Source organism: Kitasatospora sp. NPDC023385 (assembly GCF_055664045.1).
This window is the reverse complement of record NZ_JBVOOL010000012.1, coordinates 1-56,875: the sequence shown is the minus strand read 5'-3', so window position 1 is coordinate 56,875 and position 56,875 is coordinate 1. Positions and strand designations below refer to the sequence as shown.

47 protein-coding genes and 4 pseudogenes are annotated in these 56,875 nt (G+C 71.8%); 34 read left to right on the top strand and 17 right to left on the bottom strand.

Going from position 1 to position 56,875, the window contains the following annotated elements; genetic code table 11:
• The first annotated feature begins 299 nt into the window (after nt 1-299).
• The 5 genes from ctaE (at nt 300) to AC0B61_RS19915 (ending at nt 5,109) form a co-directional block, all read left to right on the top strand.
• Nucleotides 300-920, top strand: a complete 621-nt coding sequence (ctaE, locus tag AC0B61_RS19935; RefSeq protein ID WP_196949465.1) for an aa3-type cytochrome oxidase subunit III — start codon at nt 300-302, stop codon at nt 918-920.
• Between the two features lie 187 nt (nt 921-1,107).
• Entirely contained in the window at nt 1,108-1,917 is an 810-nt protein-coding gene (qcrC, locus tag AC0B61_RS19930; RefSeq protein WP_471742021.1) for a cytochrome bc1 complex diheme cytochrome c subunit, read from the top strand.
• Nucleotides 1,918-1,925: 8 nt separating this feature from the next.
• On the top strand, nt 1,926-2,978 hold the full coding sequence (gene qcrA, locus AC0B61_RS19925) for a cytochrome bc1 complex Rieske iron-sulfur subunit (RefSeq protein WP_471742020.1): 1,053 nt from the start codon (nt 1,926-1,928) through the stop codon (nt 2,976-2,978).
• A complete protein-coding gene (qcrB, locus tag AC0B61_RS19920) occupies nt 2,975-4,633 on the top strand; it encodes a cytochrome bc1 complex cytochrome b subunit (protein WP_471742019.1) in 1,659 nt (552 codons plus the stop codon). The genes qcrA and qcrB overlap by 4 nt, the downstream gene beginning before the upstream one ends.
• A 104-nt stretch (nt 4,634-4,737) precedes the next feature.
• A complete protein-coding gene (locus AC0B61_RS19915) occupies nt 4,738-5,109 on the top strand; it encodes a GntR family transcriptional regulator (protein ID WP_471742018.1) in 372 nt (123 codons plus the stop codon).
• 51 nt (nt 5,110-5,160) lie between these two features.
• Here the strand turns inward: AC0B61_RS19915 and AC0B61_RS19910 are convergent, their stop codons facing one another.
• The 4 genes from AC0B61_RS19910 to ctaC form a co-directional block, all read right to left on the bottom strand.
• The gene (locus AC0B61_RS19910; protein WP_471742017.1) at nt 5,161-6,417 is read right to left on the bottom strand and encodes a L,D-transpeptidase; all 1,257 of its coding nucleotides are present in this window, start codon (nt 6,415-6,417) and stop codon (nt 5,161-5,163) included.
• A 170-nt stretch (nt 6,418-6,587) separates the two neighbouring features.
• The gene (locus AC0B61_RS19905) at nt 6,588-7,004 is read right to left on the bottom strand and encodes a cytochrome c oxidase subunit 4 (protein ID WP_471742016.1); all 417 of its coding nucleotides are present in this window, start codon (nt 7,002-7,004) and stop codon (nt 6,588-6,590) included.
• Entirely contained in the window at nt 7,004-8,779 is a 1,776-nt protein-coding gene (ctaD, locus tag AC0B61_RS19900; RefSeq protein WP_471742015.1) for an aa3-type cytochrome oxidase subunit I, read from the bottom strand. The genes AC0B61_RS19905 and ctaD overlap by 1 nt, the downstream gene beginning before the upstream one ends.
• Nucleotides 8,776-9,630 carry an aa3-type cytochrome oxidase subunit II gene (gene ctaC / locus AC0B61_RS19895; protein WP_471742014.1) on the bottom strand — a complete coding sequence of 285 codons (855 nt, stop codon included), beginning with the start codon at nt 9,628-9,630 and terminating at the stop codon, nt 8,776-8,778. Before ctaC ends, ctaD begins: the two co-directional genes overlap by 4 nt.
• Nucleotides 9,631-9,999: 369 nt before the next feature.
• On the opposite strand from ctaC, the gene AC0B61_RS19890 reads away from it, so the two are divergent.
• Entirely contained in the window at nt 10,000-11,397 is a 1,398-nt protein-coding gene (locus AC0B61_RS19890) for an aminotransferase class V-fold PLP-dependent enzyme (RefSeq protein WP_471742013.1), read from the top strand.
• Here AC0B61_RS19890 and AC0B61_RS19885 read toward each other — a convergent pair.
• A complete protein-coding gene (locus tag AC0B61_RS19885) occupies nt 11,390-12,367 on the bottom strand; it encodes a carbohydrate kinase family protein (RefSeq protein ID WP_471742012.1) in 978 nt (325 codons plus the stop codon). The genes AC0B61_RS19890 and AC0B61_RS19885 overlap by 8 nt on opposite strands.
• 279 nt (nt 12,368-12,646) lie before the next feature.
• On the opposite strand from AC0B61_RS19885, the gene AC0B61_RS19880 reads away from it, so the two are divergent.
• Nucleotides 12,647-12,853, top strand: coding sequence for a hypothetical protein (locus tag AC0B61_RS19880; protein ID WP_471742011.1), 207 nt, complete (start codon nt 12,647-12,649; stop codon nt 12,851-12,853).
• Between the two features lie 103 nt (nt 12,854-12,956).
• A complete protein-coding gene (locus tag AC0B61_RS19875; RefSeq protein ID WP_471742010.1) occupies nt 12,957-13,643 on the top strand; it encodes a hypothetical protein in 687 nt (228 codons plus the stop codon).
• Nucleotides 13,644-13,745: 102 nt separating this feature from the next.
• Here AC0B61_RS19875 and AC0B61_RS19870 read toward each other — a convergent pair whose 3' ends face one another.
• On the bottom strand, nt 13,746-14,099 hold the full coding sequence (locus AC0B61_RS19870) for an iron-sulfur cluster assembly accessory protein (RefSeq protein ID WP_375892557.1): 354 nt from the start codon (nt 14,097-14,099) through the stop codon (nt 13,746-13,748).
• A 244-nt stretch (nt 14,100-14,343) separates the two neighbouring features.
• Between AC0B61_RS19870 and AC0B61_RS19865 the strand changes: the two genes are divergently transcribed.
• Nucleotides 14,344-15,204: a GNAT family N-acetyltransferase gene (locus AC0B61_RS19865; RefSeq protein WP_471742009.1), complete on the top strand. Its 861-nt coding sequence runs from the start codon at nt 14,344-14,346 to the stop codon at nt 15,202-15,204.
• Between the two features lie 79 nt (nt 15,205-15,283).
• On the opposite strand, the gene AC0B61_RS19860 is transcribed toward AC0B61_RS19865, so the two are convergent.
• The 3 genes from AC0B61_RS19860 to AC0B61_RS19850 form a co-directional block, all read right to left on the bottom strand.
• Nucleotides 15,284-16,651, bottom strand: a complete 1,368-nt coding sequence (locus AC0B61_RS19860; protein WP_471742008.1) for a pyridoxal phosphate-dependent decarboxylase family protein — start codon at nt 16,649-16,651, stop codon at nt 15,284-15,286.
• Between the two features lie 211 nt (nt 16,652-16,862).
• Complete coding sequence (locus AC0B61_RS19855; RefSeq protein WP_400472216.1) at nt 16,863-17,327, bottom strand: Lrp/AsnC family transcriptional regulator; 465 nt, start codon at nt 17,325-17,327, stop codon at nt 16,863-16,865.
• Nucleotides 17,328-17,465: 138 nt separating this feature from the next.
• Nucleotides 17,466-18,389 (bottom strand): NADP-dependent oxidoreductase, encoded by a 924-nt coding sequence (locus AC0B61_RS19850; RefSeq protein WP_471742007.1) that lies wholly within the window; start codon nt 18,387-18,389, stop codon nt 17,466-17,468.
• Nucleotides 18,390-18,607: 218 nt separating this feature from the next.
• Between AC0B61_RS19850 and nadA the strand changes: the two genes are divergently transcribed.
• Nucleotides 18,608-19,792, top strand: coding sequence for a quinolinate synthase NadA (gene nadA, locus AC0B61_RS19845; RefSeq protein WP_471742006.1), 1,185 nt, complete (start codon nt 18,608-18,610; stop codon nt 19,790-19,792).
• 99 nt (nt 19,793-19,891) lie between these two features.
• Here the strand turns inward: nadA and pspAA are convergent, their stop codons facing one another.
• On the bottom strand, nt 19,892-20,185 hold the full coding sequence (pspAA, locus tag AC0B61_RS19840) for a PspA-associated protein PspAA (protein ID WP_471742005.1): 294 nt from the start codon (nt 20,183-20,185) through the stop codon (nt 19,892-19,894).
• Between the two features lie 37 nt (nt 20,186-20,222).
• On the bottom strand, nt 20,223-21,026 hold the full coding sequence (locus AC0B61_RS19835; protein ID WP_471742004.1) for a PspA/IM30 family protein: 804 nt from the start codon (nt 21,024-21,026) through the stop codon (nt 20,223-20,225).
• Nucleotides 21,027-21,327: 301 nt separating this feature from the next.
• Between AC0B61_RS19835 and AC0B61_RS19830 the strand changes: the two genes are divergently transcribed.
• Both AC0B61_RS19830 and AC0B61_RS19825 read left to right on the top strand, forming a co-directional pair.
• Nucleotides 21,328-21,927: a DUF3043 domain-containing protein gene (locus tag AC0B61_RS19830; RefSeq protein WP_471742003.1), complete on the top strand. Its 600-nt coding sequence runs from the start codon at nt 21,328-21,330 to the stop codon at nt 21,925-21,927.
• Between the two features lie 158 nt (nt 21,928-22,085).
• Complete coding sequence (locus tag AC0B61_RS19825) at nt 22,086-22,826, top strand: methyltransferase domain-containing protein (RefSeq protein ID WP_471742185.1); 741 nt, start codon at nt 22,086-22,088, stop codon at nt 22,824-22,826.
• A 21-nt stretch (nt 22,827-22,847) separates the two neighbouring features.
• Here AC0B61_RS19825 and AC0B61_RS19820 read toward each other — a convergent pair whose 3' ends face one another.
• Nucleotides 22,848-23,048 carry a hypothetical protein gene (locus AC0B61_RS19820; protein ID WP_471742002.1) on the bottom strand — a complete coding sequence of 67 codons (201 nt, stop codon included), beginning with the start codon at nt 23,046-23,048 and terminating at the stop codon, nt 22,848-22,850.
• Nucleotides 23,049-23,154: 106 nt separating this feature from the next.
• Here AC0B61_RS19820 and cobU point away from each other — a divergent pair.
• From cobU to AC0B61_RS19785, 7 genes and pseudogenes are all read left to right on the top strand, one after another.
• Nucleotides 23,155-23,730, top strand: a pseudogene (gene cobU / locus AC0B61_RS19815) (bifunctional adenosylcobinamide kinase/adenosylcobinamide-phosphate guanylyltransferase); the annotation flags it as partial.
• 28 nt (nt 23,731-23,758) lie between these two features.
• Entirely contained in the window at nt 23,759-24,874 is a 1,116-nt protein-coding gene (locus AC0B61_RS19810) for a nicotinate-nucleotide--dimethylbenzimidazole phosphoribosyltransferase (protein ID WP_471742001.1), read from the top strand.
• Between the two features lie 89 nt (nt 24,875-24,963).
• Nucleotides 24,964-25,755 (top strand): adenosylcobinamide-GDP ribazoletransferase, encoded by a 792-nt coding sequence (locus tag AC0B61_RS19805; protein ID WP_471742000.1) that lies wholly within the window; start codon nt 24,964-24,966, stop codon nt 25,753-25,755.
• Between the two features lie 257 nt (nt 25,756-26,012).
• Nucleotides 26,013-27,515, top strand: coding sequence for a leucyl aminopeptidase (locus tag AC0B61_RS19800; protein WP_471741999.1), 1,503 nt, complete (start codon nt 26,013-26,015; stop codon nt 27,513-27,515).
• A gap of 402 nt (nt 27,516-27,917) precedes the next feature.
• Nucleotides 27,918-29,324 carry a dihydrolipoyl dehydrogenase gene (gene lpdA, locus AC0B61_RS19795; RefSeq protein ID WP_471741998.1) on the top strand — a complete coding sequence of 469 codons (1,407 nt, stop codon included), beginning with the start codon at nt 27,918-27,920 and terminating at the stop codon, nt 29,322-29,324.
• An 80-nt stretch (nt 29,325-29,404) separates the two neighbouring features.
• Complete coding sequence (gene sucB / locus AC0B61_RS19790) at nt 29,405-31,153, top strand: 2-oxoglutarate dehydrogenase, E2 component, dihydrolipoamide succinyltransferase (protein ID WP_471741997.1); 1,749 nt, start codon at nt 29,405-29,407, stop codon at nt 31,151-31,153.
• A gap of 127 nt (nt 31,154-31,280) precedes the next feature.
• Entirely contained in the window at nt 31,281-31,796 is a 516-nt protein-coding gene (locus AC0B61_RS19785; protein WP_471741996.1) for a DUF4240 domain-containing protein, read from the top strand.
• Nucleotides 31,797-31,838: 42 nt separating this feature from the next.
• Here the strand turns inward: AC0B61_RS19785 and AC0B61_RS19780 are convergent, their stop codons facing one another.
• Together AC0B61_RS19780 and AC0B61_RS19775 are read right to left on the bottom strand one after the other, a co-directional pair.
• Nucleotides 31,839-32,975 (bottom strand): DUF2510 domain-containing protein, encoded by a 1,137-nt coding sequence (locus AC0B61_RS19780; protein ID WP_471741995.1) that lies wholly within the window; start codon nt 32,973-32,975, stop codon nt 31,839-31,841.
• A 137-nt stretch (nt 32,976-33,112) separates the two neighbouring features.
• A complete protein-coding gene (locus AC0B61_RS19775; protein WP_471741994.1) occupies nt 33,113-33,610 on the bottom strand; it encodes a GNAT family N-acetyltransferase in 498 nt (165 codons plus the stop codon).
• 84 nt (nt 33,611-33,694) lie between these two features.
• Between AC0B61_RS19775 and AC0B61_RS19770 the strand changes: the two genes are divergently transcribed.
• The 3 genes from AC0B61_RS19770 to AC0B61_RS19760 all read left to right on the top strand — a co-directional run bounded on the left by AC0B61_RS19770 (nt 33,695) and on the right by AC0B61_RS19760 (nt 37,775).
• Nucleotides 33,695-34,600 carry a TIGR01777 family oxidoreductase gene (locus tag AC0B61_RS19770; protein WP_471741993.1) on the top strand — a complete coding sequence of 302 codons (906 nt, stop codon included), beginning with the start codon at nt 33,695-33,697 and terminating at the stop codon, nt 34,598-34,600.
• A gap of 402 nt (nt 34,601-35,002) precedes the next feature.
• Nucleotides 35,003-36,334 (top strand): FAD-dependent oxidoreductase, encoded by a 1,332-nt coding sequence (locus AC0B61_RS19765; protein ID WP_471741992.1) that lies wholly within the window; start codon nt 35,003-35,005, stop codon nt 36,332-36,334.
• Nucleotides 36,335-36,530: 196 nt separating this feature from the next.
• A complete protein-coding gene (locus tag AC0B61_RS19760; RefSeq protein ID WP_471741991.1) occupies nt 36,531-37,775 on the top strand; it encodes a cation:proton antiporter in 1,245 nt (414 codons plus the stop codon).
• A 69-nt stretch (nt 37,776-37,844) separates the two neighbouring features.
• Here AC0B61_RS19760 and AC0B61_RS19755 read toward each other — a convergent pair whose 3' ends face one another.
• Complete coding sequence (locus AC0B61_RS19755; protein ID WP_471741990.1) at nt 37,845-39,782, bottom strand: regulator; 1,938 nt, start codon at nt 39,780-39,782, stop codon at nt 37,845-37,847.
• A gap of 309 nt (nt 39,783-40,091) precedes the next feature.
• Between AC0B61_RS19755 and AC0B61_RS19750 the strand changes: the two genes are divergently transcribed.
• The 7 genes from AC0B61_RS19750 to AC0B61_RS19720 all read left to right on the top strand — a co-directional run bounded on the left by AC0B61_RS19750 (nt 40,092) and on the right by AC0B61_RS19720 (nt 47,748).
• Nucleotides 40,092-40,853 (top strand): 3-hydroxybutyrate dehydrogenase, encoded by a 762-nt coding sequence (locus AC0B61_RS19750; RefSeq protein ID WP_471741989.1) that lies wholly within the window; start codon nt 40,092-40,094, stop codon nt 40,851-40,853.
• A gap of 130 nt (nt 40,854-40,983) precedes the next feature.
• Nucleotides 40,984-42,351 (top strand): MFS transporter, encoded by a 1,368-nt coding sequence (locus AC0B61_RS19745; RefSeq protein ID WP_471741988.1) that lies wholly within the window; start codon nt 40,984-40,986, stop codon nt 42,349-42,351.
• A gap of 51 nt (nt 42,352-42,402) precedes the next feature.
• Nucleotides 42,403-44,346 (top strand): helix-turn-helix domain-containing protein, encoded by a 1,944-nt coding sequence (locus AC0B61_RS19740; protein ID WP_471741987.1) that lies wholly within the window; start codon nt 42,403-42,405, stop codon nt 44,344-44,346.
• 95 nt (nt 44,347-44,441) lie between these two features.
• Nucleotides 44,442-45,212 (top strand): lipoyl(octanoyl) transferase LipB, encoded by a 771-nt coding sequence (gene lipB / locus AC0B61_RS19735; protein ID WP_471742184.1) that lies wholly within the window; start codon nt 44,442-44,444, stop codon nt 45,210-45,212.
• A gap of 242 nt (nt 45,213-45,454) precedes the next feature.
• Entirely contained in the window at nt 45,455-46,408 is a 954-nt protein-coding gene (gene lipA / locus AC0B61_RS19730) for a lipoyl synthase (RefSeq protein ID WP_471741986.1), read from the top strand.
• A gap of 359 nt (nt 46,409-46,767) precedes the next feature.
• Nucleotides 46,768-46,953 (top strand): hypothetical protein, encoded by a 186-nt coding sequence (locus tag AC0B61_RS19725; RefSeq protein WP_471741985.1) that lies wholly within the window; start codon nt 46,768-46,770, stop codon nt 46,951-46,953.
• A 96-nt stretch (nt 46,954-47,049) separates the two neighbouring features.
• Nucleotides 47,050-47,748, top strand: coding sequence for a DUF4191 domain-containing protein (locus AC0B61_RS19720; protein WP_471742183.1), 699 nt, complete (start codon nt 47,050-47,052; stop codon nt 47,746-47,748).
• Nucleotides 47,749-47,863: 115 nt separating this feature from the next.
• On the opposite strand, the gene AC0B61_RS19715 is transcribed toward AC0B61_RS19720, so the two are convergent.
• Entirely contained in the window at nt 47,864-48,331 is a 468-nt protein-coding gene (locus AC0B61_RS19715; RefSeq protein WP_471741984.1) for an RDD family protein, read from the bottom strand.
• A gap of 284 nt (nt 48,332-48,615) precedes the next feature.
• On the opposite strand from AC0B61_RS19715, the gene glnA reads away from it, so the two are divergent.
• The 4 genes and pseudogenes from glnA to AC0B61_RS19695 all read left to right on the top strand — a co-directional run bounded on the left by glnA (nt 48,616) and on the right by AC0B61_RS19695 (nt 54,963).
• The gene (gene glnA / locus AC0B61_RS19710; RefSeq protein ID WP_471741983.1) at nt 48,616-50,028 is read left to right on the top strand and encodes a type I glutamate--ammonia ligase; all 1,413 of its coding nucleotides are present in this window, start codon (nt 48,616-48,618) and stop codon (nt 50,026-50,028) included.
• Nucleotides 50,029-50,678: 650 nt separating this feature from the next.
• Nucleotides 50,679-51,677, top strand: coding sequence for a glycoside hydrolase family 11 protein (locus tag AC0B61_RS19705; protein WP_471741982.1), 999 nt, complete (start codon nt 50,679-50,681; stop codon nt 51,675-51,677).
• A gap of 188 nt (nt 51,678-51,865) precedes the next feature.
• A pseudogene (locus AC0B61_RS19700) lies at nt 51,866-53,335 on the top strand (glycoside hydrolase family 10 protein); the annotation flags it as partial.
• Between the two features lie 212 nt (nt 53,336-53,547).
• On the top strand, nt 53,548-54,963 hold the full coding sequence (locus AC0B61_RS19695; RefSeq protein ID WP_471741981.1) for a non-reducing end alpha-L-arabinofuranosidase family hydrolase: 1,416 nt from the start codon (nt 53,548-53,550) through the stop codon (nt 54,961-54,963).
• Nucleotides 54,964-55,223: 260 nt separating this feature from the next.
• Here the strand turns inward: AC0B61_RS19695 and AC0B61_RS19690 are convergent.
• Nucleotides 55,224-56,513: pseudogene (locus AC0B61_RS19690) on the bottom strand (ISL3 family transposase); the annotation flags it as partial.
• On the opposite strand from AC0B61_RS19690, the pseudogene AC0B61_RS19685 reads away from it, so the two are divergent.
• Nucleotides 56,502-56,698: pseudogene (locus tag AC0B61_RS19685) on the top strand (IS110 family transposase); the annotation flags it as partial. The pseudogenes AC0B61_RS19690 and AC0B61_RS19685 overlap by 12 nt on opposite strands.
• Nucleotides 56,699-56,875: the final 177 nt, after the last annotated feature.

The following is a 56,875-nucleotide window of genomic DNA, read 5'->3' as shown; positions in this document are numbered from 1 at the left end:
CCTCAAGCCGCCGCGCCCGGGGCTCGCCCGCCCGGAGGACGGCCCGTCACCCGGACCGGCCCGGTCCACCCGTACGGCCGACCCGGGCGCCCCCTCCTACCGCCCAGGGCTGCTCCGACCGTGCAACGACCCGCCGGGCAACGGGGTCACCGGCCGCTCCGAGGAACCGTCAGAAAAGGGACACGCCGCTGCTCAGCCCCCGTACGGGCGCCCCGCCGCCCCCCAAGCGGGCATACCGCACGCACCGGACACTCCGAGGGACACCCCCCGACGTGAAGACGGAATAAGGGACCGACATAATGTCCGTCGTGGCGACAGCAACAGCAGTAGAAACCGGGCACGCGCACGGATCGGTCAACCGGCCGAACATGGTCAGCGTCGGAACGATCGTCTGGCTCAGTTCCGAGTTGATGTTCTTCGCGGCCCTCTTCGCGATGTACTTCACGCTCCGCTCCGTCAAGGGAGCCGAGTTCTGGACCGAGAAGGCTCACGCCCTCAACGTGCCGTTCTCCTCGGTCAACACCACTGTCCTGGTGCTCTCCTCGCTGACCTGCCAGCTCGGCGTGTTCGCCGCCGAGCGCGGTGACGTGAAGAAGCTCCGCATGTGGTTCATCATCACCTTCATGATGGGCGCGGTCTTCATCGGCGGCCAGGTCTTCGAGTACACCGAGCTGGTCAAGAAGGACGGCCTGTCGCTGTCCTCCGACCCGTACGGCACGGTGTTCTACCTGACCACCGGCTTCCACGGCCTGCACGTGACGGGTGGTCTGATCGCCTTCCTGCTGGTCCTGGGACGGACGTACGCAGCCAAGCGCTTCACGCACGAGCAGGCCACCGCCGCGATCGTCGTGTCGTACTACTGGCACTTCGTCGACGTCGTGTGGATCGGCCTGTTCGCGACCATCTACCTGATCAAGTAACCAGCTGATCAGGTCGCTGGCCACCGGCTGCGGCCCCCGCCCTCACCGGCGACGGGCCGCTTCTGCCGGTGCCGAAGCTCCCACCGACCGACCGCGCGCGCAGCCCTAGACAGGCAGCCTCGTGCCGGCCAGACCGGCCGCCGGGTGCACCCACCAGTCGACCAGATCCTGACACCGGGGTTATTCCGTGAAAAAGCTCTCCGCACGACGGCGCCACCCATTGGCGGCGCTGGTCGTCCTACTTCTCGCCCTGGCGGCAACCGGGGGGCTGTACGCCGCGTTCGCGCCCGCCGGCAAGGCGCAGGCCGACGTCGCCGCGCAGTCGCTCGCGATCGATGAGGGCAAGAAGCTCTTCGCCGTGGGCTGCTCCTCCTGCCACGGCCTGAACGGCCAGGGCGGCAGCGACGGTCCCAGCCTGGTCGGCGTCGGCTCCGCCTCCGTCGACTTCCAGGTCGGCACCGGCCGCATGCCGGCCCAGCAGCCCGGCGCCCAGGTCCCGCGCAAGAAGAACATCTACTCGCAGGCCGAGATCGACCAGCTCGCGGCCTTCGTCGCTTCGCTCGGCCCCGGCCCGGTGACCCCGAAGGAGGAGCAGTACACCTCGACCAACCCGGAGGACATCTCCAAGGGCGGCGAGCTGTTCCGCACCAACTGCGCCCAGTGCCACAACTTCGCCGGCCAGGGTGGTGCCCTGACCAAGGGCAAGTACGCCCCGTCGCTGGAGGGCGTGGACTCCAAGCACATCTACGAGGCCATGCAGACCGGCCCGCAGAACATGCCGTCGTTCCCGGACACCACCATGCCCGAGGACCAGAAGAAGCAGATCGTGGCCTTCGTCCGCCACACCACCTCCGATGAGCCCAACCCCGGTGGTCTCACGCTGGGCAGCCTCGGTCCGGTGACCGAGGGCCTGTTCGGCTGGATCTTCGGCCTCGGCACGCTCATCGCGGTCGCGATCTGGGTCGCCGCCCACACCACCAAGGCCAAGAAGTCATGAGCCACGACATGTCAGAAGAGAAGCTCCCGGAGTCACACGGCTCCGCCGGCGAGGTGGCCCACCACGGCGACCCGTTCGCCGACCCGGGCCTGCCGGCCCACGAGCCCCGTCGCACCGACATCGACGAGCAGGCCGCCAAGCGCGCCGAGCGCCAGGTCTCGCTGATGTTCGTGATCTCGATGGTCGCCACCGTCGGCTTCATCGCCTCGTACGTGGCCATCGACCCGGACAAGATCGTCTTCATCTTCCCGCTGGGTCACGTCAGCGCGCTGAACTTCGCGCTGGGTCTGACCCTGGGCGTCGCGCTGTTCATGATCGGCGCGGGTGCGGTCCACTGGGCCCGCACGCTGATGTCGGACGTCGAGCTGCCGGCCGAGCGCCACCCGATCGAGGCTGACGACGAGGTCCGCGCGGACGTCATCGACCAGTTCAAGACCGGTGCCGCGGAGTCCGGCTTCGGCCGCCGCAAGATGATCCGCAACACCCTCATCGGCTCGATGGCGCTGGTCCCGCTCTCCGGCGTGGTCCTGCTCCGCGACCTCGGCCCGCTCCCGGAGAAGAAGCTCCAGGAGACCGGCTGGAAGGAGGCCTCGCAGGCCAAGCCGCTGCCGCTCATCAACATGAACACCATGCAGCCGATGAAGCCCGAGGACATCGCCATCGGTTCGCTGACCTTCGCCATGCCGGAGGGGCTGTCCACGCACAGCGAGGACTTCCAGCAGCGCATCGCCAAGGACGCCCTGATGCTGGTGCGCATCGCGCCCGACGACATCAAGGACGACAAGTCCAAGGAGCTGGGCTTCGAGGGCATCCTCGCCTACTCGAAGATCTGCACCCACGTCGGCTGCCCGATCAGCCTGTACGAGCAGCAGACCCACCACGCGCTCTGCCCCTGCCACCAGTCGACCTTCGACCTGGCGGACGGCGCGCGCGTCATCTTCGGCCCGGCCGGCCACCCGCTGCCGCAGCTGAAGATCACCACTGACGACAAGGGCAACCTGGTCGCCACCGGCGACTTCGCGAAGCCTGTCGGCCCGAGCTTCTGGGAGCGTGCTCGATGAGTAGCGCGAGCAGCACCACCACCGGTGCCGCCAAGCCGTCCAGCACGCGTGCCAAGCCCGCCAACAAGTGGGAAGCCGCGGCTGACTGGACGGACGGCCGGCTGGGGATCTACTCCCTCGCCAAGGCCAACCTGCGGAAGATCTTCCCGGACCACTGGTCCTTCATGCTGGGCGAGATCTGCCTCTACACGTTCGTCATCATCATCCTGACCGGCGTCTACCTGACGCTGTTCTTCAAGCCGTCGATGGCCGAGGTCGTCTACAACGGCTCGTACGTGCCCCTCAAGGGCATCGGGATGTCGCAGGCCTACGCCTCGACGGTGGACATCAGCTTCGAGGTCCGCGGCGGGCTGCTGATCCGTCAGATCCACCACTGGGCCGCCCTGGTCTTCGTGGCCGCGATGCTCGTGCACATGATGCGCGTGTTCTTCACCGGCGCGTTCCGCAAGCCGCGTGAGATCAACTGGGTCTTCGGCTTCCTGCTGCTGGTCCTGGGCATGTTCGACGGCTTCTTCGGCTACTCGCTGCCGGACGACCTGCTGTCGGGTACCGGTATCCGCTTCATGGAAGGCGCGATCCTCGCCGTCCCGCTGGTGGGCACCTACGTCCAGATGTTCCTGTTCGGGGGCGAGTTCCCCGGCCACGACATCGTGCCGCGGTTCTTCACCATCCACGTGCTGCTGATCCCCGGCATCATGCTCGGCCTGCTGGTCGCGCACCTGATCCTGGTCTTCTACCACAAGCACACCCAGTGGGCGGGCCCGGGCAAGACCGAGAAGAACGTCGTCGGCATGCCGCTGATGCCGGTCTACATGGCCAAGGCCGGTGGCTTCTTCTTCCTGGTGTTCGGTCTGATCGCCGCCATCTCGGCGATCGCCACGATCAACCCGATCTGGGCCTACGGCCCGTACCGCCCGGACCAGGTGTCCACCGACGCCCAGCCCGACTGGTACATGGGCTTCTCCGAGGGTCTGATCCGTGTCATGCCGGGCTGGGAGATCAGCCTGTGGGGCCACACCCTGAACCTGGGTGTCTTCGTCCCGCTGATGATCTTCCCGCTGGTCCTGGTCGCGATCGCGGTCTACCCGTTCATCGAGGGCTGGATCACCGGCGACAAGCGCGAGCACCACATCCTGGACCGCCCGCGCAACGCCCCGGTCCGCACCGCCCTGGGTGCCGCCTGGATCAGCCTGTACCTGGTGCTGCTGGTCGGTGGTGGCAACGACCTGTTCGCCACCCACCTCCACCTGTCGATCAACTCGATCACCTACTTCGTCCGCGTCGGCTTCTTCGCGGTCCCGGTCATCGTCTTCATCATCACCAAGCGCTGGTGCCTCGGCCTCCAGCGCCGTGACAAGGAGAAGGTGCTGCACGGCCGCGAGACGGGCGTCATCAAGCGCCTGCCGCACGGCGAGTTCGTCGAGGTGCACGCCCAGCTGCCGCAGAAGGACCTGTTCAAGCTCACGGCGCACGACCAGAACCAGCCGGTCGAGCTGCCGGCCCAGGCGGACGAGAACGGCGTGGCCCGCAAGGCCGGCGCCGTCACCCGCACCCGGGCCAAGCTGTCCCGCGGCTTCTACGGCGAGGGCAGCCAGATCCCCAAGCCCACCGCCGAGGAGCACCACGAGATCACCAGCGGCCACGGCCACCACTGATCCCGTACGCACCCCCCGCGTCATCCCGAGGGCCGCTGACCAGAGTTCATCTGGTCGGCGGCCCTCGGGCTTTCCGGTACCCGCCCGCGCCACCAGGAGCACCCGTGCAGCTCTCCGTCGACCCCGCCTCCGCCACTCCCCCGTACGAGCAGATCCGCGCCCAGATCGCCGACCGGGCCCGCTCCGGCGAACTGCCGACCGGGCTGCGGCTGCCGACCGTACGGGCCCTCGCCGAGGAGCTCGGGCTGGCGGCCGGGACGGTCGCCCGGGCGTACCGGGAGCTGGAGGCGGACGGCGTGGTGGAGACCCACGGCCGGCGCGGCACCCTGATCGCCGCCGCCGGGGACACCGCGCACCGGCTGGCCGCCGCGGCCGCCACCGAGTACGCCGAGCACGCGAACCGCCTCGGGCTCTCCCACGCCGACGCGCTGGCCGCGGTGGTCACCGCCCTGGGGCTGGCCTACCCCGAGTCCTAGGAGGGGCCGGGGGCCAGGGCTCGGAGGGCTCGGGAGGGCTCGGGAGGGGGCTCAGATCTCCGGACGGATCATCCCCGAGGCCGGAGCCTGGGCGGGCGGTGCGGTGGTGCTGAGGGGCTGTCCGATGGCGCCGTGCTTGACCCAGTCGGTCCAGTCGACGTTCCAGTCCCCGAAGCCGTTGCCGAAGGGCTCCATCTGGGCGCCTCGGCTGTTGACGACCGTCACCAGGTCCCCCACCCGGGTGTTGTCGTAGAACCACTTGGCGTTGTCGGTGCTCATGCCCGTACAGCCGTGGCTGACGTTCTCCACGCCCTGCGAGCCGACCGACCAGGGCGCCGCGTGGACGTACTCGCCGCTCCAGGTCACCCGGGTGGCCCACTTCACGTCGAGGTCGTACGACTCCGTGCTGCCGGCGGCTATGCCGATGGTCTCGCCGTTCATCCGGACGGCCTTCTCCTGGCCGAGCACCACCTTGATGCCGTTGCGGGTGTCGAAGCCGGGCTTGCCGGTGGTGACCGGGATGGTCCGCACGACCTCTCCGTCGCGCTTCAGGGTGAGCTCGTGGGCGGCCGCGTCGACCACCGACTCCACCCGTTCCCCGATCCGCAGCTTCAGCGCGCTGCGGTCGCCCCCGTAGAGGCCGTCCGCGATCCGGCTGCCGGTGCCGTCGAAGGCCAGCGCGACGGTCGTACCGGCCGGCCAGTAGTCCTCCGGGCGGAAGTGCAGGTTCTTGTCGTCCACCCAGTACCAGGCGCCGGTGACGGCGGGCCTGGAGGTGACGGTCAGGTCGCGCTCGACCTCCTGGCGGGCCTGCGGGTCCTTCACGGCCTCGGAGAGCTGCACGGTGAGCGGCTGGCCCACGCCGTAGACGCCGCTGCCGGAGGAGTCCGGGCCGAGCTTGGCGGTGAGCAGCCGCTGGGCGGCGAGCGTGCTGAACTTCGCGGTGGTGTCGCCGCGGCCACCCTTGCCGTCGTCGGCGGAGATGCGCACGGAGTACGCGGTGGCGGCCTTCAGCCGGCCGGTGGTCTGCCAGCTGCGCTGGTCGTCGGCGAGCCGGCCGGCGACCACCCGGCCGTCCGGGCCGACCACGGTGACGTCGGTGAGCCGGCTGCCCGCCACCGCGGTCACCGAGACCGGCTGGGAGGGGTCGACCCGGTCGTCCGCCGAGAGGTGGACCAGCGGGGCCGCGTCGATCCGGTGCGGCCCGGCGGGCTGGTCGTCACCGGACGAGCAGGCGGCCAGCGGGGCCAGTACTGCGAGGGTCAGCGAGATGCCGCCGATAGCTGCGATTCCGCGCCTGTCGGCCATGACCGCCTCCGAGGGTTCGCACGATTGATCAGATCGTAGGAACGCCTGCTGGCGGAGCGACATCCGAGGGACCATCCGTTCGGCCGGCTGAGTGAAGCCGCCCCCCGGAGACGCACCAGGGCCGGTCCTCCCGTGCGGGAGGACCGGCCCTGGTGTCGGAGTGCGGAACCCTACTGGTTCTGGTTCTCGCCCCGGTAGAACTCGAAGACCCATCCGAAGATGCCGATCAGGATGATCGGGGCGGCCCAGAACATCAGCCACCAGCCGAAGATCACGCCCAGGAAGGCGAGCGCGCCACCGAGCGCCAGCGAGAGCGGCTGCCAGCTGTGCGGGGCGAAGAAGCCCAGCTCACCGGCGTCGTCCGCGACCTCGGCCTCGGGGTTGTCACCCGCGCCGCTGTCCACCCGGCGGGCGGTGAAGGCGAGGTAGTACCCGATGAAGGCGCAGAGCGCGAAGGCCAGGAACAGCGCGGTGGTACCGGCCGCCTCCAGACCCGGGCCCGAGTGGTTGGTCCACAGGCCGTAGGTGATGGCCATGGCCAGCACGAAGACCGACAGACCGAGGAAGATCTTCCCCTGTTCCTTCATCAGGCGTCACCCTCCTGCTTGCCCTTGCCCAGCTTCGGGGCGTCGTACTTCGCCGGGGTCACACCGGCGAGGTGCTTGGCCGGCTCACCGTGGTTCTCCAGGTAGTCCAGCGCGGCGATCTCCGGGTGGTGCAGGTCGAAGGCCGGGGATTCGGAGCGGATCCGGGGCAGGGTGAGGAAGTTGTGCCGCGGCGGCGGGCAGGAGGTCGCCCACTCCAGGGAGCGGCCGAAGCCCCACGGGTCGTCCACGGCGACCTTCTCGCCGTACTTGGCGGTCTTCCAGACGTTGTAGAGGAACGGCAGGATCGACAGGCCGAGCACGAAGGAGCCGATGGTCGAGACGGTGTTCAGGGTGGTGAACCCGTCCGAGGCCAGGTAGTCGGCGTAGCGGCGGGGCATGCCCTCCGCGCCGAGCCAGTGCTGCACCAGGAAGGTGGTGTGGAAGCCGAAGAACAGCGTCCAGAAGGTGATCTTGCCGAGGCGCTCGTCCAGCATCTTGCCGGTCATCTTCGGCCACCAGAAGTGGAAGCCGGCGAACATCGCGAACACGACGGTGCCGAAGACCACGTAGTGGAAGTGGGCGACGACGAAGTACGAGTCCGAGACGTGGAAGTCGATCGGCGGGGAGGCCAGCAGGACACCCGTCAGACCGCCGAAGAGGAACGTGACCAGGAAGCCGACCGTCCAGAGCATCGGGGTCTCGAAGCTCAGCGAGCCCTTCCACATGGTGCCGACCCAGTTGAAGAACTTCACACCGGTCGGGACCGCGATCAGGAAGGTCATGAAGGAGAAGAACGGCAGCAGTACCTGTCCGGTGACGTACATGTGGTGCGCCCACACCGTCACGGACAGGCCGGCGATCGCGATGGTGGCCGCGATCAGGCCGGAGTAGCCGAACATCGGCTTGCGGCTGAAGACCGGGATGATCTCGGACACGATGCCGAAGAACGGCAGCGCGATGATGTACACCTCGGGGTGGCCGAAGAACCAGAACAGGTGCTGCCACAGCATCGCCCCGCCGTTGGCGGGGTCGAAGACGTGGGCGCCGAACTTGCGGTCGGCCTCCAGGGCGAACAGCGCGGCGGCCAGGACCGGGAAGGCCAGCAGGACCAGCACCGAGGTCAGCAGGACGTTCCAGACGAAGATCGACATCCGGAACATCGTCATGCCCGGGGCGCGCATGCAGATGATCGTGGTGATGAAGTTGACCGCACCGAGGATCGTGCCGAAGCCGGAGAAGGCCAGACCCATGATCCACATGTCGCCGCCGACGCCGGGCGAGTGCACCGCGTCGGACAGCGGGGAGTAGGCGAACCAGCCGAAGTTGGCGGCGCCGTTCGGGGTCAGGAAGCCGGACACCGCGATGGTCGAACCGAAGAGGTACAGCCAGTACGCGAACATGTTCAGACGCGGGAACGCCACATCCGGGGCGCCGATCTGCAGCGGCATGATCCAGTTTGCGAAGCCCGCGAACAGCGGCGTCGCGAACATCAGCAGCATGATCGTGCCGTGCATCGTGAACGCCTGGTTGAACTGCTCGTTCGACAGGATCTGAGTCCCGGGACGAGCCAGCTCGGCACGCATGACCAGGGCGAGGATGCCACCGATCAGGAAGAAGGCGAACGACGTGCCCAGGTACAGGGTGCCGATCGTCTTGTGGTCAGTGGTGGTGAGCCACTTGATGATGGTCGAACCCGGCTTCCGGGTCCGCTGCGCCCCGACCGTGACGGCACCGGCGCCCCCGCCGGCCGCGGCGGGCTCGTTGAGGATGGTCACTTCTCTTCACTTCCCATGCCGATGAGGCCGGAGGGCACCGAGCCGTTCTGGCCCTTGCCGCGAAGGTCGGCCAGGTGCTTGTCGTACTCGGCGCGGTCGACGACCTTGACGTTGAACAGCATGCGCGAGTGGTCGACGCCGCAGAGCTCGGCACACTTGCCCATGTACTCGCCCTTGACGGTCGGAGTGACCTCGAACTTGTTCACCACGCCCGGCACGACGTCCATCTTCATCATGAAGTTGACGGGCCAGAAGTCGTGGATGACGTCACGCGAGGTGAGACGGAACTGCACCGTCTCGTTGACCGGCAGCCAGAGCGTCGGGACATCCTTGGGCGTACCGACCTCGTACGCGGCGTCCTTGTTGGCCGGGTCGGGAGTCTCGGTGTTCTCGTAGTTGAACGCCCAGCTCCACTGGAAGCCGACCACGTTGACGTAGTGCTGCGGCTTCTCGGAGACGTGCGTCAGCTTGTTCTCGTCGCGGGCGACGAAGTAGAAGAGCACCGAGACGATGATGATGGGGACCGCGGTGTAGAGCGCCTCGATGGGCACGTTGTACCGGGTCTGCGGAGGGATCTCCACGCCGGTGCGCTTGCGCCGGTGGAAGATCACGCTCCAGATGATCAGACCCCACATCAGTACGCCGACCACCAGCGCCGCGATCCAGGACCCCTGCCACATCTGGAGGACCATCGGCCCTTCCTTGGTGACGGGGCTCGGGAGGCCAAGCCTGGGGAGGTCGTTGGCCGAGCAGCCGGTGGCGGTCGCGATGACGAGGCCCAGTGCCAGCGCCTGAGGCAGCTTCCGCCGCATCGTGCGCCGCGGCGAGCGGTCGGAGCCGTTGGGACTCACGTAGCGCCTTCCCGAAGTCTCGCCCGCCTTCGCGTCGCCCCGGGGAGGAGTGTGAGCCTCCCCGGCGACCCGACCACGGGCACGGTTTGAATGCTTATGCGGGCCAAACCCTACTCCAGCCTTATGCGCTCCTGACGGGCAGCCCCCGGTAACGCGCCGCCCGCTAGCCCGATCAGGCCCGGCAGTGGCTGCGTCGCAGGTCATCGTAGGCATTCGAGGTCCGTACGCCCGATCGGGGGATGACCTCGGAGCCTGCCCGTGACGACCCGTCGGACGTGGACGAAGCGGACATTCGGGGTGATCGACTGACGGTGGGTGAGCCGCGCCGCCGCACCTGGACGAGCCCCCGGTGTGCCGTTAAATGTGACCGTGTACTTCGACGCGGCCTCGACGGCCCCTCTGCACCCAGTCGCCCGGCAGGCGCTCACCGCCGCCCTGGACGAGGGCTGGGCCGATCCGGCCCGGCTGTACCGCTCCGGCCGGCAGGCCCGGATGCTGCTGGACGCCGCCCGGGAGACGGTCGCCGCGGTGCTGGGCGCCCGGACCGACGAGATCGCCTTCACCGCGAGCGGGACGCAGGCCGTCCAACTCGGCCTGCTGGGCGCCCTGGCCGGGAACCGGCGGCGCGGCGGCCACCTGGTGCACTCGGCGGTGGAGCACTCCAGCGTGCTCCACGTCGCCGAGCGGCACCAGGACGCGGGCGGCGAGGTCACGGTGGTGCCGGTGGACCGGGGCGGACGGGTCGACCCGGAGTCCTTCGGCGCGCTGCTGCGCCCGGACACCGCACTGGCCGCGCTGCAGAGCGCCAACCACGAGGTGGGGACCGTCCAGCCGGTCGGCGAGGTCGCCGCGCGGTGCGCCGAGGCCGGCGTCCCGCTGCTGGTGGACGCGGCGCAGAGCGCCGGGCGGGTGGACGTCCCGGCCGGCTGGTCACTGCTGACGGCGAGCGCGCACAAGTGGGGCGGCCCGCCCGGGGTCGGGGTACTGGCCGTGCGCAAGGGCGTCCGGTACGCCTCGCCGCTGCCGGCCGACGAGCGCGAGGGCGGCCGGGTGCCCGGCTACGTCAACATCCCGGCGATCGTGGCCGCGGCCGCGTCGCTGCGCGCGGTACGGGCCGGGGCCGAGCAGGAGAACGCCCGGCTGCACGCGCTGGTGGAGCGGATCCGGGCCCGGGTGCCGCAGTTGGTGCCCGAGGTCGAGGTGGTCGGCGACCCGGTGCGGCGGCTGCCGCACATCGTCACCTTCTCCTGCCTGTACGTGGACGGCGAGGTGCTGCTGACCGAGCTGGACCGGGCGGGCTTCGCGGTCTCCTCCGGTTCCTCCTGCACCTCCTCGACGCTGACGCCCAGCCACGTGCTGGCCGCGATGGGGGTGCTCACCGAGGGGAACGTCCGGGTCTCGCTGCCGTACGGGACGGCCGAGGCGGACGTGGAGCGCTTCCTCGCCGTGCTGCCGGAGCTGGTGGCCGGCGTCCGGGCGCCGCTCGGGCTGGACCTCCCGGCGCCGGAGGCGGCTCCCGCGCAGGCCGCGCCGCTGGTGATCGACGCGCTGGGCAAGCGCTGCCCGCTGCCGGTGATCGAGCTGGCGAAGCGGATCGGGGAGGTCTCCCCGGGCGGCACCGTCGTCGTGCTGTCGGACGACGAGGCGGCCCGGCTGGACATCCCCGCCTGGTGCCAGATGCGCGGGCAGGAGTACGCGGGTGAGGCCCCGGCCGCCGACTACGGCGGCGGCCGGGGCTCGGCCTACCTCGTGCGGCGGACTACTTGACCAGGTGCGCGCGGATCTCGGCGCCGGCCTCGGCACCGTAGGCGCCCTCGAAGCGCTTCAGGAAGGCGGCCGGGCGCAGCTCGTACTCCTGGGTGCCGACGGTCTCGATCACCAGGGTGGCGAGCATGCAGCCGAGCTGGGCGGCGCGCTCCAGGTCGAGCTCCCAGGACAGGCCCGCCAGGAAGCCGGCCCGGAAGGCGTCGCCGACGCCGGTCGGGTCGACCTTCGCCTCCTCCTGGGCGCAGCCGACCAGGATCGAGGCCTCGCCCTTGCGGTCGATCCGCACGCCCTTGCTGCCCAGGGTGGTGATCCGGGTGCCGACGCGGGTGAGCAGCTCCTCGGCGTCCCAGCCGGTCTTGGTCTCGATCAGCGCGGCCTCGTACTCGTTGGTGAAGAGGTACGCGGCGCCGTCCACGATCTCGCGGATGTCGTCACCATCCAGGCGGGCCAGCTGCTGGGAGGGGTCGGCGGCGAAGGCGTAGCCGCGGGTGCGGCACTCCTGGGTGTGGCGGACCATGCCCTGCGGGTCGTCGGCGCCGATCAGGACGAGGTCCAGGCCGCCGACGCGGTCGGCGATCGGCTTCAGCTCGATGCTGCGGGCCTCGGCCATGGCGCCGGTGTAGAACGAGGCGATCTGGTTGTGGTCCTCGTCCGTGGTGCACATGAAGCGGGCGGTGTGCCGGGTCTCGGAGATGTGGACGGAGTCGCAGTCCACGTTGTTGCGCTCAAGCCAGCTGCGGTACTCGGCGAAGTCCGCGCCGGCGGCGCCGACCAGAACCGGGCGGAGCCCGAGCACACCCATGCCGAAGGCGATGTTCGGCGCGACGCCGCCGCGGCGGATGTCCAGGGTGTCGACCAGGAACGACAGCGACACGGTGTGCAGCTGCTCGGCGACCAGCTGGTCGGCGAACCGGCCGGGGAACGTCATCAGGTGGTCGGTGGCGATCGAGCCGGCGACGGCGATACGCACGGAAGGTCTCCTCTGGATGGCGGCGGGGCCAACGGGCAGGCGGGGGTGAACCCACTCACGGTACCCGGCGCCGGGGCGGGCTCCGGCAAGAGTGCCGCAAGTTGGCGCCCGCACGGCCATGGTGGCACTCCCTGCCGTCGAACGTGTACTACCTCCGGGTAGCACTGGTGGGCGGGACGAACCCCGGCCTAGGGTCGGCCACAGGAGGCCCGCCGTGCGGGCGGGCCCCGACGTCGGCCGGGGCAGTGCCGCCACGGCCCTTGATCGGAGCGATGCCCGATGGTGACCGAGCACTCCCCGCTGCCCGTCCTGCGGACCGAGGACGGCGAGACCCTCGACGCCCTGGTGGACTCCTCCCGGCGACTGCTCCGGTTCTGGCCGCCGCTGACGGCCGGCCCGGAGCCCGAGGCCGTCGCGTCCGCCGGGTTCCGGATTCCGTCCGGGGCGCAGCGGATGGTCGCGGGAATGGCCGAGTACGGTCTGTGAACCCGGCGGGATCCGAGCGGGAACCGGATCCGTCCGGAGCACGTCACATCCGCGCGGAGCGGCCGAGCAGGCGGCGCCGCTGAGCCCTCGGGAGGATGTGCAGATGGATCTGGAGACGATGCCCCGGCGCGGTCGGCGGGCGGTGGCCCTGGCGAGTCTGGCGCTGGCGGCGGTGATGACGGTGGCCGGTTGCAACGGGGACGGCAAGTCCGCTTCGGACTCGGCGACGGGCACGGCCGGTGCCTCGGCCTCGGCGAGCACCGCCCCGCAGGCCCCGGCGCCCTCTGGCAGCCCGTCCGGGGCGACCGAGCCGGGCAGCCCACCGGACTCCGGCCGACCGGCCCAGCCACCGACCGGCCCCGCCCCCACCCCGGCCTCGCCGGCGCCCGGGCAGCCGGTTCCGGCCACTCCCCCGGGCAACGGGATCGCGCCGGGTGAGCCCAACCCGAACGGTTCGGGCTCGCCCACCCGCCCGCCGGTCGCCTACCGGGTGGACGGCACCACCAAGCTGACCGTGTACTTCTTCGGCGGGGTCTGCACCAAGTACGCGCTGAAGGCGGACGAGTCGCAGCCGGGCCGGGTGGACGTCACGATCGTGTCGGGCCCGCCCGCCGTACAGCCCGGGCAGGTCTGCAACGCGCTGGCCAAGCGGCAGTCGGTGTCGGCCGATCTGCGCTCGCCGCTGGCCGGGCGGACGGTGGTCGACCGGACCAGCGGTCAGGACCTGCCGCTGGAGGCCGACCCGCACGCGGGGCCGGACCCGGTGACCCCGGACGTCGCGGGCCAGTAGGGGCCGCCCGCGGGCGCGCGGACGACGAAAAGGCGGCCCCGGGAGCTCCCGGGGCCGCCTTTCGCAGCGCACTCAGCTGGACTCAGCTGTTTCGCAACCGACTCAGCTGAACGAGTCGCCACAGGCGCAGGAGCCGGTGGCGTTCGGGTTGTCGATGGTGAAGCCCTGCTTCTCGATGGTGTCGACGAAGTCGACGGTGGCGCCACCCAGGTACGGGGCGCTCATCCGGTCGGTGACGACCTTGACACCGCCGAAGTCCTTGAGAACGTCGCCGTCGAGCGAGCGCTCGTCGAAGAACAGCTGGTAACGCAGGCCGGAGCAGCCGCCGGGCTGGACGGCGACGCGCAGCGCGAGGTCCTCGCGGCCTTCCTGCTCCAGCAAGGCCTTGACCTTGGCCGCGGCGGCATCGGTAAGGAGGATGCCACTCTCGACGGTGGTCTCGTCCTGGACGGTCATCTGCTTTCTCCCGGTCTTGACGACGATCTACCGCCAGTGCCAACCAACGGCCGTCCGGTTTCATTTCCCGGGCGGCGATGAATTTCTTCGGCCTGTTCGCGGCTGGTTTTCGGCGGGCCGGGTGTAGCACCCGCGCCCCTACGCTCCCCATGCTCGCACAACCCGGGAGCGACGGGCACCGCCCCGGTCGCGGATCCGGGCGAACCGGCCCCGCGGCGGCCCGCCGGACGCCAGGATGGTTCCCGTGATCCTTCGCCCGGTCAGGGACAGCGCCGCGGACGCGGAGGCCGTCCAGGAGCTGTCCGCCGCCGCGCTCGCCGGCCCCGGCGGGGCCGGCCCCGCGCCGAAGCCGACGCCGCTGCAGGGGGCTCGGACCAGACACCTGGCCCGCACCGACCCCGGGGGCTGCTGGCTGGCGGAGAGCGGCGGGGAACCGGTCGGGGTGGTGCTGTCGATGCGCCGGGAGGGGCTGTGGTCGCCCTCCCTGTACGCCGTGCGGCCGTCCGCCCAGGGCAAGGGCGTCGGGCGGCTGCTGCTGGAACGGGCGGCGGCGCACGCGCGGGGCTGTCTGCGCGGGATGGCCTGCGCCTCGGACTCCCCGGCGGCGGCACGGCGCTACCGGCTGGCCGGGTTCACCCTGCACCCCGCGATGCGGCTGGCCGGGCGGGTGGACCGGACCGGGCTGCTCGACCCCGGCGACATCCCGGTGCACCGCGGCAACGCCACCCACCTGCACCTGCTGGACTCGGTGGACCGGCGGCTGCGCGGATCCGCGCACGGGCCCGACCACGAGCTGATGCTGGGCCACTTCGAGGAGCTGCTGATCGCCGACGCGCTGGCCGGCAGCGGCTACTGCTACCGGGACGGCGGCGCGGTCGAGCTGCTGGCGGCCACCAGCAAGCGGATCGCGGCCCGGCTGCTGCGCGAGGCGCTGGCCCGGGTGCCGGACGGGGTCGAGGCGCGGGTGGAGTTCCTCACCGCCGAGCAGGAGTGGGCGCTGGACGTCGGGCTGGAGGTCGGGCTGACACCGGGGGCCGGCGGCTTCGTCGGGGTGCGCGGGATGCGGCCGCCGATGCCGTACCTGCCGAGCCGGGCGTTCCTGTGAACGGCGCAACCCCCGCCGTGGTACTCGGCAGGGGTTCCGTCGGGCCGACAGCTGAGGCCCCGGCTCGGGCGGTCGCGGCTCAGGCCATGGTGTCTAGGATCTCCCTGACCATCTCCATGGTGGTGCCCGGGTGCAGGAAGGCGAAGCGGGCGACGGTCTCGCCGTCCCAGCCGGTGGGGGTGACGAAGCCGATCTGGTCCGCGAGCAGCTGCTGCGACCAGCGGTAGTAGTCGTCGTTGGTCCAGCCCTTGCGCTTGAAGCAGACCGCCGAGAGCTGCGGGTCGAACAGCAGCTCCAGGTAGTCGCTCTCGCGGATCAGCCGGGCGGTGTCCCGGGCGAGGGTGAGGCCGGCCTCGATGGCGTCGGTGTAGGCCTGGACGCCGTGCACGGCCAGCGAGAACCAGAGCGGCAGGCCGCGGGCGCGCCGGGTCAGGTGGTAGGCGTAGTCGGTGGGGTTCCACTCGTCGCCCTCGGTGTGCAGGACGTCCAGGTAGGAGGCGTCCTGGGTGTGCACGGCGCGGGCGAGCTGCGGGTTGCGGTAGACCAGCGCGGCGCAGTCGAAGGGGGCGAACAGCCACTTGTGCGGGTCGACCACGAAGGAGTCGGCGTGCTCGATGCCGTTGTAGCGCTCGCGCACCGAGGGGGCGAAGAGGCCCGCGCCGCCGTAGGCGCCGTCCACGTGGAACCACAGCCCGCGCTCGCGGGCGACCTCGGCCAGGCCCGCGAGGTCGTCGATGATGCCCTCGTTGGTGGTGCCGGCGGTGCCGACGACGGCGATCACCGTCTCGGGGTTCGGGTCGGCGGCGAGCGCGGCGCGCAGGGCCTCGCCGGTGAACTGCCGGTTGACGGTCGGGACCTTGAAGGCCTCGACGCCGATGATGTTGAAGGTGTTCTTGACCGAGGAGTGCACCTGGTCGGCGACGGCGATCCGCAGCCGGGCCTCCGGACCGACGCCGAGGCGGCGGCGGGCGGTGTCGCGGGCGACCACGAGGGCGGACAGGTTGCCCGCCGAGCCGCCGGAGACGAAGGTGCCGCCGGCCGTCTCGGGCATGCGCGCGCGGTCGGCGATCAGGCGCAGCACCTGGTTCTCGGCGGCGATCGCGCCGGCCGCCTCCAGCCAGGAGATGCCCTGCAGCGAGGCGCAGGAGACGACCATGTCGAACAGCAGCGCGGCCTTGGTCGGGGCGCACGGGATGAAGGACAGGTAGCGCGGGCTGTCGGCGGAGATGACGGCGCGGGACAGCTCGTGGTCGTAGAGCTTGAGCACGTCGACCGGGTTGTTGCCGTCCTGGTTCAGCAGGCCGGACAGCTGGGTGCGCAGGTGCTCGCCGTCACCGGGGTGGTCGAGCGGGACGGGGTCGTACTGCAGCCGCTCCCGCATGTAGTCGAAAACCAGGTCGACGAGTTCGTTGTCGGGCCGGTGCATGCGGTCGGGGGCTGCGGACACGGCTGGTCCCTCTCGGCTGTGGGGTGTGGGGTGGCGGGGTGGGGATCCGGCCCGGTCGGCGGGGAGTCTTCACCGCGATGACCGGACGTGATCAGCGTAGGCAGCCGGAGTGCTTCGCCGCGCGTCGGAACACGGCTGGTCAGGCAGGTTTCGAGCGTCTTCGGACGTGCCCGCGCAGGTTTCCTGCGTACGGCTGCGTACGGCTGGGAGGTCAGCCGATGAGCTGGGAGAGGACCACCGAGGAGCGGCTGCGCTGGACGCCGGGCTCGCGTCGGATGCGCTCGATGACGGCCTCCAGGTGGCGCATGTCGGCGGCTCTCAGGTGGACCAGGGCGTCCGGGTCGCCGGTGACCGTCCAGGCGGCGACCACCTCGGGGAACTGGCGCAGGCTGGCGAGGATCTCCTCGGGGGCGGTGCGCTCGCGGCAGTAGACCTCGACGAAGGCCTCGGTCTGCCAGCCGAGGACGGACGGGTCCAGCACCACGGTGAAGCCCCGCACCACGCCGCGCGCCCGGAGCCGGTCGATCCGGCGGCGCACGGCGGTGGCGGAGAGGTTCACCTGCAGGCCGATCTCGGCGTACGAGGCGCGGCCGTCGCGGCCGAGGCGGGCGAGGAGGAGCCGGTCGGTCTCGTCCAGGTCGGCCCCGACCACCTCGTGCGCTCGGCTGCTGGTCATCGGTGCGGGGCTCCACGGGTCGTACGCGGGGTTCGGCGGGGCGTCCTGGCGATGGCCACCAGTGCCGAAACGGTTCGCCACCATTCTGGCGGATGACCTGGGCGAGTTCACCGCCGATGGATGACGGGCGGGCGACCGTCAGTCCACGAGCAGGACGATCTTGCCCCGGGTGCGCCCCTCCGCGCTGAGCGCCTGGGCGGATGCGGCCTGGGCCAGCGGGAAGGTGGAGGCGACGGTGACGGTCAGCCGGCCGTCGTCGGCGAGGGCGGCCAGCTCGGCGAGGCCCTGGGCGTCCGGGCGGACCCAGACGTACCGGCCGCCGAGGGCCTTGACCCCGAAGTCGGTGACCGAGGCGATCCGGCCCGGGTCGGCCACCAGGCCCGCCGAGACCTGGACGGCGCCGCGGCCGACCAGGTCGAGGGCCGCGTCCACCCCGTCGGGGGCGAGCGCGCGGACCCGGTCGGCCAGGCCCTCGCCGTAGCCGACCGGCTCGGCGCCCAGGCCGCGCAGGTAGTCGTGGTTGCGCTCGGCCGCGGTGCCGATCACCCGGGCGCCGAAGGCCCGGGCCAGCTGCACGGCCAGATGGCCGACCCCGCCCGCCGCGGCGTGCACCAGGACGGTCTCCCCCGCGGTCAGCCGCAGCGCCCGCAGGCCCTGCAGGGCGGTGAGCCCGGCCAGTGGCAGGCCGCCGGACTGGGCCCAGTCCAGCGCGGCCGGCTTGCGGGCGAGGGTGCGGACCGGGGCGGAGACCAGCTCGGCGTAGGTGCCGTGCTCGACGGCGTCCTTGCGGACGCAGCCGTACACCTCGTCGCCCGGGGCGAACTCGGTGACCCCGCCGCCGACCGCGCGGACCACGCCGGCCACGTCCCAGCCCAGGACCAGCGGGAAGTGCGCGTCGAGCAGGCCGTCCAGGGCGCCGTCCCGGACCTTCCAGTCCACCGGGTTCACCCCCGCCGCCCGGACTTCCACCAGCACCGAGTCCGGGCCGACCTTGGGGTCGGGCAGATCGGTGTACTCGACCACCTCGGGGCCGCCGTAGCGGTTGATCGCGATTGCTTTCATGGCCCAGCCATACCCGGCGGCTTCGAAGTATCGATTCGGCTACGCCAGGTCCCCTCAAATCGGTCAATCGCGCTCGCGAGGGTCCGATTCGGCAAGCGGTTCTCGTCACATCGACAGGATGGCCATCGTCACTGCGGCGGCGACCGGTTATGATAGATAGCGTCAGTTAGACGAAAAGGCTTCACCGCTCGCTCGGCCGCACAGAAGGGCACTCGCCCGTGACCACCACCATCACCGAGACCTCCGGCGTCGACCCCACTCCGACGCCGCTCGCTCTGCTGCTGCTCGGCCGCGAGGCCGACCCGAACAGCGAGCGCGGCGTCGAGTGCCCCGGTGACCTCCCCCCGGCCTCCGACCCCCACCTCGTCGAGCGCGCCCGAGCGGCCAAGGCCGCACTCGGAGACCGCGTCTTCATCCTCGGCCACCACTACCAGCGCGACGAGGTGATCGAGTTCGCCGACGTCACCGGCGACTCCTTCAAGCTCGCCCGCGACGCGGCGGCCCGCCCCGAGGCCGAGTACATCGTCTTCTGCGGCGTGCACTTCATGGCCGAGTCCGCCGACATCCTCACCGGCGACGCCCAGCAGGTCATCCTGCCGGACCTCGCGGCCGGCTGCTCGATGGCCGACATGGCCACCGCCGAGCAGGTCGCCGAGTGCTGGGACGTGCTGACCGACGCCGGCGTAGCCGACGTGACCGTCCCGGTCTCGTACATGAACTCCTCCGCCGACATCAAGGCCTTCACCGGCCGGCACGGCGGCACCATCTGCACCTCCTCCAACGCCAAGCGCGCGCTGGAGTGGGCGTTCGAGCAGGGCCAGAAGGTGCTCTTCCTGCCCGACCAGCACCTCGGCCGCAACACCGCGGTGCGCGACCTGGGCCTCTCGCTGGACGACTGCGTCGTCTACAACCCGCACCGGCCGAACGGCGGCCTGACCGCCGAGCAGCTGCGGAACGCCAAGATGATCCTCTGGCGCGGCCACTGCTCGGTGCACGGCCGGTTCAGCCTGGACTCGGTGAACGACGTCCGTGAGCGGATCCCCGGCGTGACCGTCCTGGTGCACCCCGAGTGCCGGCACGAGGTCGTCGCGGCCGCCGACCTGGTGGGCTCGACCGAGTACATCATCAAGGCACTGGACGCCGCCGAGCCCGGCTCCAAGTGGGCCATCGGCACCGAGCTGAACCTCGTCCGCCGACTGGCCAAGGCGCACCCGGACAAGGAGATCGTCTTCCTGGACCGTGCTGTCTGCTTCTGCTCGACCATGAACCGGATCGACCTGCCGCACCTGGTCTGGGCGCTGGAGTCGCTGGTCGACGGCCGGGTGCCGAACGTGATCACCGTCGACCCGGAGACCGAGAAGTACGCCAAGGCCGCGCTGGACCGGATGCTGGCCCTGCCGTAGCCGTAGCCCCGGCACCGTACGACTGAGGGCGGGCCTCTCCCACCGGAGAGGGCCCGCCCTTTCGTCTGGCAGCAGCCGCAGCGTCACGGCGTCATGACGTCACTCCGGGAAGCCCGGGATCACGCCCTCGCCTTCGGCCATCAGCAGTTCGCGGACCTCGTCGATCGACGCGTCGGCGCTCGGCAGGATCAGCTCGGACGGCTCCAGCGAATCCAGCGGCACCGGGGTGCCGTACTGCTTCACCGCGTCCAGCAGCTTGCCGTAGGCCTGGCGGAAGAGCTCGTCGTCCCCCGAGTCCACTGCGGCGACGAGCTCGGCGTCGAGCTCGTTGAGCAGGTTCAGATGGGCCTCGCCCACCTCGTACTGCCCCTCACCCATGACCCTCATGATCATGCCGTGCGTCTCCCTGGTTCGTGGGGTCGAGCTCAGATCACTTGTTGTAGTTGATGCGCGGAGTGTCCTGCTGCGGCTGCGGCTGGGCCTCCGGCTTGCCCTGCTCGATCGCGGCCGGGCCGGACGAGGGGCCGCCCGACAGCTCGGCCTTCATCCGGGCGAGCTCCAGCTCGACGTCGGACCCGCCGGCGACCCGCTCCAGCTCGGCCTCGATGTCGTCCTTGCGGCCGAGACCACTGGCGTCGTCGAGCGCGCCCGAGGCGAGCAGCTCGTCGATCGCGCCGGCCCGGGCCTGCATCTGCGCCGTCTTGTCCTCAGCCCGCTGGATGGCCAGGCCGACGTCGCCCATCTCCTCCGAGATGCCCGAGAACGACTCGGCGATGCGGGTCTGCGCCTGGGCGGCGGTGTAGGTCGCCTTGATGGTCTCCTTCTTGGTACGGAAGGCGTCCACCTTGGCCTGCAGCCGCTGGGAGGCGAGGGTGAGCTTCTCCTCCTCGGCCTGCAACTGCTGGTACTGCGTCTCCAGATCGGTGATCTGGGACTGCATGTTCGCCTTGCGGGTCAGCGCCTCGCGCGCGAGATCCTCCCGGCCGAGCGACAGCGCCTTGCGGCCCTGGTCCTCGTACTTGGCCGACTGCTGCTGGAGCTGGGTCAGCTGGAGTTCGAGGCGCTTGCGCGAGGTCGCGACGTCCGCGACACCACGCCGTACCTTCTGCAGCAGTTCGAGCTGCTTCTGGTAGGAGTAGTCAAGCGTCTCACGCGGATCCTCCGCCCGATCCAAGGCCTTGTTCGCCTTGGAGCGGAAGATCAGCCCCATACGCTTCATGATTCCGTCGCTCATGGGCCTCGGGTGCCCCCTTCTCCGGCCTGCGGTCTCTATCTCGTTACCAGACACGACGAGTGTATGTGCAGCGAGCCCGTCGCCGCAGTGCACCTGCCTGCAACAAGACTGCTACAGCGACCGGCGGCGTTTCGTCCTCCCCGGGGTGGATCCGCCTCTCATCCCCCCCATCGTCCATCCGATCGATCCCCTACGGGAAGCCCCCGGGAATCCCGGGTCGGACGACCGCCCCGCGGTATCGATATGCCTTCGGTTCCGAGGTCGCCCGTGGAAGCCCCGCCGCACCCCGTACGCTGGGGGTGTGTTCCGACGCCGTTCAGATGATGCCGCCGCCTCCGCCACCGTGCTGGAGAAGCAGGACGAGATGACCCAGGGCCGCCACCCGCAGGCCAAGAAGGGCCGCCCCACCCCCAAGCGCAGCGAGGCCCAGGCCGGCCGGCGTACCAGGGTGACGGTGCCCAAGGACCGCAAGGAGGCCGCCCGCCAGGCCCGCGACCGGATGCGCAGCGAACGCGAGAAGCAGCGCCAGGCGCTGGTGGACGGCGACGAGCGCCACCTGCCGGCCCGCGACAAGGGACCGGTGCGCAGGTTCGCCCGCAACTACGTGGACGCCCGCTGGTCGCTCGCCGAGTTCTTCCTCCCGGCCGCCGTGGTCATCCTGGTGCTCAGCATCATCAAGGTGTCGAGCGTGCAGGCGCTCTCCACGCTGCTGTTCCTGCTGTTCTTCGTCCTGGTGATCCTCGACTTCGTCCGCCTCGGCTTCGGCCTGCGCAAGCAGCTCGCCGAGCGCTTCCCGAACGAGAACACCCGCGGCACGATCGCCTACGGCATCATGCGCACCCTGCAGATGCGCCGGCTGCGCCTGCCCAAGCCGCAGGTGCGGCGCGGAGAGAAGCCCTGACCGCCGAACCGGTCGACTCCGGCTGGGCCCCGCCTTCCTGGGAGGGGCCCGGCCTGTACGCGCTCCCGGGACAGGGCGCCGGCGGCCACGACCGGCTGGGCCAGGAACGCCGGCTGCCCTCCCGCAGCGGATCCTTCGCCGGCGGCACCGGCGCCTGGCTGGAGCGGCTCGGCGGACTGCGCAACTTCGTCCGCCAGGAGCTCGTCGCCCGTCAGCTCGCCGAACAGCTGACCGGCCGCAGCGCCCAGCGCGTCCTCGACATCGGCTGCGGCCAGGGCACCCAGGCGCTGCGCCTGGCCCGGGCCGGCCACTACGTCACCGGGCTCGACTCGGACCCGGTCTCGCTCGGCGTCGCCCAGGGGGCGCTCGCCGAGGAGCCGCCGGAGGTCCGCGGCCGACTGCAGCTGCTCAGCGGCGACGGCCACCAGTGCGGGCGCTGGTTCGGCCCGCGCAGCTTCGACGTGGTGCTCTGCCACGGCGTCCTGATGTACCTGCCCGACCCGGACCCGATGATCGCCTCGCTGGCCCGGCTGCTGGCACCCGGCGGGCTGCTCTCGCTGCTGGTCCGCAACCGGGACGCGCTCGCCCTGCGGCCCGCCGCCACCGGTGACTGGCGGGCCGCCCTGCACGCCTTCGAGAGCGACCGCTACTACAACCGGCTCGGACTGGCCGCCCGGGCCGACCGGCTCGCCGACCTCTCCGTCACCCTCTCCGAGGTGGCGGTGCCGGTCCGGCACTGGTACGGCGTGCGGGTCTTCACCGACAACGCCCCCGACGACGCGGCCCCGCCGGTCGACGGGCGGCAGCTGGCCCAACTGCTGGAGGCCGAGGACCGGGCCGGCCGCACCGACCCGTACCGGCAGGTCGCCGCGCTGCTGCACGTCGTCGGGGCGAAGTAGGGGAGGGCGCAGCCGCCGGGGCTACTCCTCGTGCAGGCTCATCGCGTAGACGACCCGGTCGTCCTCCAGCAGCACCGCCGTGTCGACGCCGTCCTCCGCGAGCTGCTTCCAGCTCTCGCCGATCCAGGTCTCGGCGTCCCCCTGGCCGGCGAACTCCTCCTGGCTGCCGCTGGGCGTCACCGCGCTGCCGTCCGCCTTCTCGTACCGCCACGTCCACGCCATGCCCGGCTCCTCCCACTGACGACACTGCCTGTGTTGCTGCGCACCTTAGCCTGCCCGGCCCGATCTTCCGTATGCCTGGTCGGGCAGGATGGGCGGCATGGCGACCCACCCCCCGCTCCCCCGCACGCTGCTGCTCGGCGGCGCCCGTTCCGGCAAGTCCACCCGGGCCGAACAGCTGCTCGCCGACCACCCGGACGTCCTGTACGTGGCCACCGGCGGCACCCGGGACGGCGACGCCGAGTGGGCCCAGCGGGTCGCCCTGCACCGCGAGCGGCGGCCGGCGAGCTGGCGCACCGCCGAGAGCTGCGACCTGGAGGCCGTACTGGCCGACCGCGCCGACCCCGCGCCGGTGCTGATCGACTGTCTGGCGCTGTGGCTGACCGCGGTGATGGACGAGTGCGACGCCTGGGACGACGACGCCTGGGCGGACCGGGCCGAGGCCGCCGTGCAGCGGCGCTGCGAGGCGCTGGCGACGGCCTGGGCGGCCACCGGCCGGACCGTCGTCGCGGTGAGCAACGAGGTCGGCATGGGAGTCGTCCCGGCCACCGCCGCCGGGCGCCGCTTCCGCGACACCCTGGGCCGGCTCAACATGGCCGTGGCGGACGCCTCCGAGCGCGTCCTGCTGGTGGTGGCCGGGCAGGTGCTGACCATCAAGCCGGACGTCAAGCCAGCCGCGGGCTGAACACCTTCGGCGTGTAGCCTTCCGGACGATGGACACGACCGTGGATCTCGATACGTTCTCCTCGCTCGTCGAGCGCCCCGACGAGAGCGCCCGGCGGGCCGCCGACGAACGCTGGCAGGCCGCCGACCGACCGCGCGGCGGGCTCGGCAAGCTGGAGGAGCTGGGCAGTTGGCTGGCCTCCGTACAGGGGCGCTCCCCGGTGCGGCCGGTCTCCGCGCCCAAGGTGCTGCTGTTCGCCGCCGACCACGGCGTGGCCGCGCTCGGCGTCTCCCGGATGCCCGCCGAGGGCGGCACCGCGGCCCGGGTGCGGGCCGTGCTGGACGGCACCGCGCCGGTGGCCCGGCTGGCCGCGCGCTACGGCGCGGAGGTGCGGGTCGTCGACGTCGCGGTGGACACCGACCCGGCCGACTTCCCGGACGACGTGGTCGCCCACCGGATCCGGCGCGGCTCCGGACGGATCGACGTCGAGGACGCGCTCACCCCGGAGGAGACCGCCCGGGCCTTCCGGGCCGGCATGGCCGTCGCCGACGAGGAGGCCGACGCCGGCACCGACCTGGTCCTGCTCGGCGACCTCGGGGTCGGCTCCACCACGGTGGCCGGCGTCCTGGTCGGCGCGCTGTGCGGCACGGACGCCGCGGCCGTCACCGGGCGCGGCTCGGGGATCGACGACCGGGTGTGGATGGTCAAGTGCGCCACCATCCGGGACTCGCTGCGGCGGGCCCGGCCGGTGCTCGGCGACCAGCTGGCACTGCTCGGCGCCACCGGCGGGGCCGACTTCGCGGCGATCACCGGTTTCCTGTTGCAGGCGGCCGTACGACGGCTGCCGGTGGTCCTGGACGGCGTGGTCGCCGCGGCCTGCGCCCTGGTCGCGCAGCGGATCGCCTTCCGGGCCCCGGAGTGGTGGCGGGCCGGGCAGTCCAGCGGCGAGCCGGCGCAGGCGAAGGCGTACGACCGGCTGACCCTGACGCCGCTGCAGGACCAGGGGATCACCATGGGCGAGGGCGTCGGCGCGCTGCTGGCGCTGCCGCTGCTGCAGGCGGCGGGCGACGCGCTCGCGGACGAGGCGCCGACGCCGTACGTGCCGGCGGCGCCGAAGGAGCAGCCGAGGCTGCCCTCGGCGGCGGACCTGCTGCGGAAGCTGTAGGCGGGCCGTCTGCGGCGGGCCCGGCGCGACCGGCGGCCCGCGGGTTGCTTCGCGGTGCGGTTCAGCGGTGCGGTTGAGGAGTGAGGGCGATGGCGGACCCCGGTGATCGGGCCACCTGGGAGGACGGGCTGCGGTTCGGGTTCGGCACCCTGTCCGTGCTGCGGGTGCGGGTCCACCGGTGGGACCGGGCGGCGGGGTCGCGGGCGATGGTGACGGCTCCCGCGGTGGGGCTGGCGCTGGGGGCCGCGGCGGCCGGCGCGGGAGCGCTGGTGGCCTGGCGGGGCGGCGGCCTGCTCGGGGCGGTGGCGGCGGTGGCGGTGCTCGCCGGGCTGACCCGGGGGCTGCACCTGGACGGCCTGGCGGACGTCGCCGACGGCCTGGGCAGCGGGAAGCCGGCCGAGGACGCGCTGCGCATCATGAAGCAGTCCGACATCGGCCCCTTCGGCGTCCTCGCCCTCGTCCTCGTGCTGCTGGCCCAGATCGCCGCGCTGGCCGGGCAGTTCGGGCACTCGACGCTGCGCGGCGCCCTCGCGGTGCTCGCCTCGGCGACGGCCGCCCGGTGCGCGCTCGCCTGGGGCTGCCTGCGGTCGGTGCCGGCCGCCCGGCCGGGCGGGCTGGGCGCGATGGTGGCGGGCACCGTGACACCCGCCGGGGCGGCCGCGGGGACGGCCGGCTCGGCACTCATCCTGGCCGCGCTCGGACTGTTCGACGGATGGTCAGCCCTTCGCCTGCCGCTGGCGGTTGTGCTCGGGGCGGGCTGCGCCCGGCTGCTGCTGGGGCGGTGCGTCCGGCGGCTCGGCGGGATCACCGGGGACGTGCTCGGGGCGATGGCCGAGACCGCCGCGACCGGCACGCTGTTCGCCCTGGCGTTGCTCGGCTGATACCGGGCGGCGCGTGATCCCACCATGCGGACTACCATGCGTGGAGCACCGCAGCCCTGCACCGTGGCAGGTCCTGCCCGCCCGGCGCGTACCGAGGAGCCGGGGCCTCTGGTGCGCGCGTCCGCTCCGGCGGGTGCGCGCAGCCAGGGGGCCCGGACCCGCAGGCCCGTCGGCGGACGGCCTGCGACGGCGGGCTGCGCCGGTGCGGCAGCCTCGCCGCGACCGGCCGTGGACCGCGAAAGAACAGGACGCATTACGTGACTGCATTGTCTGTGAGCACCTCCTCCGCCGCTTCGCTGCGCGCGGACGCCCTGGTGGTCGGTGTCGCGAAGGGCCCGAAGGGGATCGTGCTGGCCCCCGGCGCCGAGGCCGCGAACGAGGCGTTCGAGGGCAAGCTGGCCGAGGTCCTCGGCACCCTGGGCGCGACCGGCGCCGAGGGCGAGGCCGTGAAGGTCCCCTCCCCCGCCGGTCTGAAGGCCGCGCTCGTGCTCGCGGTCGGTCTCGGCGAGGCCGGCGAGGAGGGCCACGGCCTGGAGACGCTGCGCCGCGCGGCCGGTGTCGCCGCCCGCACCCTGGCCGGTGCCAAGAAGGTCGCGCTGGCCCTGCCGGCCGAGTCCGCGGAGGAGGTCGAGGCGGTCGCGCTGGGCGGCCTGCTCGGCTCGTACTCCTTCGGCACGTACAAGGGCAACGGCAACGGCAAGGCGCCGGTCGGCGAGCTGCTGGTGCTGGCCCCCCGCAAGGGCAGCAAGGACGCCAAGGCCGCCGTGGAGCGGGCCGCCGCCATCGGCGAGGAGATGAACCGGGCCCGCGACCTGGTCAACACCGCGCCGAACGACCTGAACCCGAAGAGCTTCGCCGCGATCGTCCAGGCGGCCGGCAAGGAGCACGGCCTCAAGGTCGAGGTGCTCGACGAGAAGGCGCTGACCAAGGGCGGCTTCGGCGGCCTGCTGGGCGTCGGCAACGGCTCGGAGAACCCGCCCCGCCTGGTGAAGGTGGCCTACACCCACCCGAAGGCCAAGGCCACCCTGGCGTTCATCGGCAAGGGCATCACCTACGACTCGGGCGGCATCTCGCTGAAGCCGGCCGGCCACAACGAGACCATGAAGTGCGACATGGCCGGCGCCGCCGCCGTGTTCGCCGCCGTGGTGGCCGCCAAGCGCCTGGGCCTGGCCGTCAACGTGACCGGCTGGCTGGCGCTGGCCGAGAACATGCCGTCCGGCTCCGCCACCCGCCCGGGCGACGTGCTGCGGATGTACGGCGGCAAGACCGTCGAGGTGCTGAACACCGACGCCGAGGGCCGCCTGGTGCTGGCCGACGCGATCGTGCGGGCCGGCGAGGAGAACCCGGACGTCATCGTCGACGTGGCCACCCTGACCGGCGCCATGGTGATGGCCCTGGGCAACCGCACCTTCGGTGTGATGTCCAACAGCGACGAGCTGCGCGACGACCTGCACGCCGTCGCGGGCGAGGTGGGCGAGCAGTCCTGGCCGATGCCGCTGCCGGCCGACCTGCGCAAGGGCATGACCGAGTCGACCATCGCCGACCTGGCCAACATGGGCGAGCGGATGGGCGGCGGCCTGGTGGCCGGCCTGTTCCTGAAGGAGTTCGTGGCCGAGGGCATCGACTGGGCGCACCTGGACATCGCCGGCCCGGCGTTCCACGAGGGCGCGCCGTTCGGCTACACCCCGAAGGGCGGCACCGCGAGCGCGGTGCGCACCCTGGTCCGCTTCGCCGAGCGGACGGCGAACGGCAAGGCCTGATCAGGCGCCCGCTGCGACGGGGTCCGGCGCGTGCGCGCCGGGCCCCGTCGGCGTTCCGGCCCCTGTCAGCTGCGGGTCACCCGCGTGTTACCTGCGAGTAGGGCGGGGCGTCGCGGCGCAGCCCTGTTCGCTGCGGGCGAAACTTTGTTCCACACTGCGGAAGAGTGTGCGCCGGACGGCCCGGAAGACGCCCGTCCGGCGGCTGTCAACACCGCTCTGAGCTGCGATGATGCCCTTCCGTCGAGGCCATTCCCGCCCCGGTGACCACTCCGCGGCACACCCCTGGGGTGGGCCCGGACATCAGCCACCGCGAACAAGTGCGAAGATGTATTTCCGGCACGACTGGGCGCCCCACAAAGGCTTCCGACCCACCGGACCGCGACCGGCCCGGCGACCCACCCCATGCATGGAGGACGTGACGTGGCGAACGACGCCAGCACCGTTTTCGACGTAGTCATTCTCGGAGGCGGAAGCGGCGGTTACGCCGCGGCGCTCCGCGCCGCTCAGCTGGGCCTGAGCGTCGCCCTGGTCGAGAAGGGTGAGCTCGGCGGCACCTGCCTGCACCGCGGCTGCATCCCGACCAAGGCACTGCTGCACGCCGCCGAGATCGCGGACGAGACGAAGGAGGCCGCCGAGTTCGGCGTTCTGGCCACCTTCCAGGGCATCGACATCAACGGCGTCCACAAGTACAAGGACGACGTCATCGCCGGCCTGTACAAGGGCCTGCAGGGCCTGGTGGCCTCCCGCAAGGTGACCTTCATCCAGGGCGAGGGCAAGCTCTCCTCGCAGACCTCGGTGGACGTCAACGGCCAGCGCATCGAAGGCCGGCACATCGTCTTGGCCACCGGTTCCGTGCCGCGCTCGATCCCGGGTCTGGAGATCGACGGCAACCGCGTGATCTCCTCGGACCACGCCCTCAAGCTCGACCGCATCCCGAAGTCGGCCGTCATCCTCGGCGGCGGCGTCATCGGCGTCGAGTTCGCCTCCGTCTGGAAGTCCTTCGGCGTCGAGGTGACCATCGTCGAGGCGCTGCCGCACCTCGTGCCGCTGGAGGACGAGAACTCCTCCAAGCTGCTGGAGCGCGCGTTCCGCAAGCGCGGCATCAAGTTCGAGCTGAAGGCCCGCTTCTCCGGCGTCGAGTACACCGAGTCCGGTGTCCGCGTCTCCACCGAGAACGGCAAGCAGATCGACGCCGACCTGCTGCTCGTCGCCATCGGCCGCGGCCCGGTCTCGTCCGGCCTCGGCTACGAGGAGAACGGCGTCGCGATGGACCGCGGCTACGTCCTGGTCGACGAGTACATGCGCACCAACGTGCCCACCATCTCCGCCGTCGGCGACCTCGCCCCGACCCTCCAGCTCGCCCACGTCGGCTTCGCCGAGGGCATCCTGGTCGCCGAGCGCCTGGCCGGCCTCAAGCCGGTGCCGATCGACTACGACGGTGTCCCGCGCGTGACCTACTCCAACCCCGAGGTGGCCTCCGTCGGCATCTCCGAGGCCAAGGCCGTCGAGCTGTACGGCAAGGAGAAGGTCGTCACCCTCAAGTACAACCTGGCCGGCAACGGCAAGAGCAAGATCCTGAAGACCGCCGGCGAGATCAAGCTCGTCCAGGTCAAGGACGGCGCCGTGGTCGGCGTCCACATGGTCGGCGCCCGCATGGGCGAGCAGGTCGGAGAGGCCCAGCTGATCTACAACTGGGAGGCTCTGCCGGCCGAGGTCGCGCAGCTCATCCACGCGCACCCGACCCAGTCCGAGGCCCTGGGCGAGGCGCACCTGGCGCTGGCCGGCAAGCCGCTGCACGCGCACGACTGATCGCGCCCCACCCCCCTTTTCCGGTACTTCCCGTACGCAAGTACTTCCGTACGCAAGACGTGATAGGAGTCGCTGAAACCATGGCGGTCTCAGTAACACTGCCCGCGCTGGGCGAGAGCGTTTCCGAGGGCACCGTCACCCGCTGGCTGAAGGCCGAGGGTGAGCGTGTCGAGGTCGACGAGCCGCTGCTCGAAGTGTCGACCGACAAGGTCGACACCGAGATCCCGGCCCCGGTCTCCGGCATCCTCTCCTCGATCAAGGTCGCCGAGGACGAGACCGTCGAGGTCGGCGCCGAGCTGGCGATCATCGACGACGGCTCCGGTGCCCCGGCTGCCGCTCCGGCCCCGGCCGCCGAGGCCGCGCCCGCCGCTGCTCCGGCCCCGGTCGCGGAGGCCCCCGCCGCCGCTCCGGCCCCGGCTGCCGAGGCCCCTGCGGCTCCGGCTGCTCCGGCTGCTCCGGCCGGCGACGCCACCCCGGTGCTGCTGCCCGCCCTGGGCGAGTCCGTCACCGAGGGCACCGTCACCCGCTGGCTGAAGGCCGAGGGCGAGACGGTCGAGGTCGACGAGCCGCTGCTCGAGGTCTCCACCGACAAGGTCGACACCGAGATCCCGTCGCCCGTCGCCGGCACCGTGGTGAAGATCCTGGTCGGCGAGGACGAGACCGCCGAGGTCGGCGCCCAGCTCGCGCTGATCGGCGCCGCGGGTTCGGTCGCCGCCGCTCCGGCTGCCCCGGCTGCTCCGGCCCCGGCTCCGGCCGCTGCCCCGGCTCCCGCTCCGGCCGCTGCCCCGGCTCCGGTCGCTGCCCCGGCCCCCGCCGCTACCCCCGCCGCTCCGGCCCCGGCTCCGGCTCCGGTTGCCGCTCCGGCCCCGGTCGCCGCCGCCCCGGCCGCCCCGGCTGCCGACAGCGGTGACGCCTACGTCACCCCGCTGGTGCGCAAGCTCGCCGCCGAGCACGGCGTCGCGCTGACCTCCGTCGCCGGCACCGGCGTCGGCGGCCGCATCCGCAAGCAGGACGTCCTCGCCGCCGCGGAGGCCGCCAAGGCCGCTCCGGCCCCCGTCGCCGCTGCCGCCCCGGCCGCCGCGCCGAAGGCCGCCGCCGCGCCGTCCGCCCTGCGCGGCCAGACGGTCAAGATGAGCCGCATGCGCAAGGTCATCGGCGACAACATGCTGAAGGCCCTGCACGAGCAGGCCCAGCTGACCAGCGTGGTCGAGGTCGACGTCACCAGGATCATGTCGCTGCGCGGCAAGGCCAAGGACTCCTTCCTCGCCCGCGAGGGCGTGAAGCTGTCCCCGATGCCGTTCTTCGTCAAGGCCGCCGCCCAGGCGCTGAAGGCCCACGCGGTCATCAACGCCCGGATCAACGAGGCCGAGGGCACCGTCACCTACTTCGACACCGAGAACATCGGTATCGCGGTGGACTCTGAGAAGGGTCTGATGACCCCGGTCATCAAGGGTGCGGGCGACCTCAACATCGCCGGCATCTCGAAGAAGACCGCCGAGCTGGCCACCAAGGTCCGCAACAGCAAGATCACCCCGGACGAGCTGTCCGGTGCGACCTTCACCATCAGCAACACCGGCTCGCGCGGTGCGCTGTTCGACACCGTGATCGTGCCGCCGAACCAGGTCGCCATCCTGGGCATCGGCGCCACCGTCAAGCGCCCGGTGGTCATCGAGGCCGACGGCGGCACCGCCATCGGCATCCGCGACATGACCTACCTGTCGCTCTCCTACGACCACCGCCTGGTGGACGGCGCCGACGCCGCCCGCTACCTGGTCGCGGTCAAGGAGATCCTGGAGGCCGGCGAGTTCGAGGTCGAGCTCGGCCTCTGACCCCTCCACGGTCCCTGCGGAACCCCGCGTCGTCCCCGGACGGCGCGGGGTTCCGCCGTTCCCGGTCGCGCGCCGCACCGGTTCGTGGCATGCGCGGACGCGGCCGAACGGGGATGCTGGAGCGGTGATGGACGAGACCGACTTCTGGCAGATCATTGACGACACCCGGGACGCCGCGGACGGCGACCCCGACGAGCAGGCCGACCGGCTGGTGGAACGGCTAGTCCTGCTCACCCCGGACGACGTGATCGACTTCGCCCGGCTGTTCGAAGCGCGCTTCCAGCGCGCCTACCGCTTCGACCTGTGGGGCGCGGCCTACCTGCTGCTGGACGGCGCTTCCGAGGACACCTTCGACTACTTCCGCTGCTGGCTGATCGCCCAGGGCCGGGAGGTCTTCGAGGGCGGGCTGGCCGAACCGGACGACCTGGCGGACCTGTTGCCCGACTTCGACGAGGAGGAGGACGGCGAGGCCGAGGACATCGGCTATGCCGCCGACGAGGCGTACGAGCGGCTGACCGGGCTGCCGCTGCCCGAGGTCGGCGGGCGGCAGGCCGGACGGCCGGCCGGGGCGGCACTGGACTTCGACGACCCGGATGTGATGGCGAAGCGCTTCCCCAGGCTCTGGGAGCGGTACGGGGACTGAGACGGCCCCCGGGTGGCGGCTGCCACCCGGGGCCCGCCGGCCTCAGGTGGAACTACCGGACGAGCTGTCCTGCTTGACGCCCTTGAGGATCTGGTCCAGCACGGAGGCGTCCGGCGCGGCCGGGTCGTCGTCCACGCCGCCCTCGAAGACCACGTAGCCGCCGCCCTTCGCCGGGACGGCGGCCAGCAGGACGGAGCCCTTGGTGCCGTCCGAGGTCTGGATCTGCCAGCGCGTGGCGTAGCCGAGTACGCCGGCGACGCTGACGTAGCCGGAGCCGGAGTCGGTGTGCGAGGTGATCCCGGTGAAGATCTTCCCGGCGTAGGCGGGCATCGCCGTGTCGGCGGCCTCCTTCGGGGTGGCGCCCTGGACGGTGTCCTTCTCGACCGAGAACTGGCCGCGGATGCAGGGGTTGCCGTCCGGGCAGGTGTAGTGGCCGCTGCCGAGGTAGACCGTCGAGTGGGCGGAGTCGGTCGACGCGTCCCAGCCGTCGAAGACCGGGACGGTGATCGCGTGCTGCGGGTCGGGGACGGTGCTCTTGAGGGCCGGCACCGGCTTGGGCGCCGACACGGTGGGGGAGGTGGTCGGCAGGGTCGGGGTCGGGCTCGGTGCGGGGCTGTTGCTCTGGGTGGTGGTGACCGTGGGGTTCGGGGTCGGATCCGCCTTCGGGTCGCCGCCGCTGCTGAACATGACCCCGGCGATGATCCCGCCCACGGCCAGCACGCCGACCGAGATGCCGATGATCATCCCGGACCTGCTCTTCGCGGGGCCCTGCGGCGGGTAGCCCGGCCCCGGGTAGCCGTATCCCGCGCCCTGGGCCGGGTAGCCGCCGCCCTGGCCCTGGTATGCGCCGCCCTGGGCCTGGTAGGCGTCCGGGGCCTGGTACGTGCCCTGGCCCTGGTACGCGTCCTGGGCGGGGTAGCCGTAGCCGGCCGCCGGTGGGCCGGCCTGGCCCGGGTAGCCGTAGGACGGGGCCGGGGCCCCGCCCGGGTAGCCGTAGCCGGGCGTCGGCTCGGACGGCGTCCAGGTCTGGGTCGGGGCGTCGGCCGGCGGGACCGCGACGCCGCCCTGGAGCGGCCGTACCTCGCTGGTCCAGGCGGTGCCGTCCCACCAGCGCTCGTGACCGGGGGTGCCGTCCGCACCCGGGACCGGGTACCACCCGGGAGGCGTCGAGTTGCTCACGGGCGTACGGTACCCGGCGTGGCGCCGGTCCAGACAGGTCGGGTGGGTCACGACTGCGCACCGCCCGGGAAGTGGCCGGCGGGCCGATTTCCGGGGTGGCTCTGTGCGCAGTTCCCGTGTACAGAGCCATCGGGGGTTCAGTCGACCAGGCGGCGGGCCATCCAGATGTCGTCCACGTAGCTGCCGTCGATCAGGAACTCCTCGGCCAGCGAGCCCTCGACGACGAAGCCGCGGCTCTCGTAGAGGCGGCGGGCCGGGGCGTTCCAGCCGAGCACCCGGAGCGTCATCTTGCGGGCGCCCGCCGCTCGGGCCGCGGCGCAGGCCGCGTCGACCAGGCGGCCGCCGATGCCCCGGCCGCGGACCGTGCCGTCGACGGCGAGGCCCTGGATCTGGCGCACGTGCCGGTTGCTCGCCAGCGGGGTGGCCGGGACCTGGCGGACGCAGCCGACGATCCGGCCGGCCAGGACGGCGAGCAGGAACTGCTCGGGGGTGCGGCGCTCGTCGAACAGCCCGTCCTCCTCGCGGGGTTGCGGGGAGACGTCGGACAGGACGGACCAGGCGGTGCGGTTGAGGACGGCGAGTTCGCGCTCGTCCTCGGGCCGCGCCGGGCGGATGATCAGATCGTCATCGAACATGCGCGTCATGCTAACGAGGCGCGTGGAGGCACGTGGAGGCGCGTGCGAACGTGACAGGCCGTGGGGAACTGCGAGGATGGGTCCATGCGCATCGCTGTCACAGGCTCCACGGGTTTGATCGGTTCGGCGCTCGTCCGCTCCCTGCTGGCGGACGGCCACGAGGTGGTCCGGCTGGTCCGGCACCGGTCCAGGACGGGCCCGCAGCCCGACGGCAGCACGGCGATCGGCTGGAACCCGCTGCTCGGCGAGGTCCAGCGGGACGGGCTCGCGGGCGTCCAGGCCGTGGTGCACCTGGCCGGCGCCGGAGTCGGCGACCACCGCTGGACCGACGCCTACAAGCGGGAGATCCGGGAGAGCCGGGTCTACGGCACCGAGACGCTGGCCGTCGCGCTGGCCGAACTCAAGGAGCCGCCACGGGTGTTCGTGAGCGCCTCCGCGGTCGGCTGGTACGGCCAGACCGGCGACCGGGTGATCGACGAGGACTCCCCCGCCGGTGACGACTTCCTGGCCGAGGTCTGCCTGGAGTGGGAAGCCGCCGCCAAACCGGCCGAGCGGGCCGGGATCCGGGTCGTCCACCCGCGGACCGGGATGGTGCTGTCCGCGGCCGGCGGGGCGGGCGGGCGGCTGTTCCCGCTGTTCAAGCTGGGCCTGGGCGGGCGGCTCGGCAGCGGGCAGCAGTACTGGAGCTTCATCTCCCTGCACGACGAGGTCGCCGCACTGCGTTTCCTGCTCGACCACGACGACCTCTCCGGTGCCTTCAACCTGACGGCGCCGAACCCGGCGACCAACGCCGAACTGACCGCGGCGCTCGGGCGGGCACTGAAGCGGCCGACGCCGTTCCCGGTGCCGGAGCCGGTGCTCAAGGCGGTGCTCGGCGAGCTGGCGGTCGAGGTGGTCGGCAGCCACCGGGTGGTGCCGCGGCGGCTGCTGGACGCGGGCTTCCGCTTCACGCACCCGGACGCGTACTCGGCGGCGCTCGCGGCGCTGTGAGTCGTCGGCGGGATGAGGCGCGCGCCGGTCCCGTGCGTACTCCGACTACCGCGTCCGCCCTGGCCACGGGCATATGCCGGGCGGTGGGCGAACGAGGGTCGGGCGGGGGCCGGACGGGGGCCGGACGGGGCTCCGAGAGGGGGCGCACGGGAGCACACGGCGGGCGCGTCGCACGCCCCCGGTGACCGTACGCGCCCGCCGACCCCCCAACCCGGCCACCACGACGCACTGTCCGTGACCGCGCCCCCGCCCGGCGCCGCCCAGCCCCGCCCGCCCCTCGGATCCGGCCCGATGCGCTTGTCTGATACTCACACTGACTGGGCATCACCTTCCTCGGACCGTGTCCCGGCACCCCGCTGCCTGCGTCGGCCGGAGCCCCGGGACCAGGGAGGGAGCACGCCAGTGCCCACGTACGACTTCACCCGCCGCGCTCGTCGGCCATCCGACCCGGACGTCGTCGTGGTCGGCGCCGGACTCGCGGGTCTGGCCGCCGCCCGCGCGCTCACCGGCCACGGACTCGCCGTTCAGGTCCTGGAGACCACCGAACGGATCGGCGGCCGGATGGCCACCCGCGAGCTGGACGGATTCCGGCTCGACGACGGCAGCCACCTGCTCAACACCGCCTTCCCCGAGCTGCGCCGCATGCTCGACCTCGACCGGCTCGACCTGCGCCCGCTCGCGCCCGGCGTACTCGTGCACAGCGGCGGCCGCCGCTACCGCGCCGGGGATCCGCAGCTCACCGCCGCCCGGCAGGCCGCCACCCGGGCCCCGCTCGGCAGCCCGCTGGACAAGGCCCGGCTGGGCAGCTGGCTCGGCCGGCTGGCCACCACCCCGGTCAGCCGGCTGCAGGCCCGGCCGGAGACCACCGCCGCCCGCGCGCTGACCGGCCACGGGCTCGCCCCGCGCACCGTCGACGGCTTCCTGCGCCCGCTGCTCAGCGCCCTGCTCAGCGATCCGGCGCTCGGCACCAGCAGCCGGATCGCCGACCTGGTGCTCCGCTCGTACGCCCGGGGGAGGCTCTGCCTGCCCGCCGACGGGATCGCGGCCGTGCCGGCCCAGCTGGCCGCCGCCCTGCCCGTCGGCACCGTCCGCACCGGGGTGCAGGTCACCTCGATCGCCGCGGACGGCGTGGAGACCGTCGCCCACGGGCGGATCGGCGCCCAGGCCGTCATCATCGCCACCGACGCCCGCTCGGCGGCCGAGCTGTTGCCCGGGCTCCGGCTGCCGGCTTTCCACCCCGTCACGACCTTCTATCACGCGGCCGACCGGGCCCCACTGGCCGAGGCCGTCCTGCTGCTCGACGGCGAACGCCCAGACGGGCACCCGCCGTTGGTCTCGCACTCACTGGTGCTCAGCGAACTGCACCCGTCCTACGCCCCGGCCGGCCAGGCACTGATCGCCACCACCGTGCTCGGGCGGCGCACCTTCGACGCGGGCGGCCCGGCCGGGCTGGAACCGGCCGTACGGGCCCGGCTCGCGGAGCTGTACGGCACCGCGACGACGGGCTGGCAGTTCCTCAGCGTGCGGCACGTCCCGGACGCGCTGCCCGCGATGCCGCCGCCGCACAACCCCCGGCGCCCGGTGCGGCTACTGGCCGGACTGTACGTCGCCGGCGACCACCGCGACACCAGTACGGTGCAGGGCGCGCTGGTCTCCGGGCGGCGGGCGGCACGGGCGGTGCTGCGCGACCTCGGCGTCCCGGCCGACGCGCGGGAGGCGGAGGCGGCGGCCTGAGGCCGGCCCGGCGCGGCGGCGGTCCTGACACGCCACCGGGCTGCCGGGGTGACGGACCGGCGGCGTGCCAGGATGCCGCAGTGACTGCTCTGACTGCTTTGCGTGCTTTGACCGTTCTGCCTGTCCTGACGGTCCTGACGGTCCTGAGCGTCCTGGCCGTTCATCGGGCGGTTTCGACCATTCGGCCGGTTGCGCGGTGAGCGCCGATGCCCAGCCGGTGGCCCTGGTCCTGATCCCCGCCGCGGCCGTGGCAGCGCCGCTGCTCGCCGACCGGCTGCTGCGGTGGATCGCGGTACCGACCGTCGTGGTCGAGATCGCGCTCGGTGTGCTGATCGGCCCGGACGTCCTGGGCTGGGCGCGCGTCGACGACCTGGTGGACGCGCTCTCCCAGTTCGGGCTGGCCATGCTGATGTTCCTGGCCGGGTACGAGATCGACTTCGGCAAGCTGCGCGGCGGCCCGCTGAAACGGGCGGGGACCGCGTGGCTGCTCTCGCTGGTCGCGGCCCTCGGCGTGGGCGCGCTCGTCAACCCGGACCCGCTGGACGGCGCCTTCGCCGGCCTCGTGCTCACCACCACCGCGCTCGGCACGATCCTGCCGATCCTCCGCGACTCCGGCGAACTGCCCACGCCCTTCGGCTGGTCGGTGATGGCCACCGGGGCGGTCGGCGAGTTCGGGCCGATCATCGCGGTCGCCGTGCTGCTCAGCGGCAACTCCCCCGCCCGGACGGCGGTCATCCTCGGCGCCTTCGCGGTGATCACCGCCGTCGCCGTGGTGGCCGCGCGCCGGCCCCGTCCGGCCTGGGCCACCCGCCTCATCGAGCGCACCCTGCGCACCTCGGGGCAGTTCGCCATCCGGGCGGTGATCCTGGTGCTGGCCGTCATGGTCGCCGCCGCGCTCTGGCTCGACCTCGACATGCTGCTCGGCGCCTTCACCGCCGGGATCGTCTCCCGGCTGCTGCTCTCCGACATCCGGCGGGCGGAGGAGGAGGTGATCGAGGCCAAGCTGGAGTGCATCGGCTTCGGGTTCCTGGTGCCGATCTTCTTCGTGGTCAGCGGGATGAACTTCGACCTGGACGCGCTGCTGGACGAGCCGGGCACGCTGCTGCTCGTACCCGTGTTCCTGCTGCTGTTCCTCGTCGTGCGAGGCGTGCCGGCCGGACTGCTGGCCCCGGCCGGGCTCGGCCGGCGCGACCGCGCGGCACTCGGCCTGTACGCGGCGACGGCGCTGCCGCTGATCGTGGTGATCACCACCATCGAGGTGGACGCGGGGCACCTGCCGTCCTCGACGGCGGCGGCGCTGGTCGGCGCCGGAATGCTGTCGGTGCTGGTGTTCCCGCTGGCGGCGCAGCGGGTGCGCGGCGCCGTACGGCGGCCGGTGGCGGACGAGGGAGGCGAGGGCGGAGAGGGGGACAAGCCGAGAGTCCGGGCCGAGAGCTGGTAGGCCGAGAACTCCCGTGCGCCGGGCCGGCCGGGCCGCCCCCGTACGCCGTGCCGTCGCTGCCGCGATCGATCAGATCACCCCCGCCTGGCGTGCCGTCTCCTCGAAGGCGCGGGCCACCGGGCTGCCGCGGTACGGGGTGAGGCGGCGGTGGAAGTCCCGGACGTACTCCAGGGAGCGGGCCGAACGCATCTCGCCCGCCGCCCGCAGCGCGTCGGTGGCCATGGTGCAGGCCTCGTCGAGGTCCCCCATGCCGAGTCGGGCGGTGGCCAGCACCAGCCGGCAGAAGATCCGGCTGCGCGCGTAGGCGGGCGAGCGCAGCCGCAGCGACTTCTCGGCGTGCTGCGCGGAGGTGCGCCACTGCTGGAGGTCCCGGTAGCAGTGAGCGAACTCGTCGGAGAGCTGCGCCTCGTCGAAGTACCGCGCCCAGGCGGGCAGTTCGTCGCCGGTGCGGGCCGCGGCCAGGGCCCGTTCGGCGCGTACCAGGGCGGTGGTGCAGGAGCGGACGTCGCCCAGCAGGCCGTGGCCGCGGGCCTCGGCGGCGTGCATCAGCGACTGGACGACCGGCGGCACGGCGGTGCCCACGCCCTGCTGGGCGACCCGGGCGAGCTGGACCGCCTCGCGGCCGTGGCCGAGGTGGACGGCCTGCTGGCTCATCGTCACCAGCACGTAGCCGCCGAGCGCGCGGTCCCCCGCGGCCTGGGACAGGCGCAGCGCCTGGACGAAGTAGCGCTGGGCGAGGCCGTGTGCGGCGATGTCGAAGGACGTCCAGCCGGCCAGTCGGGTCAGGTCGGCGACCGCGCCGAACAGCGCCCGGCCGATCTGCTCGCCGTAGCGGCCGCGCAGCATCGGCTCGGCCTCGCTCTCCAGGTAGCGGACCAGTGCCTGGCGGGCGTGGCCGCCGCCGTAGGCGTGGTCGAGCGCGCGGAAGAGGTCGCCGACGGCGCGGATGGCGGCGATGTCGCCGCGGCCGACTCGCAGGGCGGGGCGGGACTCGCGGGCCGGGTCGGTGTACGGCGGTTCGACGGCGACCGGCGGGCGGCGGCTCTGGGTGGGCACCCGGCCGATGGTGGGGGCGGTGCCGGTCGTCCCGGCCGTGCTGCGCGCGGTCGGCCCGCCGGGGGTGCCGGGCAGGCCGGGGGCGCCGACGGCCTGGCCGCGCGCCGGGCCCGCGGGGGACGCGCCGGGCGCGCTCTGTGCGGGCGCGCCGGTGATGGCCGTGGAGGTCGAGGAGGCGGACGGCGGGCCGGTGGCGGCGTCCGGGCGGGCCAGGGTGGAACCGTCCCGGGCGACCCGCTCGTCGGTGCGGCCGATCAGCCAGTCCCGGCTGGGGACGACCAGGCCGGCCGGGGTGAAGGCGATCCGGCGCAGCTCGGACTGCGGGCCGTTGTCCTTGCGCCACATGCTCGCCACGATGTCCACCGCCTCCTGCGGGGTCTCGGCGAACTCCAGGCCGGCATAGACCGGGGCGCAGGCGTCCAGGCCGAGGTCCTGGGCGGTGAGGCGGCGGCCGAGGCGGCGGGTGAAGACCTCGGCGATCAGGGCCGGGGTGGCGCCGCGGGGCTGCTGGCCGCGCAGCCAGCGGGTGACCGAGGTCTTGTCGTAGCGCAGGTCGAGGCCGTGTTCCAGGCCGAGCTGGTCGACCCGGCGGGCCAGGCCGGCGTGCGAGAAGCCGGCCTCCTCGATCAGCGCGGCGAGCTGGCCGTTCTGCGGGGCCGGGCCCGAGTGGCCGGTGCTCCGCGCGGGCGCGGGCGCGGGGGCGGGGGCGGGGGCGGGCGCGGGCGCGACGGGGGCCCCGTGCCGGTCGGGTGCGGCCTGCGCGGGCAGCCGCAGGTCGTCGGCCGTCGCGCCGGCGGTCAGCGGGTCGGCGGTCAGTGTGTCGCCGGTCAGGGCGTCGGGGGCCAGGGCGTCGGGGGCGTCCGGAAGGGTCCGGCCGACCGGACCTCGGTGCTGGCCGAGCGGGTCGAGCGGTCCGTACGCCGGGCTGTCGGTTGCAGGCCGTTGGGGCATGTCTGTCAACACCTCTCGGACGTCGCACCGGGCTCTACCAGCACTTCGGCTGCCTGGGGCGGCGCCCCCTGTCGGGAATCGGCGTGAATGTAGCGAGCATTCGGGCGCTATGGGTGGATCTGACCGAGCAATCCTCCGAACGGGTGAAGCAACCGCGCCCATTGTGGGGAAGCCGGGTCACCGGCGGTTTGGCCTTCCGCGGTCGAACCGCCGATCGAGCCTCGTAGTGGTTGCCGCCACAACCTCCGAGGTCGTTGTGGCGGCCCACCACATGGGAGCCGGGGCGCCGGATTCCTACCGTTCCGGTCCATGGACATCACGACAGCCCGCCCGCTCGACGGCCGCACGGCCCTGGTCACCGGAGCCGCCTCGGGCATCGGCCGGGCCTGTGCCGAGGCCTTCGCCGGGGCCGGCGCCCGGGTCTACGTCGTCGACCTCGCGGCCGGTCCGGCCGAGGAGCTCGCGGAGCGGATCGGCGGGCACGCGATCGTCACCGACCTCTCCGACCCCGAAGCCGTGGACGCCCTGCCGGACGACGCCGACATCGTGGTCAACAACGCCGGGCTCCAGCACATCGCGCCGGTGCACGAGTTCCCGCCCGACCGCTTCACGCTCATCCAACGCGTGATGGTGGAGGCCCCGTTCCGCATCCTGCGCCGGACCCTGCCGCACATGTACGAGCGGGAGTGGGGACGGGTCGTCAACCTTTCCTCCGTCCACGGCCTGCGCGCCAGCGCCTTCAAGTGCGCGTACGTCACCGCGAAGCACGCCCTGGAGGGCCTGAGCAAGACCGTCGCCCTGGAGGGCGCGCCGCACGGCGTCACCAGCAACTGCATCAACCCCGGCTACGTCCGGACGCCCCTGGTGGAGAAGCAGATCGCCGCCCAGGCACTCGCCCACGGCATCCCCGAGGACGAGGTGGTGGATCGGATCATGCTCGACCGCACCGCCGTGAAGCGCCTCGTCGAACCCGACGAGGTCGCCCAACTCGCCCTCTGGCTCTGCTCCCCCGCCGCCTCCTGCATCACCGGCGCCAGCTTCCCCATCGACGGCGGCTGGACGGCGCACTGACCGCCGACATCGCGGCTCCGGCCGCCATGTCCGTACCGAACAGTATGTGTTCCACCCACATAGGCCTCCGCCCAGCGGATTCCTACCTTGTGGCGACATCGTCTCCCCCCGGCCCTGGAAGTGGTGGCACATGAACGCCCCTGCAAGCAGTGCGACTACGCGCAGTTCACTCCCGAGAGTGGTGGCTGCCAGCCTGATCGGCACGACCATCGAGTGGTACGACTACTTCCTGTACGGAACAGCGGCGGCGCTGGTGTTCGGGAAGGTGTTCTTCCCGAACAGTGATCCGCTGACAGGGACGCTGCTGTCGTTCCTGACCTACGCGATCGGGTTCGCGGCGCGGCCGCTCGGGGCGCTGGTGTTCGGGCACTTCGGGGACCGGGTGGGGCGGAAGAAGCTGCTGGTGGTGAGCCTGCTGTTGATGGGTGGGTCGACCACGGCGATCGGGCTGCTGCCGACGTACGACTCGGTCGGGGCGGCGGCACCGGTGCTGTTGACGGCGTTGCGGCTGGTCCAGGGCTTCGCGCTCGGCGGGGAGTGGGGCGGCGCGGTGCTGCTGGTGTCGGAGCACGGGGACCAGCGGCGGCGGGGCTTCTGGGCGTCCTGGCCGCAGGGCGGCGCGCCGGCCGGGAACCTGCTGGCGGCGGGGGTGCTGTCGCTGATGACGGCGGTGCAGTCGGACAGCGCGTTCCTGGCGTGGGGGTGGCGGGTGCCGTTCCTGCTGTCGGCGCTGCTGGTGGGGGTCGGCATGTGGATCCGGCTGGCGGTGGACGAGTCGCCGCTGTTCCGGCAGGCACTGGCGAACCAGCCGAAAGCCGAACAGGCGCCGCTGGTGGGGGTGTTCAGGCACCACTGGCGGGAGGTGCTGGTGGCCATGGGCGCGCGGATGGCGGAGAACATCTCGTACTACGTGATGACGACGTTCGTGCTCGCGTACGCCGTCACCCACGCGCACTTCGACAAGCAGAGCGCACTGAACGCCGTACTGATCGCCTCGGCGGTCCAGTTCGCGCTGATCCCGCTGTTCGGGGCGCTGTCGGACCGGGTCGGGCGCAAGCCGGTGTACCTGGTGGGCGCGGTGGGCGTCGGGGTCTGGGCGTTCGTGTTCTTCGGGATGGTGGACACCAGGTCGTTCGGGGCGCTGGTCCTCGCGGTGACGGTCGGATTGGTGTTCCACAGTGCGATGTACGCACCGCAGGCGGCCTTCTTCTCCGAGCTGTTCGCGACCCGGCTGCGGTACTCGGGCGCCTCCATCGGCGCCCAGTTCGCCTCGGTGGCGGCCGGGGCGCCCGCCCCGCTGATCGCCACCGCGCTGCTCAAGGACTACGGCAGCGCCACCCCCATCTCGGTGTACGTGGCCGCCGCCGCCGCGATCACCGTGCTGGCGGTGCTGTGCGGGCGGGAGACCAGGGGGCGGGACCTCACCCTGGTCGAGGAGCGGCCGGCGGACGGCGCCACGGTCGGAAAGCCCGCCGTGACCGGAGAGTTGAGCCGGTAGCATCGCCACCTCCCGCACCCGTCGGACCGACGCCGATTGGCGGCACGCACCATGAACCACCCCGACGAGAGCGCCGCGCCCGCGCTGCGGCGGCTGCTCGACCTGCTCGCCTCGGGCGCCGCCACCGAGGACTTCGCCGACGTGCTGGCCGACGCCCGCCACCGCGGCGCGCCGGCCGCCGTCCTCGCCGAGCTCGACGACGCCACCTGGCAGGCCCTGCGGGTGCACCGCACCCTGCGCCAACACCGGCGCCGAGAAGCCGAGTTGACCGCTCTCTTCGACACCGCCGGCGACCTCGCCGCCTCCCGGGACCTGGACACCGTGCTCCAGGCGATCGTCCGCCGGGCCCGGATGCTGCTCGGCACCGACACCGCGTACCTGACCCTGCCCGACGAGGCCGCCGGTGACACCTACATGCGGGTCACCGACGGCTCGGTCTCCGTGCTGTTCCAGACCCTGCGCCTCGGCCTCGGCGACGGCCTGGGCGGCCTGGTCGCGCAGACCGCCCGCCCGTACGCCACCCCCGACTACCGCGCCGACGGACGGTTCCACCACACCGGCACGATCGACGCGGGCGTGCTGGACGAAGGCCTGGTGGCGATCATCGGGGTGCCGCTGCTGCTCGGCGGACAGGTCATCGGGGTGCTGTTCGCCGCCGACCGCTCGCCGCGCGCCTTCTCCCCCGACGAGGTCGCGCTCCTCTGCACACTGGCCGCACACGCCGCGATCGCCCTCGACACCGCCAAGTCGCTGGCCGACACCCGGGCCGCGCTCGCCGAACTGAACGCGGCCAACGAACTGGTCCGGGCCCACTCGGCCGCCGTCCAACGCGCCGAGCAGGCGCACGACCGGCTCACCGACCTGGTCCTGCGCGGCGCCGAGGTGCCGGACGTCGCCGCCGCCGTGGCCGCGCTGCTGGGCGGCGAGATAGCGGTCCTGGACGCCGAGGGCGAACCGCTCGCCGGACGGTCCGCACCCGCCGCCGAGCTGGCCGCAGCCGTCGCCGCCTCCCGCGCCGAGGGCCGGTCCGTACGGCACGGCGAGCTGTGGGTCTGTGCGGTGCTGGCCGGGCACGACGCGCTCGGCACCATGGTGCTGCGCGGGCGGCCCGGCCTCGACGACGCCGACCGCCGGCTGTTCGAGCGCGCCAGCGTGGTCACCGCGCTGCTCCTGCTGCTGCGCCGCTCGGTGGCCGAGACCGAGAACAGGATCCGCGGCGAACTGCTCACCGACCTGCTGACCGCCCCCGAGCGCGATCCCGCCGGGCTCACCGCGCGCGGCCGGCGGCTCGGCGTCGACCTCGCCCGGCCCCACCTGGTGCTGGTCGCGGAGCCGGCCGACCGGGCCGACGAGGTCGCCTCCGGCAGCGGCACCAGTACTGGCACTGGCAGCGGCACCGACCGGGGACGGCTGGCGGGCGCGGCCCGGCGGCACCTGTTCGGCTCCCGGGGCGTCAGCGCCGAGCACGGCGAGGCGGTGGTGCTCCTCGTACCGGACGCCCAGGATCCCGAGGAGACCGCCCGGCAGGCCGCCGAACGGCTGGCCCGGTTGGCCGGCTTCCCCGTCACCGTCGGTGCCGGCCGCCCCGCCGCCGGTCCGCCCGCGCTGGCCGCCTCGTACGCCGAGGGCCTGCGCTGCGTCCGCGCCCTGCGGGTGCTCGGCCGCGCCGGAGAGGGTGCCTCGGCCCGCACGCTCGGCTTCCTCGGCGTGCTGCTCGGCGACGGCCACGACGTGGACGGCTTCGTCGGCGCGGCGCTCGGCCCGCTGCTGGCGTACGACGCCCGGCGCGGCACCGAGCTGGTCCGCACCCTGCGCACCTACTTCGACTGCGGCGGCAGCCTCACCCGGGCCAAGGACGAACTGCACGTCCACGTGAACACGGTCGTCCAACGGCTGGACCGGGTGCAGGCCCTGCTCGGGCCCGACTGGAACCACCCCGAACGGTCACTGGAACTCCAGCTCGCGCTGCGGCTGCAGCTGCTCGCGGGCGGCTGACACTCCGATTCGGCCGGGGCGTACAGTGGCGAGGTTGGTCTCGAACGCCCGGCAAGGAGCGCGAAACGGTGAGCGAGAACGTGCGGTTCGTCCACATGGGCATAGGCGAGCGCCAGGTCCCGTACCAGGAGGCCTGGGAGGAACAGCAGCGGCTGCACGCGCTGCGCGTCGCGGACGAGATCCCCGACACCGTCCTGCTGCTGGAGCACCAGTCCGTGTACACCATGGGCAAGCGCACCAACCCCGCCGACCTGCCGCTGGACGGCACCCCGGTGGTCGAGGTCAACCGGGGCGGCGAGATCACCTGGCACGGCCCCGGCCAGCTGGTCGGCTACCCGATCGTGAAACTGCCCGACCCGATCGATGTCATCGCCTACGTCCGCCGGCTGGAGGAGGCGCTGATCCGCACCGCCGCCGGATTCGGCATCGGGACCGCCCGGGTCGAGGGACGCAGCGGGGTCTGGGTGCTCGGCGAGTCCATCCCGGACGCCGTGGTCGACCCGGCCCAGGTGGTGGACATCGGCAGGCTGACCCTGCGGATGGGCCTGCCCCTCGGCATCGACCCGCGACTGGCCGGGCCCGATTACGCACCCTCCAACGCCGGGCAGCGCGGCGACGACCGCAAGCTCGCCGCGATCGGCGTGCGGGTCGCCCGCGGGGTCACCATGCACGGCTTCGCGCTCAACTGCGACCCCGACATGACCTGGTTCGACAAGATCGTGCCGTGCGGCATCCGGGACGCGGGCGTGGCCTCGCTCACCGGCGAGCTGAAGCGCGAGCTCTCCGTCGCCGAGGCGGCGCCGGCCGTCGAGCGGCACCTTGCGGAGGTCCTCGCCGAGCTGCCCGAACCGGCGCTCTCCCGCTGACCCGGGCCGGCGCTCCCCCGCTGACCCGAGCCGGCGCTCTCCCGCTGACCCGGGCAGACCACCGACCGCTGACCAGGCGCTGCGTTCCAGCGGGCGCCCGCCGGAGCAGGAAGCCCCGGAACGCTGGGAATCTACCGACCAGTAGCCGTGTTGCCCTGCGATTGCAGGGCGGCAGGCCCCGCGAAGGCCGTACAACCACAGGCGTACCCTGGGGGTACCCCGTCTAGTTCTAGGAGTCGCACGTGTCCGCTGTCGCGCCCGACGGCAGGAAGCTGCTCCGCCTGGAGGTCCGCAACAGCGAGACCCCCATCGAGCGGAAGCCCGAGTGGATCAAGACCCGCGCGAAGATGGGCCCGGAGTACAACGCCCTCCACTCGCTGGTGAAGAAGGAGGGGCTGCACACCGTCTGCCAGGAGGCCGGCTGCCCCAACATCTTCGAGTGCTGGGAGGACCGCGAGGCGACCTTCCTCATCGGCGGTGACCAGTGCACCCGCCGCTGCGACTTCTGCCAGATCGACACCGGAAAGCCCGCCGAGTTCGACCGCGACGAGCCGCGCCGGGTCGCCGAGTCCATCGTCACGATGGACCTCAACTACGCCACCATCACCGGCGTCGCCCGCGACGACCTGGAGGACGGCGGCGCCTGGCTGTACGCCGAGACCGTCCGCCAGGTGCACGCGATGACCGCCGACCGCGCGGCCGGCCGAACCGGCGTCGAACTGCTCATCCCCGACTTCAACGCGGTGCCCGAGCAGCTGGCCGAGGTCTTCTCCTCCCGCCCCGAGGTGCTCGCGCACAACGTCGAGACGGTGCCCCGGATCTTCAAGCGGATCCGCCCGGCCTTCCGCTACGAGCGCTCGCTGGACGTCATCACCCAGGCCCGCGCGGCCGGCCTGGTGACCAAGTCCAACCTGATCCTCGGCATGGGCGAGACCCGCGAGGAGGTCAGCCAGGCGCTCGCCGACCTGGTCGGCGCCGGCTGCGAGCTCATCACCATCACCCAGTACCTGCGCCCCTCGCTGCGCCACCACCCGGTCGAGCGCTGGGTGAAGCCGCACGAGTTCGTCGAACTCCAGCAGGAGGCCGAGGAGCTGGGCTTCGCCGGCGTCATGTCGGGCCCGCTGGTGCGCTCCTCGTACCGGGCCGGCCGGCTGTACCGGCAGGCGCTGGAGCGGCGCGAGCAGGCCGCGGTCTGACGGTCCCCGGCCCCGGGGCCGACCAGCGGATTCGACCCATCGGATTCGAGCCCGATGGATTCGAGCCCGATGGGTTCGAGGCCGATGGGTTCGAGCCACCGTTGAGCCATTGGAAGGGCGGAGCTGCGGCTCCGCCCTTCCAGGTTTCACCACGCTTTGACTGCCTGGTCATGGGCTGGTAACACGGGGTGGTGACGATGGACGCTCGGCGAGCGTTCGATTCTTCTCGGCCACGGACGTTCCGGTCGGCCCCGTTCCTCGTCGGCTGCGTTCCACTCGCCACGTTCTGCTCGACCACGTTCTACTCAGCCATGTTGTTCCAGCCATGTTCTTCCCAGCCCCGAGGGGAGCTGTTCGGCATGCAGATGCGGATCCGGTCGGTAGGGGTGGCGCTGCGGTTCGCCGAGAGCGTCCTGCTGGCGCCCGGCCAGCGGCACGCGCGCCGCAACGCCTGGACGGCGGTGTGCGAGGACCGCCGGCACGCGGCGGACCGCCGGCACGACGCACTGGCCACGGGGCCGGCGGTCAAGTCCGTCCACCGGTGAGAACGGTCGCTCTGCGCGACGGCGTACGGGCAGACGAGTCACAGTTCGGGCGAACGGGTACCCGGGCTTGGATATCCCGTACCCGTGCCACGTACCATGAGCGTTATGGCGAGGGAAACATCCGAGAACCCCGGGCGACTGAAGCAGATCCGTCTGGCGTACACCATGACCAAGAAGGTCGACACCAAGATCGGCCTGATCATCGCCGGCGTCGGCCTGCTGACCTTCGGCGTGTTCCTCGCCATCGGCTTCGCGATCGAGCATCCCGTCTACCTGGGCATCCTGGGCTTCATCGTGGCCGTCCTGGCCATGGCGATCGTCTTCGGGCGCCGGGCCGAGCGCGCCGCGTTCGGACAGATGGAGGGACAGCCCGGAGCGGTGGCCGCGGTGCTGAACAACATCCGGCGCGGGTGGAGCTCCAACACCACGCCGGTGGCGGTCACCCGTAACCAGGACGCGGTCTACCGCGCGGTGGGCCGGGCCGGCATCGCACTGATCGGCGAGGGCAACCCGAACCGGGTGCGCCAGCTGCTGGCCTCCGAGAAGAAGAAGATGGCCCGGGTGGTCGGCGACGTGCCGGTGCACGACATCGTGGTGGGCGACGGCGAGGGCGAGGTCCCGCTGAAGAAGCTGCAGATCCACCTCATGCGCCTGCCCCGCGCCATCACCGCCGCCCAGGTCACCGAGACCAACGACCGCCTGCGCGCGCTGGGCGACCTGCTCTCCAAGGCGCCGATCCCCAAGGGCCCGATGCCGAAGGGCGCCCGGATGCCCAGGGGCGGCCAGGTCCGCTGACCCTCCCTCCCCTGACGACACGAGAACGGCCCCGCTGCGGAAGCTCCGCGGCGGGGCCGTTCCGACGTCGGGTGGGGAGTTGAGTGGCGTCGGGTGGGGAGTTGAGCGGGGAGGGCTAGATCCGCACCTCGACGGTGCCGACCGCCTTGTCGTGCAGACCACGGGTGTCGCGGTCCCAGACCAGCGGGGGCACCACCAGGCAGAGCAGCAGGGTGCGCAGCAGGACCTGCGGGATGGTCGCGCGGCCCCCGTCCAGGCGGACCACCCGGAGGCCGAACAGCCGCTTGCCGACCGTCGTACCGGTCGTGGCGAGCAGCAGGGCCGCGACGAGGAAGAACAGCGGGCTGGTCCACAGGTTGGCCTCGGCCTGGTCGCCGCGGGCGAGCAGACCGTAGGAGATCAGCGCGACCAGCCAGCCGTCCACGAACAGGGCGCCGATCCGGCGACCGGGGCCGGCGATCGAGCCGGGGCCCTCCTTGGGCAGGCCGAGGCGTTCGCCGCGGTAGCCGAAGTCGGCGCCCATCTTCTCGGCGGCCGCCCTGGGGCCGTCGATCCACGATCCCAACGCTTCTCTGGTGTCCACGAATCCACACTAACCGGGCTGACGGCCTGCGCGGTCACCGGCTCCCCTCCGGGCGGGGCGCGGTCCCCGACCGGGTGATTCGCGGCGGCGGGCCTTACCCGACGACTTCCCCAGTGGTCCAGACCACTTGCGGACGGCCGCCCAGGTCGGCGAGGTGATTTGCCCCGTCCCGTGCATCTTTGCCGCCCGGACGGGGGGCGCGGTTAACATCGAGGAAACGAGCGGGTCACCGGCTGGAAACGACCCATTCCTAGGGTGAGCCCCATTCGCACCGAGGAGGATGGATGTTCAACAACGCCGCCGAAGTGAAGCAGTTCATTCACGACAACGACGTGAAGTTCGTCGATGTCCGGTTCTGCGACCTGCCGGGCGTCATGCAGCACTTCTCCGTACCTGCGGCGACCTTCGATCCGGCCGAGATCCTGATGTTCGACGGCTCGTCGATCCGCGGCTTCCAGGCCATCCACGAGTCCGACATGGCCCTCGTCCCGGACCTCGCCACCGCACGCCTCGACCCCTTCCGGGCCGAGAAGCACCTCAACATCAACTTCTTCATCCAGGACCCGGTCACCGGCGAGGCGTACAGCCGCGACCCGCGCAACGTCGCCAAGAAGGCCGAGGCCTACCTCGCCTCCTCCGGCATCGCCGACACCGCGTACTTCGGGCCCGAGGCCGAGTTCTACGTCTTCGACTCGGTCCGCTTCGACACCAGCGCCAACGCGTCCTTCTACCACATCGACTCGGAGGCCGGCGCCTGGAACAGCGGCGCCGCCGAGGGCGACGCGCGCGGCTACAAGGTCAAGTACAAGGGCGGGTACTTCCCCGTTCCGCCCGTCGACCACTTCGCCGACCTGCGCGCCGAGATGTCGCTGGAACTCGCCGCGGCCGGGCTGGAGGTCGAACGCCAGCACCACGAGGTCGGCACGGCCGGCCAGGCGGAGATCAACTACAAGTTCAACACCCTGCTGCACGCCGCCGACGACCTGATGCTGTTCAAGTACATCATCAAGAACGTCGCCTGGCGGAACGGCAAGACCGCCACCTTCATGCCGAAGCCGATCTTCGGCGACAACGGTTCGGGCATGCACGTCCACCAGTCGCTGTGGACCGAGGGATCGCCGCTCTTCTACGACGAGCAGGGCTACGCCGGGCTCTCCGACACCGCCCGCTACTACATCGGCGGCCTGCTGCGGCACGCCCCCTCCCTGCTGGCGTTCACCAACCCGTCGGTGAACTCCTACCACCGCCTGGTCCCGGGCTTCGAGGCGCCGGTCAACCTCGTCTACTCGCAGCGCAACCGCTCGGCCGCGATCCGCATCCCGATCACCGGCTCCAACGCCAAGGCCAAGCGCATCGAGTTCCGTGCACCCGACCCGTCCTCCAACCCGTACCTGGCCTTCTCCGCCATGCTGATGGCCGGCCTCGACGGCATCCGCAACAAGATCGAGCCGCTGGAGCCGGTCGACAAGGACCTCTACGAGCTCGCCCCCGAGGAGCACGCCAACGTCCCGCAGGTCCCCTCCTCCCTCCCGGCCGTCCTGGAGGCCCTGGAAGCCGACCACGAGTACCTCCTCGCGGGCAACGTCTTCACCCCGGACCTGATCGAGACCTGGATCGACTTCAAGCGCACCAACGAGATCGCCCCGATCGCCCTCCGCCCCCACCCGCACGAGTTCGAGCTGTACTACGACCTGTAGAGGGCCCGCCCGCCGGCCTGCGGGAACGCACAATGGCGGCTCGGCGATTCCAACAATCGTCGCCGCCCTACGGTTGTTCGGCGAATGAGTCGCGTCACCATCGGAGGCCGCCACCCCCTTTGCGGGGTGGCGGCCTCCGTTTTGGCGGGCGGACGGACCCTCGGACGTGCAAGCCGGCTTCAGGCCGTTCGAGAGGAGGAAGTAGGTCTGCCGCGTGCTGCAGTGACTTGGCCGTCGAAGACGTCTCCGACGCCTGGCTTTTCGAAACTTTCGAGCACTCGGGGAGCGCGCTCCACCGTAGGTTTCGGGCTTGGGGCGTGAGGTGGCAGTGGGGAAATCGAGCGAAGTAGCGGTCTGACTCTCGGGATTGCGCCGACCGGGGAGCGTCATGGCATGTGCAGAAGTGGCGATAGTTTCGGTGTTTCTGTCGAAAGCGTTGACAGCTTGTCGGGCTCAGGCCAACACTGTCGCCGTCGACAAGTCCGAACGGCCTTGGATCCGGGCCGTGTTCGCCAACCGGTGTCGGTTGCAGGGATGTTGATGAGCCGGCGGTTCCGTGTGCCGCTGTGCGGCGCCGTCCGGCCGCCCCATCCCTTTGCGGTCATCGGTGGTGCAGGGCTGGCTCCACCCCCACCCCACCCATCGGCAGGATGGATCACCTCGTGAATTCTCCCCACCCCAAGAACCGTGAGAGCAGCCGACTCTGGCGGCTCGTCAGGCGTGCGCGTGTTCTCGCGCTGGCCCTCGTAGCGGTCCTGGTCCTGCCCGGCACCGCCGAGGCCTCGACCATCACCACGAACCAGACCGGCACCGACGGCGGGCACTTCTACTCGTTCTGGACCGAGGGCACCGGTGCGGCCTCGATGTCCCTGAACGGCGGCGGCAACTACAGCACCTCGTGGACCAACGCCGGCAACTTCGTCGCCGGCAAGGGCTGGAGCACCGGCTCACGCAACCCGGTGACGTACTCGGGCACGTGGAGCACCAACGGCAACGCCTACCTGTCGCTCTACGGCTGGAGCACCAAGCCGCTCGTCGAGTACTACGTCGTGGAGAACTACGGCTCATACAAGCCCACCGGTGCGTACAAGGGCACGGTCACCAGTGACGGCAGCACGTACGACATCTACGAGACGACGCGTGTCAACGCCCCGTCCATCGAGGGCATCAAGACGTTCAACCAGTACTGGAGCGTCCGCCAGGCCAAGCGGACCGGCGGAACCATCACCGTCGGGAACCACTTCGACGCGTGGGCCAGGAACGGGATGCCCCTCGGCGCCATGAACTACGAGGTCCTGGCCACCGAGGGCTACCACAGCAGCGGCAGCTCCAACATCACGCTGGGCTCCTCCACGGGCGGGGGCACCGGCGGGGGCACCGGCGGCGGCTGTACCGCGACGCTCTCCGCCGGGGCGTCGTGGAGCGACCGCTACAACCTGAACGTCGCGGTCACCGGCTCCGACGCCTGGAAGGTGACCGTGCAGGTCCCCTCTCCGGAGAGGGTCAGCTCGACCTGGAACACCAACGCGTCCTACTCCGACGCCCAGACCCTCGTCGCCACCCCCAACGGCGCGGGCAACAACTGGGGTCTGACCGTCATGAAGAACGGCAGCACCAGCTGGCCGACGGTCTCCTGCAGCACCGGCTGACGGTCCGTCGACGCGCAAGGTCTTGACACCGCGCACTGCCTGTTGAAGATGGCACCTGCACATGTCAGGCAGGCGATGCTCGTGGCAAATTGTTAGCGCTAACGGACGGGGCTCGCAGCCGGGCCGATTCCTCATCGGCCGGGCCCCACCGGTGCGCAGGCTCCCCCACCCAAGGAGAACGATCCGTCATGCCAAAGCTCATCGAGCAGTCCCGTCTCCGCACGATCCTGACAGCGGCCGCCTGCCTGGTCGTCAGCTCGGTCGCCGTCGTCACCGCGAACCCCGCGGCTCATGCCGCCGGGGCGACCACGCTGGGTGCGGCGGCGGCGGGCAGCGGGCGCTACTTCGGCACCGCAGTGGCCTCGGGCAGGCTCGGCGACTCGACGTACGCCACCATTCTCGACCGGGAGTTCACCATGATCACCCCGGAGAACGAGATGAAGTGGGACACCGTCGAACCGTCCCGCGGCAATTTCAACTTCGGCCCCGGCGACTCGATCGTCAACCATGCCATCGCACACGGCCAGCGCATGCGCGGCCACACCACCGTCTGGCACTCCCAACTGCCCTCCTGGGTCAGCTCCATCGGCGACGCGAACACGCTGCGCAGCGTGATGAACAACCACATCACCACCGAGATGACCCACTACAAGGGCAAGATCTACGCGTGGGACGTGGTCAACGAGGCGTTCGCCGACGGCGGCAGCGGCCAGCACCGCAGCTCGGTGTTCCAGGACGTGCTGGGCAACGGCTTCATCGAGGAGGCGTTCCGCACCGCCCGCAGCGCCGACCCCGCGGCCAAGCTCTGCTACAACGACTACAGCATCGAGAACTGGTCCGACGCCAAGACCCAGGGCGTGTTCAGCATGGTCAAGGACTTCAAGTCCCGCGGCGTGCCCATCGACTGCGTCGGGTTCCAGAGCCACTTCGGCGCCGGCGGCCCGCCGAGCAGCTTCCAGACCACCCTGGCCAACTTCGCCGCACTCGGCGTCGACGTCCAGATCACCGAGCTCGACATCGCCCAGGCCTCCGCCACCGCGTACGCCAACACCGTCAAGGCCTGCCTCAACGTCGCCCGCTGCACGGGCATCACGGCGTGGGGCATCCGAGACAGCGACTCCTGGCGCAGCAGCGAGAGCCCGCTGCTGTTCGACAGCGGCGGCAACAGGAAGCCCGCCTACGGCGCGGTACTCACCGCCCTGGGCGGCGGCAGCGGCGGCGCGCCGGGCGGGGGCATCGCCTCCGGCACCGTCTACACGCTCTCCGGCGGGGCCGCCGGGCGAGTGCTCGACGAGCCCGCCGGGCAGAACGGCAACGGCACCCCGCTGCAGGTGTGGGATCCGAGCGGCGCCGCCAACCAGCAGTGGCGAGCCGACCGCAACAGCGACGGCTCCTACACGCTGACCAACGTCGCCAGCGGCCGGGTCCTGGACGAGCCGGGCGACCAGGTGGCCAACGGGACGCGCATGGAGGTCTGGGACTCCAACGGCGGCGCCAACCAGCACTGGCGGGCCGGCCAGAACAGCGACGGCTCCTACACGCTGACCAACGTCGCCAGCGGCCGGGCGCTGGAGACCCCCGCCGGCCAGGACGCCAACGGCGCTCCCGTCCGGATCTGGGACGCCACCGGCGGCGCCAACCAGCACTGGACCTTCAGGTGAGCTGAGCCGCCGACGAGGGGCTCGCGCCTCCGCGAGCCCCCATGCTCCAGCCCCCGGTGCTCCCAGCCCCCGGTGCTCCAGAAGCGGGTACGCAACGCCAGCACTCGCCGGCCGATTGATGACTCTTGGCGCGCACAGTCACGGCGGCGCTCGAATGTTAGCGATAACAGAGCCGCCTGACGGTGCCGTCCGTTCCCCAAGGAGGTCCCATGCGTAGACGAAATCCCAGCCGCAGGCAGCTGTCCGTGGTGCTCACCGCCGTGCTCGCGACCGTGTCGGCGTTGGCCGCGTTGCTCGTCGCCGGCCCGGCCCAGGCGGCCACCAGCGGCGCCTTGCGCGGTGCCGGTTCCGGCCGGTGCCTCGAGGTGCCGAACGCCAGCCAGGCCGATGGCGCGGCCCTGCAGATCCACGACTGCTCGGGCGGCACCAACCAGCAGTGGACGGTGTCGTCCGGCAACCAGCTGACCGTCTACGGCAACAAGTGCCTGGACGTGCCGGGCCACGCCACCACGGCGGGCACCCCGGTGCAGATCTGGACCTGCAGCGGCGCGGCGAACCAGCAGTGGCGGGTGAACCCCGACGGCACCGTCGTCGGCGTGGAGTCCGGGCTGTGCCTGGACGTCGCGGGCGCCGGCACGGCCAACGGCACGGCGGTGCAGATCTGGACGTGCAACGGCGGCAGCAACCAGACGTGGGCCGGCCTGACCGCGCCGACGGGCGGCGCGTGCGCCCTTCCGTCGACGTACCACTGGTCGTCGACGGGCGTGTTGGCGCAGCCGGCGAACGGGTGGGGTGCGGTGAAGGACTTCACCGACGTCGTGTACAACGGCAAGCACCTGGTCTACGCCTCGAACGTGTCGGGTTCGTCGTACGGCTCGATGATGTTCAGCCCGTTCACGAACTGGTCCGACATGGCGTCGGCCGGCCAGATCGGGATGAGCCAGTCCACGGTGGCGCCCACGCTGTTCTACTTCGCGCCGAAGAACATCTGGGTGCTGGCGTACCAGTGGGGTGCGTGGCCGTTCATCTACCGCACGTCGAGCGACCCCACCAACCCCAACGGCTGGTCCGCGCCGCAGCCGCTGTTCACCGGCAGCATCCCCAACGCCGCCCCGATCGACCAGACCCTGATCGCCGACGGCCAGAACATGTACCTGTTCTTCGCCGGTGACAACGGCAGCATCTACCGGGCGAGCATGCCGATCGGGAACTTCCCCGGCAACTTCGGCTCCTCGTACACGACGGTCATGAGCGACACGGTGAAGAACCTGTTCGAGGCACCGCAGGTCTACAAGGTCCAGGGCCAGAACCAGTACCTCATGCTCGTCGAGGCGCGCGGCGCGAACGAGCAGCGCTACTTCCGCTCGTTCACCGCCACCAGCCTGAACGGTTCGTGGACCCCGCAGGCCGCCACCGAGAGCAACCCCTTCGCGGGCAAGGCCAACAGCGGCGCCACCTGGACCAACGACATCAGCCACGGCGACCTCGTCCGCAACAACCCCGACCAGACCATGACCATCGACCCCTGCAACCTGCAGCTCCTCTACCAGGGCAAGTCCCCCAGCGCCACCGGCCCCTACGACCAGCTGCCCTGGCGCCCGGGCGTCCTCACCCTGCAGCACTGACCCGCCAGGCCGACCGCCACTCACAGACTCAAGAACTCAAGGAGCCCCAGCCGCGCACCGGCTGGGGCTCCTCCCCATGGGGCCTGCGGTCAGGAGCCCTTGGCGTCCCGGGCCAGCCCACGCTCCTTCAACTGGGCAAGCGAGTCGACGTACTACTTGAGCATCAGGCGGGCGAACTCCACCCGGTCGCGCTCGTCCCAGTCGGGGGTGTGTCCAGCCAACGGCTCTGTCCCGTAATCGATGGTAGCACTGCGTAGTGATCACTGGAGGAGGACGCAGTGGGGGAGCAGGGGGAACCCTGCTCGGCCGTGCATCTGCCTCACGATCCGTTTGGTTCGCGTGTTGACGCCCGGTGCGGCCGTTGTGGAACGGGAGGGTGAGCCCGGCATCGACGGCGGCCCGGTCGAGTTCCAGACCGTTGCTGAAGGAGTGCAGGTGAGGGAGGTCGGCGGAGCGAACTGACGTGATCCAGTCGGAGAGCTTGGCGTCGTTGCCCTCTACCGGCATCAGCAGTTGCGCGAACTCCCGGATCAAGCGGGCTAGTTCGGTCATCTCCGGGCATGCCGCAGTGGGTTCCCGCAGTAGTGAGGTGTCCTTGTCGCGCAGGTTCTCTGGGCGGGTGAGAAGGAGGCGGGCGAAGCGCCGCGGGGTCGTGACGGGTTTGTCGCCGTCGGCGCGGCCATGGGTGATGTAGCGGACCAGGAGGTTGGCGCTGCCGGTGCAGCCGAGCTCCTTGATCTCACGGAGGAGGTGGGTGACGGTGCGGGGTCTTCGGCCCGCCGCCGGCGCAGGTGGTCGCGGTAGGGGTCGAGGAGGGTGGGCTTGTAGCGGGGTGCGCGGCGCTCTGTGGTGGGCTCCTTCATGCGGGCGTACCGCTTGACGGTGTTCAGGGCGACGTCGAGACGGCGGGCGCATTCGAGCAGGCCGTGGACCTGCTGCCAGCGCTCGCGGGTGGTCTGCTCGCGGACGCCTCCGGGCCTGACGGGGTTCACGACGGTGGCCCAGCAGACGGCGTGGGAGCGGACCTCGGCCAAGGCCTTCCCGCACAGGTTGCTCCAGAGGTGCCATCTGTCGCTGACCTGCACCGCTTCGGGAAGGCCTGGCGGATCGCCTCGCCGTAGGAGCCGGAGCCGTCGCGGCAGACGTACTTGATCCCCGGGTGCTCGCGCAGCCACACGACCAGCGTCTGGGTGGTGCGGTCGGGCAGGACGTCGATCCGCTCGCCGGTCTCGGCGTCGATGAGTACGGGTCGCGTAGCGGTGCCGGCGCTTGAGGGCGAAGTCGTCGACGCCGAGCACGCGCGGGACACGCGGTGGCGGCAACGCCTGGCGCATGAGCACCCGCAGGGCGGTCGAGCGAGAGACACGACAGGCCAGGACACGGGAGAGACGGGCGCCCGCCCGGCCCGATAACTCCTTCACCACGGATCCGAGCTGGTCGGCCAGGCGGGTCGTGCGACGCTGGTAACGCTCCACGATGCCGAGAACCTGTTCGCGGAACGTCTGTCGAGAGCAGCCGAGCACCGGGCACACCAGCCGCCGCAGCTCTACCACCGCAGGCTCCAACGCGTCTTCTACACCTCGGCGTTGGTGAGCATCCGCTGTGATCCGAACCCGCGGGCGTTCTACGACCGCAAGCGTGCCGAGGGGAAGAAGCACGTCCAGGCGGTGCTTACCCCCGCCCGCCGACGCGTCAACGTCTGTGGGCCCTCATCCGTGACCGCCGGTGCTACTGAAGTTGAATCCGTGATGTCGCTCGGATGGGTGAAGCAGTAGCGTTCGCCTGCCCGCGGAGGGTCGGCCCCGGTAGTCGTGTGCTGTGAGGTATGCACAGGGCGGCGGTTTGACCGACGCGGAGAGGGCCGCGCGGGAGCGGATCCGGCGGCAGGCCGTGGAACGCTTCGAGAGCGGCG

Excerpts from the sequence above, each read along its gene's own strand:
- AC0B61_RS19740 (WP_471741987.1), top strand. The coding sequence starts at position 42,403 with ATGAACCACCCCGACGAGAGCGCCGCGCCCGCGCTGCGGCGGCTGCTC.
- AC0B61_RS19870 (WP_375892557.1), bottom strand. The coding sequence starts at position 14,099 with ATGACCGTCCAGGACGAGACCACCGTCGAGAGTGGCATCCTCCTTACC.
- AC0B61_RS19705 (WP_471741982.1), top strand. The coding sequence starts at position 50,679 with ATGGATCACCTCGTGAATTCTCCCCACCCCAAGAACCGTGAGAGCAGC.
- sucB (WP_471741997.1), top strand. The coding sequence starts at position 29,405 with ATGGCGGTCTCAGTAACACTGCCCGCGCTGGGCGAGAGCGTTTCCGAG.
- AC0B61_RS19750 (WP_471741989.1), top strand. The coding sequence starts at position 40,092 with ATGGACATCACGACAGCCCGCCCGCTCGACGGCCGCACGGCCCTGGTC.
- AC0B61_RS19855 (WP_400472216.1), bottom strand. The coding sequence starts at position 17,327 with ATGACCAGCAGCCGAGCGCACGAGGTGGTCGGGGCCGACCTGGACGAG.
- AC0B61_RS19875 (WP_471742010.1), top strand. The coding sequence starts at position 12,957 with ATGGATCTGGAGACGATGCCCCGGCGCGGTCGGCGGGCGGTGGCCCTG.
- AC0B61_RS19775 (WP_471741994.1), bottom strand. The coding sequence starts at position 33,610 with ATGTTCGATGACGATCTGATCATCCGCCCGGCGCGGCCCGAGGACGAG.
- AC0B61_RS19805 (WP_471742000.1), top strand. The coding sequence starts at position 24,964 with ATGGCGGACCCCGGTGATCGGGCCACCTGGGAGGACGGGCTGCGGTTC.
- AC0B61_RS19835 (WP_471742004.1), bottom strand. The coding sequence starts at position 21,026 with ATGAGCGACGGAATCATGAAGCGTATGGGGCTGATCTTCCGCTCCAAG.
- AC0B61_RS19880 (WP_471742011.1), top strand. The coding sequence starts at position 12,647 with ATGGTGACCGAGCACTCCCCGCTGCCCGTCCTGCGGACCGAGGACGGC.
- AC0B61_RS19725 (WP_471741985.1), top strand. The coding sequence starts at position 46,768 with ATGCAGATGCGGATCCGGTCGGTAGGGGTGGCGCTGCGGTTCGCCGAG.
- AC0B61_RS19745 (WP_471741988.1), top strand. The coding sequence starts at position 40,984 with ATGAACGCCCCTGCAAGCAGTGCGACTACGCGCAGTTCACTCCCGAGA.
- lpdA (WP_471741998.1), top strand. The coding sequence starts at position 27,918 with ATGCATGGAGGACGTGACGTGGCGAACGACGCCAGCACCGTTTTCGAC.
- AC0B61_RS19785 (WP_471741996.1), top strand. The coding sequence starts at position 31,281 with ATGGACGAGACCGACTTCTGGCAGATCATTGACGACACCCGGGACGCC.
- AC0B61_RS19910 (WP_471742017.1), bottom strand. The coding sequence starts at position 6,417 with ATGGCCGACAGGCGCGGAATCGCAGCTATCGGCGGCATCTCGCTGACC.
- lipB (WP_471742184.1), top strand. The coding sequence starts at position 44,442 with ATGGGCATAGGCGAGCGCCAGGTCCCGTACCAGGAGGCCTGGGAGGAA.
- qcrB (WP_471742019.1), top strand. The coding sequence starts at position 2,975 with ATGAGTAGCGCGAGCAGCACCACCACCGGTGCCGCCAAGCCGTCCAGC.
- pspAA (WP_471742005.1), bottom strand. The coding sequence starts at position 20,185 with ATGATCATGAGGGTCATGGGTGAGGGGCAGTACGAGGTGGGCGAGGCC.
- AC0B61_RS19755 (WP_471741990.1), bottom strand. The coding sequence starts at position 39,782 with ATGCCCCAACGGCCTGCAACCGACAGCCCGGCGTACGGACCGCTCGAC.
- ctaE (WP_196949465.1), top strand. The coding sequence starts at position 300 with ATGTCCGTCGTGGCGACAGCAACAGCAGTAGAAACCGGGCACGCGCAC.
- AC0B61_RS19820 (WP_471742002.1), bottom strand. The coding sequence starts at position 23,048 with ATGGCGTGGACGTGGCGGTACGAGAAGGCGGACGGCAGCGCGGTGACG.
- AC0B61_RS19770 (WP_471741993.1), top strand. The coding sequence starts at position 33,695 with ATGCGCATCGCTGTCACAGGCTCCACGGGTTTGATCGGTTCGGCGCTC.
- AC0B61_RS19720 (WP_471742183.1), top strand. The coding sequence starts at position 47,050 with ATGAGCGTTATGGCGAGGGAAACATCCGAGAACCCCGGGCGACTGAAG.
- AC0B61_RS19850 (WP_471742007.1), bottom strand. The coding sequence starts at position 18,389 with ATGAAAGCAATCGCGATCAACCGCTACGGCGGCCCCGAGGTGGTCGAG.
- qcrA (WP_471742020.1), top strand. The coding sequence starts at position 1,926 with ATGTCAGAAGAGAAGCTCCCGGAGTCACACGGCTCCGCCGGCGAGGTG.
- AC0B61_RS19810 (WP_471742001.1), top strand. The coding sequence starts at position 23,759 with ATGGACACGACCGTGGATCTCGATACGTTCTCCTCGCTCGTCGAGCGC.
- AC0B61_RS19905 (WP_471742016.1), bottom strand. The coding sequence starts at position 7,004 with ATGAAGGAACAGGGGAAGATCTTCCTCGGTCTGTCGGTCTTCGTGCTG.
- glnA (WP_471741983.1), top strand. The coding sequence starts at position 48,616 with ATGTTCAACAACGCCGCCGAAGTGAAGCAGTTCATTCACGACAACGAC.
- AC0B61_RS19695 (WP_471741981.1), top strand. The coding sequence starts at position 53,548 with ATGCGTAGACGAAATCCCAGCCGCAGGCAGCTGTCCGTGGTGCTCACC.